Source organism: Shewanella violacea DSS12 (assembly GCF_000091325.1).
Lineage (GTDB): Bacteria > Pseudomonadota > Gammaproteobacteria > Enterobacterales > Shewanellaceae > Shewanella > Shewanella violacea.
The window spans coordinates 4,325,364-4,383,034 of record NC_014012.1 but is presented as its reverse complement, the minus strand read 5'-3'; the positions used below and the strand labels follow the sequence as shown (position 1 = coordinate 4,383,034).

30 protein-coding genes (2 of these 30 cut by a window edge) are annotated in these 57,671 nt (G+C 46.1%); 10 read left to right on the top strand and 20 right to left on the bottom strand.

The features are described from left to right. The 6 genes from SVI_RS21610 to hemC all read right to left on the bottom strand — a co-directional run. Positions 1-167, bottom strand: partial view of a VCBS domain-containing protein gene (locus SVI_RS21610; protein WP_041420081.1) — the beginning only. It extends 15,001 nt beyond the left edge of the window; the window shows 167 of its 15,168 coding nt (coding positions 1-167); its start codon is at positions 165-167; the stop codon falls past the left edge of the window. A gap of 281 nt (positions 168-448) precedes the next feature. Further along, complete coding sequence (locus SVI_RS20825; RefSeq protein ID WP_172634445.1) at positions 449-9,865, bottom strand: retention module-containing protein; 9,417 nt, start codon at positions 9,863-9,865, stop codon at positions 449-451. Positions 9,866-10,141: 276 nt separating this feature from the next. After that, a complete protein-coding gene (locus SVI_RS18110; RefSeq protein WP_013053107.1) occupies positions 10,142-11,311 on the bottom strand; it encodes a heme biosynthesis HemY N-terminal domain-containing protein in 1,170 nt (389 codons plus the stop codon). Continuing rightward, on the bottom strand, positions 11,308-12,489 hold the full coding sequence (locus tag SVI_RS18105) for a uroporphyrinogen-III C-methyltransferase (protein WP_013053106.1): 1,182 nt from the start codon (positions 12,487-12,489) through the stop codon (positions 11,308-11,310). Before SVI_RS18105 ends, SVI_RS18110 begins: the two co-directional genes overlap by 4 nt. Positions 12,490-12,553: 64 nt before the next feature. After that, entirely contained in the window at positions 12,554-13,282 is a 729-nt protein-coding gene (locus SVI_RS18100; RefSeq protein WP_013053105.1) for a uroporphyrinogen-III synthase, read from the bottom strand. A gap of 34 nt (positions 13,283-13,316) precedes the next feature. Beyond that, on the bottom strand, positions 13,317-14,246 hold the full coding sequence (hemC, locus tag SVI_RS18095; RefSeq protein WP_013053104.1) for a hydroxymethylbilane synthase: 930 nt from the start codon (positions 14,244-14,246) through the stop codon (positions 13,317-13,319). A 190-nt stretch (positions 14,247-14,436) separates the two neighbouring features. Between hemC and SVI_RS18090 the strand changes: the two genes are divergently transcribed. Further along, entirely contained in the window at positions 14,437-16,869 is a 2,433-nt protein-coding gene (locus tag SVI_RS18090; protein WP_013053103.1) for a class I adenylate cyclase, read from the top strand. A 64-nt stretch (positions 16,870-16,933) separates the two neighbouring features. Here the strand turns inward: SVI_RS18090 and cyaY are convergent, their stop codons facing one another. Then, positions 16,934-17,263 (bottom strand): iron donor protein CyaY, encoded by a 330-nt coding sequence (gene cyaY / locus SVI_RS18085; protein WP_041420080.1) that lies wholly within the window; start codon positions 17,261-17,263, stop codon positions 16,934-16,936. A gap of 430 nt (positions 17,264-17,693) precedes the next feature. Here cyaY and lysA point away from each other — a divergent pair, with 430 nt between their 5' ends. The 5 genes from lysA to SVI_RS18060 all read left to right on the top strand — a co-directional run bounded on the left by lysA (position 17,694) and on the right by SVI_RS18060 (position 22,285). After that, positions 17,694-18,938, top strand: a complete 1,245-nt coding sequence (gene lysA / locus SVI_RS18080; protein ID WP_013053101.1) for a diaminopimelate decarboxylase — start codon at positions 17,694-17,696, stop codon at positions 18,936-18,938. Positions 18,939-19,039: 101 nt separating this feature from the next. Then, positions 19,040-19,882, top strand: a complete 843-nt coding sequence (gene dapF / locus SVI_RS18075) for a diaminopimelate epimerase (protein ID WP_013053100.1) — start codon at positions 19,040-19,042, stop codon at positions 19,880-19,882. Further along, positions 19,879-20,517: a DUF484 family protein gene (locus SVI_RS18070; protein WP_013053099.1), complete on the top strand. Its 639-nt coding sequence runs from the start codon at positions 19,879-19,881 to the stop codon at positions 20,515-20,517. The genes dapF and SVI_RS18070 overlap by 4 nt, the downstream gene beginning before the upstream one ends. Before the next feature lie 119 nt (positions 20,518-20,636). Beyond that, a complete protein-coding gene (gene xerC / locus SVI_RS18065; protein WP_013053098.1) occupies positions 20,637-21,563 on the top strand; it encodes a tyrosine recombinase XerC in 927 nt (308 codons plus the stop codon). After that, positions 21,563-22,285, top strand: a complete 723-nt coding sequence (locus SVI_RS18060; protein WP_013053097.1) for an HAD-IA family hydrolase — start codon at positions 21,563-21,565, stop codon at positions 22,283-22,285. The genes xerC and SVI_RS18060 overlap by 1 nt, the downstream gene beginning before the upstream one ends. A 91-nt stretch (positions 22,286-22,376) precedes the next feature. Here SVI_RS18060 and ric read toward each other — a convergent pair whose 3' ends face one another. From ric to trxA, 6 genes are all read right to left on the bottom strand, one after another. Beyond that, a complete protein-coding gene (gene ric, locus SVI_RS18055; protein ID WP_013053096.1) occupies positions 22,377-23,093 on the bottom strand; it encodes an iron-sulfur cluster repair di-iron protein in 717 nt (238 codons plus the stop codon). Positions 23,094-23,287: 194 nt separating this feature from the next. Continuing rightward, entirely contained in the window at positions 23,288-23,593 is a 306-nt protein-coding gene (fis, locus tag SVI_RS18050) for a DNA-binding transcriptional regulator Fis (RefSeq protein ID WP_005496187.1), read from the bottom strand. Between the two features lie 18 nt (positions 23,594-23,611). Further along, positions 23,612-24,580, bottom strand: a complete 969-nt coding sequence (dusB, locus tag SVI_RS18045; RefSeq protein ID WP_041420079.1) for a tRNA dihydrouridine synthase DusB — start codon at positions 24,578-24,580, stop codon at positions 23,612-23,614. A gap of 149 nt (positions 24,581-24,729) precedes the next feature. Then, the gene (gene prmA / locus SVI_RS18040; protein ID WP_013053094.1) at positions 24,730-25,611 is read right to left on the bottom strand and encodes a 50S ribosomal protein L11 methyltransferase; all 882 of its coding nucleotides are present in this window, start codon (positions 25,609-25,611) and stop codon (positions 24,730-24,732) included. A 683-nt stretch (positions 25,612-26,294) separates the two neighbouring features. Next, positions 26,295-27,563: a transcription termination factor Rho gene (rho, locus tag SVI_RS18035; RefSeq protein ID WP_013053093.1), complete on the bottom strand. Its 1,269-nt coding sequence runs from the start codon at positions 27,561-27,563 to the stop codon at positions 26,295-26,297. A 296-nt stretch (positions 27,564-27,859) separates the two neighbouring features. Further along, the gene (gene trxA, locus SVI_RS18030; RefSeq protein WP_013053092.1) at positions 27,860-28,186 is read right to left on the bottom strand and encodes a thioredoxin TrxA; all 327 of its coding nucleotides are present in this window, start codon (positions 28,184-28,186) and stop codon (positions 27,860-27,862) included. A 175-nt stretch (positions 28,187-28,361) separates the two neighbouring features. Between trxA and rhlB the strand changes: the two genes are divergently transcribed. The 4 genes from rhlB to SVI_RS18010 all read left to right on the top strand — a co-directional run bounded on the left by rhlB (position 28,362) and on the right by SVI_RS18010 (position 37,382). After that, positions 28,362-29,678: an ATP-dependent RNA helicase RhlB gene (rhlB, locus tag SVI_RS18025; protein ID WP_013053091.1), complete on the top strand. Its 1,317-nt coding sequence runs from the start codon at positions 28,362-28,364 to the stop codon at positions 29,676-29,678. A 13-nt stretch (positions 29,679-29,691) separates the two neighbouring features. Further along, positions 29,692-30,603: a Ppx/GppA phosphatase family protein gene (locus tag SVI_RS18020; protein WP_041420078.1), complete on the top strand. Its 912-nt coding sequence runs from the start codon at positions 29,692-29,694 to the stop codon at positions 30,601-30,603. A gap of 610 nt (positions 30,604-31,213) precedes the next feature. Then, complete coding sequence (locus SVI_RS18015; RefSeq protein WP_013053089.1) at positions 31,214-34,222, top strand: TonB-dependent receptor; 3,009 nt, start codon at positions 31,214-31,216, stop codon at positions 34,220-34,222. 469 nt (positions 34,223-34,691) lie between these two features. Continuing rightward, a complete protein-coding gene (locus tag SVI_RS18010) occupies positions 34,692-37,382 on the top strand; it encodes a TonB-dependent receptor domain-containing protein (protein ID WP_041420077.1) in 2,691 nt (896 codons plus the stop codon). A gap of 79 nt (positions 37,383-37,461) precedes the next feature. Here SVI_RS18010 and SVI_RS18005 read toward each other — a convergent pair whose 3' ends face one another. The 7 genes from SVI_RS18005 to SVI_RS17975 form a co-directional block, all read right to left on the bottom strand. Further along, positions 37,462-37,998: a thioredoxin family protein gene (locus SVI_RS18005; RefSeq protein ID WP_013053087.1), complete on the bottom strand. Its 537-nt coding sequence runs from the start codon at positions 37,996-37,998 to the stop codon at positions 37,462-37,464. Positions 37,999-38,526: 528 nt separating this feature from the next. After that, positions 38,527-39,144 (bottom strand): OmpA family protein, encoded by a 618-nt coding sequence (locus tag SVI_RS18000; RefSeq protein ID WP_013053085.1) that lies wholly within the window; start codon positions 39,142-39,144, stop codon positions 38,527-38,529. A 1-nt stretch (position 39,145) separates the two neighbouring features. Then, positions 39,146-40,441, bottom strand: coding sequence for a TolC family outer membrane protein (locus SVI_RS17995; protein WP_013053084.1), 1,296 nt, complete (start codon positions 40,439-40,441; stop codon positions 39,146-39,148). A gap of 12 nt (positions 40,442-40,453) precedes the next feature. Continuing rightward, the gene (locus tag SVI_RS17990) at positions 40,454-41,767 is read right to left on the bottom strand and encodes an HlyD family type I secretion periplasmic adaptor subunit (protein WP_013053083.1); all 1,314 of its coding nucleotides are present in this window, start codon (positions 41,765-41,767) and stop codon (positions 40,454-40,456) included. Between the two features lie 63 nt (positions 41,768-41,830). Next, positions 41,831-43,966 carry a type I secretion system permease/ATPase gene (locus SVI_RS17985; protein ID WP_070108860.1) on the bottom strand — a complete coding sequence of 712 codons (2,136 nt, stop codon included), beginning with the start codon at positions 43,964-43,966 and terminating at the stop codon, positions 41,831-41,833. After that, on the bottom strand, positions 43,963-54,411 hold the full coding sequence (locus SVI_RS17980) for a T1SS-143 repeat domain-containing protein (protein WP_013053081.1): 10,449 nt from the start codon (positions 54,409-54,411) through the stop codon (positions 43,963-43,965). The genes SVI_RS17985 and SVI_RS17980 overlap by 4 nt, the downstream gene beginning before the upstream one ends. 24 nt (positions 54,412-54,435) lie before the next feature. Then, on the bottom strand, positions 54,436-57,671 hold the 3' portion of the coding sequence (locus SVI_RS17975) for a beta strand repeat-containing protein (RefSeq protein WP_013053080.1). It continues 1,606 nt past the right edge of the window; only the last 3,236 of its 4,842 coding nucleotides appear in the window; its start codon lies off the right edge, out of view; its stop codon occupies positions 54,436-54,438.

Sequence of the window (57,671 nt, the reverse complement as noted above, 5' to 3'; positions counted from 1 at the left end):
TCTGCATAAGCTATTTCTAGCTCTGCATTGTCAGGGATGAAGAGTGTTACGCCTGCAGGAAGCTGTTCACCCTGGGAAATGAGTTGCTTTCCACCATTCATTTCGACGGTGATCTCCCCATTAGCAATTAACACTTCTCCGTGCTGTGTGGTGACTAATGATTTCATTTTTAACTCCAAGCAAATAACGTAAACAGCGCAGCTCTGGTAAACCCTTTACCCAATGTTGGCGGCATCCTCCTACTTTAGACTTACACTGGTTAATATATGTAACGCTAAGGTGGGGCTGCATGTTAACCCATGTAAAAAGGGTGGTCAATTTGTTGACGCGCCCGTTGGATTTTGTATGCAGATGGTTGGTTGTTTGCTTGGTTTGTTGGCTGGTTTGGCCTGTAGGAAAGACCAAGCCGCTAAATGTAGCGGCTTGGTTGGCTATGTTTTGAGTGGTTTTATGGGATAGTGTCAATAATCAGTGCGTTATCTGTGAGAAGGCCATCTATTATGGCTATATCTCCAGGGGCATAGATGGTCGATAGATCTACACCATCGATAATAATAGTGAGATCTAGGTTTACACCACCCACCAAGCCATCAGAATCGACATATATCTCAGTATTTCCATTCACAAAATTAAAATCTAAGTAATCGTCTAAGCTTATTGCTGTGTTATCTTCACCAACTAATATCTCTGCTAGATTCAATGCATCGTAGCTTGAATCAAAGTTATAAACAGTGTCTGTGCTGCCATCATCAGAACCAAGATCCCAGACAAATATATCTCTATCTGTATCGGCTCCGCCATCCAAGCTATCGCTACCTATGCCTCCAATTAGGTAGCTATCCCCCTGACCGTCGATTAACACATCATCCAGTGCACTGCCCATGTGCATACTTGGTTGGGGGATGGGATCTAAGGTTACGAAAAAGTGGCCTTCATCTGGGGTATCGAATATCACACTATCGCCATCTGCATCGGTAGCAGTATAGGAAAGCTCTATATTGATAGGATCTTGTAAGAGTACATCTATTGATGATAAACCTATAATTTGGAAGTCGTTGCCACTGAGATAAGTGATCTCAATTGAGGCGATATTCAGGTTGTTTTCGGCGATAATCTCTATGTCTAATGTGCCATTTATGGTGGCTAGAATGGGTCCAGAATTTGTGTTGTCTGTGTATGATACTAGGTAGCTTATTTCTGCTGTTCCGGTGTGATTACCGTTGTTGTTGTTACCCAAAGATACTGCGGCTAGACTGGCGCCGTTGGTACCATAGACGAATAAAATGGCTTCATCAGTGGAGATCGAGGTTTGAGGGCCGACACCTATACCGTGATTATTAGAGTTGATGCTGGAGCTTGCTCCTCCATCAGTACCTGTAATCGTGGCAATGGTCATAGTTGTTTGATTATCTTGGGAGTAGATTTGCCCATCGACATCGACATAATAAGCTGCGTTATTCCCTGCTGGTGCACTACTGAGATCGTATTCAACAGAGACTCCGGCATCGAGTATTTGTAGAATCTCTAGTTTATAGTCGTAGTGGCCGTCGATATCGAGTATGGCGGTGACGGTAAACACATCAGTGCCATCGGCGCTGGCGGTTAGGATATTACCACTCATGTTATAAACTAATGGAGTGCCGTTATAGGTCAGCCCACTCGTTTCAACGGTAAAAGTGATGCTGCCCAAGCCATCTGCACCTGGATCGAATAGATCACCAGTTACGAATTCGCTGACGGCATTGGTCATAGCTTGCATCAATAATTCATCTACTTCATCGACTGGACTGTCATCTTCTATGATGGCATTGAGAGTGGTAGCGACATTATCAAAACCGTCGAAGATGTTGACTCCGAAATCTATGGATAACAGATCTTCGGTACTGTTGACTGGATGATCCAGTGGAGCGAACAAGTCTAAGGTATAGCTCACGCTATATACAGACAGGGCGCTACTGACTGTACCCAAGGTTACTGTCATCACTAAGGTATCCGAAAATTCGGTTCTTCCCGTTAGTATGTTGCTGCCATCCCATTGCCAGATAACCTCTTCGCCTGCAGAAAAAGCACTGGAGATTGGGGCTATAAGCGAAACTGTAAAGCTATTGTCGGCGGGATTCTCTGCATCGGTGAATGTTAATGTGCCCATGTGTGATATGGCATCAGTGTCATCAGAGGGATCACCGTCCGTATCTATGATCCCCCCGGTTAAGCCTTCCTCGGAAACAAGTAAGGAAGATATACCCTCGACTATGGGGGCATCGTTAATACCTGTGATTGTTATAACGACCGTTTCAGTATCTGTTGCGCCAAAGTCATCAGTGACAGTCACATCAAAATTTAGAGTGATAGTTTCATTTTCAGCAAGAAATTGGACTAATGAGTTTGCAATAGTGTAATCCCAGCTACTTGTATCGACACTGAATCCTGCGATTAGATCTATGATCTGACCAGGCGTTAAATCTCCCCCAGACCAGATAACATCTCCAACTGGAGCTGTATCTATACTAGGAGTGTCATTATTATCTACGTCTGTAAAACTTAATGTTCCAACAACATTTAGATTTGGATCTGTATCGTCTTCAGTGATACCTCCAGTAAGATCATCGATAGTGAGTATTGGGATATCGTTAGTACCGTTGACTGTAACGGTAATATTTTGAGTGTCGGTGGCGCCGAATTCATCGGTGACAGTGACGGTAAAGATTTCATCGTGACTCTCACCGGAGGCGAGGGCGTTGACTAACACACTGTCGTTGAGGACGTAGACCCATTCACCACTGACACTGTCGATGGTGAACTCACCATAGGTGCCTGACTCATCCCCGGACCAAGCTAAGCTTGAGTTGTTATCGGCATCTTCGGCGGTAACTGTGCCACCGGTTTGCAAGACGGCGTCCGCTGGGGTGTTGTTATTGTTGGGGTCGTTATCGAAGTCATCTACCACACCTTCCTCTTTGACGCTGCCAAGATGAGCTGCGCCACTTGAGGTGATAACAGGGATATCGTTAGTACCGTTGACTGTGACGGTAATATTTTGAGTGTCGGTGGCGCCGAACTCATCGGTGACAGTGACGGTAAAGATTTCATCGTGACTCTCACCGGAGGCGAGGGCGTTGACTAACACACTGTCGTTGAGGGCGTAGACCCATTCACCACTGACACTGTCGATAGTGAACTCACCATAGGTGCCAGAGTCATCCCCGGACCAAGCTAAGCTTGAGTTGTTATCGGCATCTTCTGCGGTAACTGTGCCACCGGTTTGCAAGACGGCGTCCGCTGGGGTGTTGTTATTGTTGGGGTCGTTATCGAAGTCATCTACCACACCTTCCTCTTTGACGCTGCCAAGATGAGCTGCGCCACTTGAGGTGATAACAGGGATATCGTTAGTACCGTTGACTGTGACGGTAATATTTTGAGTGTCGGTGGCGCCGAACTCATCGGTGACAGTGACGGTAAAGATTTCATCGTGACTCTCACCGGAGGCGAGGGCGTTGACTAACACACTGTCGTTGAGGGCGTAGACCCATTCACCACTGACACTGTCGATAGTGAACTCACCATAGGTGCCAGAGTCATCCCCGGACCAAGCTAAGCTTGAGTTGTTATCGGCATCTTCTGCGGTAACTGTGCCACCGGTTTGCAAGACGGCGTCCGCTGGGGCGTTGTTATTGTTGGGGTCGTTATCGAAGTCATCTACCACACCTTCCTCTTTGACGCTGCCGAGATGAGCTGCGCCACTTGAGGTGATAACAGGGATATCGTTAGTACCGTTGACTGTGACGGTAATATTTTGAGTGTCGGTGGCGCCGAATTCATCGGTGACAGTGACGGTAAAGATTTCATCGTGACTCTCACCGGAGGCGAGGGCGTTGACTAACACACTGTCGTTGAGGGCGTAGACCCATTCACCACTGACACTGTCGATGGTGAACTCACCATAGGTGCCAGAGTCATCCCCGGACCAAGCTAAGCTTGAGTTGTTATCGGCATCTTCGGCGGTAACTGTGCCACCGGTTTGCAAGACGGCGTCCGCTGGGGTGTTGTTATTGTTGGGGTCGTTATCGAAGTCATCTACCACACCTTCCTCTTTGACGCTGCCAAGATGAGCTGCGCCACTTGAGGTGATAACAGGGATATCGTTAGTACCGTTGACTGTGACGGTAATATTTTGAGTGTCGGTGGCGCCGAACTCATCGGTGACAGTGACGGTAAAGATTTCATCGTGACTCTCACCGGAGGCGAGGGCGTTGACTAACACACTGTCGTTGAGGGCGTAGACCCATTCACCACTGACACTGTCGATAGTGAACTCACCATAGGTGCCAGAGTCATCCCCAGACCAAGCTAAGCTTGAGTTGTTATCGGCATCTTCTGCGGTAACTGTGCCACCGGTTTGCAAGACGGCGTCCGCTGGGGCGTTGTTATTGTTGGGGTCGTTATCGAAGTCATCTACCACACCTTCCTCTTTGACGCTGCCAAGATGAGCTGCGCCACTTGAGGTGATAACAGGGATATCGTTAGTACCGTTGACTGTGACGGTAATATTTTGAGTGTCGGTGGCGCCGAACTCATCGGTGACAGTGACGGTAAAGATTTCATCGTGACTCTCACCGGAGGCGAGGGCGTTGACTAACACACTGTCGTTGAGGGCGTAGACCCATTCACCACTGACACTGTCGATAGTGAACTCACCATAGGTGCCAGAGTCATCCCCGGACCAAGCTAAGCTTGAGTTGTTATCGGCATCTTCTGCGGTAACTGTGCCACCGGTTTGCAAGACGGCGTCCGCTGGGGTGTTGTTATTGTTGGGGTCGTTATCGAAGTCATCTACCACACCTTCCTCTTTGACGCTGCCAAGATGAGCTGCGCCACTTGAGGTGATAACAGGGATATCGTTAGTACCGTTGACTGTGACGGTAATATTTTGAGTGTCGGTGGCGCCGAACTCATCGGTGACAGTGACGGTAAAGATTTCATCGTGACTCTCACCGGAGGCGAGGGCGTTGACTAACACACTGTCGTTGAGGGCGTAGACCCATTCACCACTGACACTGTCGATAGTGAACTCACCATAGGTGCCAGAGTCATCCCCAGACCAAGCTAAGCTTGAGTTGTTATCGGCATCTTCTGCGGTAACTGTGCCACCGGTTTGCAAGACGGCGTCCGCTGGGGTGTTGTTATTGTTGGGGTCGTTATCGAAGTCATCTACCACACCTTCCTCTTTGACGCTGCCAAGATGAGCTGCGCCACTTGAGGTGATAACAGGGATATCGTTAGTACCGTTGACTGTGACGGTAATATTTTGAGTGTCGGTGGCGCCGAACTCATCGGTGACAGTGACGGTAAAGATTTCATCGTGACTCTCACCGGAGGCGAGGGCGTTGACTAACACACTGTCGTTGAGGGCGTAGACCCATTCACCACTGACACTGTCGATAGTGAACTCACCATAGGTGCCAGAGTCATCCCCGGACCAAGCTAAGCTTGAGTTGTTATCGGCATCTTCTGCGGTAACTGTGCCACCGGTTTGCAAGACGGCGTCCGCTGGGGCGTTGTTATTGTTGGGGTCGTTATCGAAGTCATCTACCACACCTTCCTCTTTGACGCTGCCAAGATGAGCTGCGCCACTTGAGGTGATAACAGGGATATCGTTAGTACCGTTGACTGTGACGGTAATATTTTGAGTGTCGGTGGCGCCGAACTCATCGGTGACAGTGACGGTAAAGATTTCATCGTGACTCTCACCGGAGGCGAGGGCGTTGACTAACACACTGTCGTTGAGGGCGTAGACCCATTCACCACTGACACTGTCGATAGTGAACTCACCATAGGTGCCAGAGTCATCCCCGGACCAAGCTAAGCTTGAGTTGTTATCGGCATCTTCTGCGGTAACTGTGCCACCGGTTTGCAAGACGGCGTCCGCTGGGGCGTTGTTATTGTTGGGGTCGTTATCGAAGTCATCTACCACACCTTCCTCTTTGACGCTGCCAAGATGAGCTGCGCCACTTGAGGTGATAACAGGGATATCGTTAGTACCGTTGACTGTGACGGTAATATTTTGAGTGTCGGTGGCGCCGAATTCATCGGTGACAGTGACGGTAAAGATTTCATCGTGACTCTCACCGGAGGCGAGGGCGTTGACTAACACACTGTCGTTGAGGGCGTAGACCCATTCACCACTGACACTGTCGATGGTGAACTCACCGTAGGTGCCTGACTCATCCCCGGACCAGGTTAAGATCGCGTTATGATCGGCATCTTCTGCGGTGACAGTGCCACCGGTTTGCAGGACGGCGTCCGCTGGGGTGTTGTTATTGTTGGGGTCGTTATCGAAGTCATCTACCACACCTTCCTCTTTGACGCTGCCGAGATGAGCGCCACCACTTGAGGTGATAATAGGGATATCGTTAGTGCCGGTAATGGTAATTGTGACTGGCTCAGTATCACTACCGCCTCGGTTATCTGTGACTGTGACATCGAAGCTTAAGGTGATGGTTTCACCAACGGCGAGAAACTGCACCAGAGCATTTGGGATGGTGTAATCCCAGTTGTCGTCATCGACAGTGAAGCCGTCAATGAGAATATCAATGTCTTGAGCGATGAGTTGATTAGATAGGGTGCCGCCAGTCCAGAAAATATCACCCTTATACTCTTCGGTGACTTCATGAGTGTCGCTGACATCGGCGTCCGTAAAGCTAATTGCACCGAAATCGTTGAGGTCGGGATTGGTGAAGTCTTCTAGTACAGCCCCGGTACCTTCAACGGTGAGTTCCGGTAGGCTGTTGGTACCAAAAATGGTGATGCTCACAGTTTCTGTGTCTGTGCCATCATCGTTATCTGTCACAGTGACTTCAAAGCTTAAGGTTATGGTCTCATCAGCACCCAAAAATTGCACCAGTGAGTTGGCGATACTGTAGTCCCAGCTGTTACTGTCGACACTGAAACCATCAATAAGACTGGTGATCTCCCCCTGGGTGAGTACAGATGTAATATCACCATTGCTCCAGTCTATATCTTGGTTGTAATCTTCACTGACACTATGGGTATTACTGGTGTCGACGTCGGTGAAACTGAGAATTCCGCTGTCGCTGAGGGTCGTATTGTTGGCATCTTTAGTTACCCCACCTTCAATATCGACGGTGAGAATAGGCAGGTCATTGGTGCCCTGTACTGTAATTGTGACGAGTTGGGTATCGGTTGCGCCAAACTCATCGGTCACTGTGACTAAGAATGTCTCTTCGGCAGACTCACCTTCGGCTAAAGGGTCTGCTAAATTATTATTTAGGTTATAAGTCCATTCACCTGTTGTGCTATTGAGGTTAAACACACCGTAATTATTGGATTGAGGAGTGAAACTCCATATCGGGTTATCGGCGATGATAGTATCTACGTCTTCTACCGATAGAGTGCCATTGATTACGTCAATACCTGGAATGAAGACACCGTCGTCTTCGCTACCCGATTCGATAACTGTGCCACTTGCGCTATCACCTTCGTCGAGGAAAATGATAGGGGAATCATTGGTTCCTTGAACGGTTATAGTGACGTTTTGTGTGCTAGTGAGACCAAATTCATCGGTCACTGTGACCAGGAATACTTCTTCTGTGCTTTGCCCTTCTGCAAAGCTGTCAGCCAGAGAGTCATCTAAGGTGTAGGTCCACTCACCTGTAACTGGATCGATAAAGAAGCTCCCAAAACTGCCATCTGTACTGCCACTGAAAATAAGAACTGCATTGTTATCAATATCACCCGCATCTAGAGTACCTGTACTAATTAACACTCCGGGTAACACAGTACCGTTATCAGCATTACCTGTTTCAATTACCACACCTTCAGCGTCTTCAGAAGTCGAAGTGATCTGCGGGGCATCATTAGTACCAATAACCGTAATAGTGACCAGTTGAGTATCGGTGGCACCGAATTCATCGGTTACTGTGACTAGAAACTCTTCAAGAATAACCTCTCCTTCGGCTAACGAATCGGCTAGGTCATTATCCAAATTGTAGACCCATGATCCGGAAGCCGAATCTATACTAAAGCTGCCATAGGTACCCGCTGAGTTACCACTCCAGCTTAGTTGTGCGCCATTATCAACATCTGTAGCAGTTAACAATCCTGATGTTTGTGGAATACCAGGATCAAGAGTTTCGTCATCTAGAGTACTGGCTTCAACGACAGTCCCAGTCGCTGCCGCATCACTTGAGGTGATTATCGGTGAGTCATTAGTACCTTGGACAGTTATGGTGACTTGTTGTGTTGCTGTGGCATCAAATTCGTCCGTTACTGTGACAATAAAAATCTCTTGAACAGTATCTCCTTCGGCCAGGCTGTCGGCCAAGGAGTTATCTAAGGTGTAACTCCATTCTCCTGTGACCGGATCTATGGTGAAGCTACCCAAACTACCCGTAGCATCTCCACTCCATACCAGCACTGCGCCGTTATCCACATCGGCAGGTTCAAATAAGCCTGTTGTGTTTAGGACACCAGAAACGACAGTACCGTCATCTTCATTACCTGCTTCAACCACAAGCCCCTCGGCGCCTAAAATTGGGTCGACAGGGTTATCAGGGTCTACAGGTACATCGGGATCTATAACTACAATTACAGGTATATCATTAGTACCTGTGATTGTTATGGTTAGAGTGGCTGCGACAGTGTCACCATCACTATCGGCGAGCTGATAGGTAAATGTTTCAGTAACTAGTTCACCTTGTGCTAAAGCTTGCACGTTTCCTAATGAGTTATCTAGCTGGTAGGTGTAGCTACCATCTGCTGATATTTGTAATAGACCAAAATCACCTGAAATATTGGTAGTTGCAGCTATTGCCTGAGTGGCTACATCTGTATTCGAAATTTGTGATACGACTGCAGAATCGGCACCTTGAGTATCGTTAGCTAGGACATTGCCAGTAATAACTATCGCTATGTCGCCATTTTCTGAGACCGTGTTGCTATCGTCTACAGCGTTTGGGCTATCATCGATGATGTTGACTGTGATTGTTGAGGCTGTGGTGATACCGGCGAGATCGGTCACTAAAGTGGTAAATATTTGAGATAAGGTATCAGATGCTGAGTTATCCACATCAGTGTCGAGGGTAAAATTATAATTGAGTGTACCTGTGACAGCATCGAAACTAGTGATAACTAATACGCCATTATCTGTTGTCAAAGTAATGGGACCAACAAATAATCCTCCGATAAAGATATCAATGCCATTAATCGTTAGAGCGCTGATCCCTGTCTGAGCTCCTACCTGTAGGCTATTGGATTGCTCAAGTGCTGCCGCTAAAGGATTTGAGCCCTGCAAAAGATTGGCTTCTAGTAGGGTAACGCTACTGGCATCTATTGTCGGTGGCTCGGGGAGTTCTGCGGTTAATATCACGGGGTCTTCGGTGGGGGCTGGAGCTAGGGCAAATCCTGCGGTGTCGTAGCCAGAGCCTGCTAATGTTTCATCACCCGTTCTTCCTAAAGTTATATAGTCAGAACCACCTTGATTACCTCCTCCACCTGCGGCTGTACCAGCGGCGGTTTCAGGCAGGCCAGCAGTAGGATCATCGCCGGCTAAAATTTGTGCTTGTAAGGCGGCAATTTCAGCATCGGCTGAAACTGGTGCAGTAGCGAGTTCAGGAGCCGCCCCTAGGGAGCTTTCAGGTATCGGTTCGGAAAAGTTTGTTTCAGTAATAATTGTTCCATCAGCCATGTGTAAGATAAACTGAGAGTTAGGGGCGAAAATTAATTGTTCGCCATCTTTAATTAGATCGCCAATCGTCACATCTCTGATATTACCTTGCTCATCTTTAGCCTTTAATTGACCGACAAGGTTGGTGACGACTGCGTCTTGTTCTGTTACTGAAACACCCATAATCATATCCCTGAGCTAACTCTTTTTGGAATAATTCATATTGAATTATTCAAGCTGCATTTATGTCTACCGAACATAATGAGTTTGGCTCTAATTTTCAGTGAGTCAAATTAGTGTAAATCGCCTGCACGTATTATGGATATTGGGTTTCAATGGGGGAGGTTTAAAAAGTAACGTCTATTCAGCTGTTTGGCATAGATGAAGGTCATGATACAAAAAATCTAAATAAAAAAACCACCTTAAAGGTGGTTTTTTTATTCCATAATCGTATAGATATCAATCTGAGACGGCGGCTTGTCGATAACTTTGAATGGCACCATTTTGTTCGCCAAGATGCTCATGGGTCTCGCCCAGAGCCAACCAATTGGCCTTGTTCGGCTCTTGGTTACACACTTTTTTCCAGTATGCTATGGCTTGACGATAGTCACTATTTTGTAGATGCAGATTAGCCAGTAATTTTTGGAAGCTAAGCTTTTCACCGTATTTTTTCTCAAGCAAAAATATCTGTTTTCTTTCTTCGACATCTGCAGGGGAAAGTACCTTAACCAGTGCTGATGTAGTATTCGAACAAAGGTCGCTCTTAATCTGTTTCATTAAGAGTTTTTTCGCTTCAGCTTCACGGTTGAATTTATGTAAACCTAAGCTATAGCTGGCTATATATACTGGCTCTTTCCTCTCGGCTCGGCTTAACCAGTGCCATACTTTTTCTAACTCTTGTTCGCTGCTGGATTGTGCTTGAATGAGCAAAGAGTTATTGGTGAGCATTGTGAGACTCTTGCTATCTTCTTCGTTGAGTACCTGACGTTTCTTAATGATAGGAAGCAGTAGCTTAAGTGCATTCCAGTCGGCTTGAGCTTTATATAACTCTATCGCCAGTCTCAATACAGGTAACTTGCTATTACTGGTAGGGGAGAGCTTATCTAGCTCTATTCTGGCCTTGTCCAGCTCTCCTTGTTGGAATAAATAGCGAGTACGGCTGGTGCTCACGGCCTTGAGGGCCAATGGCTCTTGCTCCGCCTGTAGAAGATATTTGTCTCGTGACTCAGTATTGTTCTGATGCTGGGCTGCTCTTGCCGCCGCGAGTAAGTTAAGGGTTGGTAATTCACCTTTCTCGGCGCCTTTAATCATGGCTTTCTCGGCTGTAGACCAATCCTCTTCCGCTAATGCGAGAGCGCCCATTAAGGTGTGCTTTCTTGCGGCTTTTTTACGCCATTTATTTGGAAGGTAACGACTGTTAAGCAGTAGATTAATGCTAAAAATAATTACCCATTCTACTAGCTGTAGTAAAGCGTAAAAAACGATAAGGGCGATAATTGCAAAAATGACACCGGTCTCAACTTCGTAATCCCATATGGTGAAATATAGGTAGCCATTCATGCCTTCGAAAAAAGGACTGATACACAAACCCAATAAAATAATGCCCAGATAAATCAATACGCGTGTCATAGGGCTGCCCTCTCAATAATCATCAGATTACCGTGAGTGGCCAGTTGTTGCAGCATAGGAGTCGATTTAAAGTGATTAATGCCCGGAGTCTGTATTTTCAAGGTTATTAATGCATCTATTGCGGCCAGAGTCTCTTTAGTTTGAGTGTCACTAAGATCAAAGTACTGATAGACCCATTTTCTGGCGAGGGTCAAAGATTGTCGGTAATTAACCTGATCTTGGCGGTATAGAGCAAGTTGCGACTGAAGTAACTTATTTCTGATGTTTTCAACTAGGTACCACTGTTGATCAGACGTGAGTATCGGTGTGATATCTGTGGTTCTCTTGCGAATGACCACAAAATCGTCCATAAATGACTTCCAAGATGTGGCCAGATTCTCTTGCCAATCATCTATCGACTCAGTCATTTCTGGATTCGTTGGGCGATTAGCCGCATTGGTTACATCCACTCTATTTAAAGGCAGATTTTGCAGATTCTCTATCATGTTGTCCAGAGTCAGCGCGGTTCCGGCAATGTCAGTGAGCTTGATAGCGGATACCGATGCTATGTCTGATGCTAACGCTTTTCTTAATGGCATTAACGAGGGATCTTTCATGGATTCGATGCGGTCATCCGCGGCCTTGAGTAAACTCGCCGATGTGCTGGGGTCTTTTTCTAGCCAAAGTTTATTCCCCGCCATTCTGACTAGGTACTTTGCTTCCTCTGCCATCCATTGATTGGGGTTACGCTGAGCCAGTTTTGCCACTCTTTCACTCAGCTGGAGCTGAATGCTTGTCAGTTTATCTATGTCAGAACTTGTGCTGCTGGCAAGTTGAACTTGTGCTCTTTCTAGTCTGGATATTTGCTTGGTCGGCTCAGTTAACACTTGTGTTAACTGAGTAGATAAGGCTTCGGATTTTTGTTTTTGAAGGGTCAGTTCCTGATAGAGATAGTAACCGCCGCCACAAGTCGCAAAGGTTAGTAGCAAGATAAAAATCAGGTTGAAAAAAAATCCCCAAGAAACCCCGGAACGTTCGCGGTTAACTTTTACTTTAGTGTCAGATTTTCTATGAGGCTGTGGGGTGTCAGAGCGATTAGCTTCTTTATTGACGACCTTAGTTGCCTTATTAGCGCCTGTTTCAGAGCTTACCTCTGTTTGCGCTTCTGCAGTTTTATTATCTATTTTGTTCTTGTCCATTAAAGAGTCCCTTAAAGCGATACAGCTACAAAAATGACGAGTTTAGTGCGTTAACAGGCGAGTTTTATAAGCCTAAAGCTGTAAGTATGGCCTTACTGTTAGCCGCCTTTGCATTGGTAACCTGTTGAAATCCATTGGCAACAGCCTGCTCCTGTACTCGTGAGCTAGGGACTATAATATGACATGCACGCAGCCAAGCAAATAACTCTTTTGGTACAAGTTTGATTAGGTTATCGAGAATTTCGCCACTGGTGATGACTATGGTGTCAATTTTGGCTTGTTGCCAGGCTTGTGCGTTGCTTTGAGGAGATAATCTTGGGCAGGTTCTGCGATAAACTTCCCAGTAGCTAACATCACCACCTCTATGGATTAACTCACTTGCCAGTGCTTCTCTTCCTCCTCGCCCTCGTACTATGACTATTTTCTTGTTCGAAAGAGATTGGAGCTGGGGAAGAGTGAGTAAACCTTCGGTCTGTTGACAATCTTGAGGTGCTTCTTGGGCAGAAATGCCCAATTGTGCAAGTGCATTAAGAGTTGCTGCACCGATTGCGTAAAACTGTGTCTCAGAAGGCCAGGCTTGCTTCATGGCTTGAGTGGCAAAATTTACTGCGTTGGTGCTGATAAATATGATGATGTCGGCATGGTGAAATAACGCCATGCCGTCACCTTGTTGTTTTGCCGGGGTCGCTTCTATCTGCAGTAAAGGCGCAACAAGATATGAGACGCTTCTGCTTGTCAGCGCCTCAACCATTAACTGATTTCGTCCATATGGGCGGGTCAGTAATATCTTCATCTTAAGTTAGGTATTATTCATTTAAAAGAATCGGTTACTTGATATAAACTGCATCAAGAATCTCTTTTGCGCCCTTGCTTAGTAACTCTTTGGCAAGGGTAATACCTATGGCCTTAGCATCAGTTTTTGGACCGACGCTAGTGCCTGTGATGATCTTGCTTCCATCTGGATTGCCCACTAAACCTCTTAGTGTCAGTGTATCACCTTGGATTTCGGCGAATGCACCAATCGGCACCTGACAGCCACCTTGTAGGTGAGTATTCATGGCTCGTTCTGCAGTCACTCGGTAACGAGTCTCTGTATGCTCAAGTGGTGCCAGCAGGGCTTTCACACGCTCATCATCCGTACGACACTCGATACCTACAGCGCCTTGGCCGTTAGCGGGCAAGGATTCTTCGGCTGAGATAAAGCTGCTGATACGTTCTTCAAGTTTAAGACGCTTAAGGCCGGCGGCTGCCAGTATGATGGCATCATAATTCCCTGCATCCAGTTTACCTAAGCGTGTGCCTACGTTGCCACGAAGATCGGTTATTTTTAGATCCGGTCGCATGGCGCGGATCTGGCACTGGCGTCTAAGACTGGAGGTACCGACAACCGCTCCCTTGGGTAGATCGTCGATAGACTTGTAGTCGTTCGAAACGAATGCATCACGTGGGTCTTCACGCTCACAAATTACCTCTAGCCCCAGGCCATCGGGGAAGTCTACAGGTACATCTTTTATCGAATGAACGGCAATGTCGGCTCTGCCATCGAGCATAGCTATTTCAAGTTCTTTTACAAACAAGCCTTTGCCACCAACTTTTGCCAATGGAGTATCTAAAATAATGTCACCTTTAGTACTCATTGGGAGAAGTTCAACGGTTAAACCGGGATGAAATTTTTCCAGCTCAGCTTTTACAAATTCGGCTTGCCAGAGTGCAAGGGGGCTTTTACGTGTAGCGATTCGAATGACGTTTTGAGACATACTCGATGTTCCATCAGAGGCCTTAGTTACAGCAATGCTAACATTGCTCAGGAATAGATGTAACAAACCGGGCTTGATTCTTTGAACTTTGCCCAAAAAAACTTCAGTTAAAAGTGTGATCTCAGTCTCATTTATTCCTTGTGACAAGTAAAGCTGTTAGCATTGCAGCTCTTCTTCAACCTGCCTTGGCATGACTCTATTGGACCATGAACAGAATCACATTATTGAAACCGCAGACCGATTAAATCGTGTCAGGCAGGCACGTGCCCTCGCATTATTGTCCCCGCTGAAAAGAGATCTCCTCCGTCTTATCCCAGTCTTGCTTCATTACCACAGAGCCGAGTATCCAGGTTATAACGGCCCTATGACACCATCAGGCATTTTTGAGTATGGGCCAAGTGAGCAAGTACTGGCGGCTTGTGACACCTTAGGTTTAATTAAACCTCAAGTGTCACAGGTTATGCAGCCTGCTATCGAAGGGGTGTATAGCATGGGGAGCATGTCGAGTTTCGGCCAAAACCCCAAGAGTGATATCGATGTTTGGTTAGTTCATGATCGTCTTCTTGGCAAAGAAGAGTGTCGCTTACTCGAAGAAAAGTCAGGCTTATTGACGACATGGTTTGCTCAGTATGGATTAGAGGTGAATTTCTATCTGGTTCACCCCGAACAGTTTTCTGCGAGTGCTCCAGAGAAAACAGAACCCTTGCGAACCATAGGTAACGAGCATAGTGGTAGTGCTCAGCATTGGTTATTACTGGAAGAATTTTATCGTAGTCAGATTTGTTTGGCTGGTAAGAAAGTAGCCTGGTGGCCTAATGCCCAAGATTCCCAGCAGTTATTGTTTTTGGGGGATGTGAGTCAAATCCCGGCATGTGAATATTTTGGCGCTTCACTTTGGCAGCTTTACAAGGGATTAGATAAACCACATAAGGCTCTTTTAAAGGTATTGCTGCTCGAATCTTATGCCGCTCAGTACCCCAATACCGAATTTATTAGTGAGAAGGTGTGGCAACACACAATAGAAGGGGATTTTTCATCCGCAAACGATAGCTACTTCTTGCTCTATGAATCGATAGAAAACTATTTGATCGCGAAAGAAGATCCTCGCCGTTTAGAGATAGTGCGGCGATGTTTTTATTTGAAGTGTGGTATCCGACTCAGTGAGCCCGAACAAGCGCAAGACTGGCGTTATCACAAGTTAAGTCATCTAGTTGAAACTTGGCACTGGTCAGGGAGTCTATTAGAGACCCTAGATAACTGTGAACATTGGCACTGTGGGCAATTGCAGTGGTTTAATGAGCAGTTGAATGAGTTGATGCTAGGTAGTTATCAAACCCTATTGCAATTTGCTTCGACTCATAAACTGAGTGAGAGTTTGAAATTATCTGAGCTGGGTCTGCTGACCAGAAAACTGCATACTTATTTTAGTAGCGATACCGAGCAGCTTATCAGTCTGAATCGTCTTTGGAGTAATTCGATCTCAGAGCAAGACCTGACGATTGTCTATAGTCATAATTTGCAAGAGTATTGCCTATATTGCTGCCCTCCCAACCGGAAAGCCTTCATAGGTCAAAGAGATGTATATCGGTCTAAGAGTCGCGCTAAGTTACTCGCTTGGGCTGTGATGAATGGCGTCAGTGAAAAAATGACTCGCTGGCATGAGTTGGGCGCTAGTGAGCGGAAATCGGTTCGTTTGATCAAGGCATCTCAGCGTTTGCGCAAGGTGTTTAAGCCTCTTGCCAAAAGAGTGTCTAAGATGGACCTCTATCAACCTTGGCAATATCGTAAGTTAGTTTTTATGCTCAATTTTAACAGTGATTCGACGGCGCAGTGGCAAGGCCAAGAGGTCATGGTTGATTATCTCAATGCCAATATATTTTCCTTAGGGCGAGCCGAGCAAAATATGTTGGAGTCTATTGATCTTCTCTGCCTTAATTCATGGGGGGAGTGGCGCTGCCATCATTATCATGGAGAGCTCGCTATCTTAGAGGTCTTAGCCTTCATTACCCCTGGCATTCGTCGTTCAGCCGAAAACTTGCATGTTGAGGTGGTGAGTGGTGGGGCCAGGCTAAAAAATCAGTTTGAACAGACGGTGAGAAATCTGGTGCGTCGAGTGGCGCATTTAAGCTGGAAAGTGTCACCTTCTTCTACATTAGTCTATCCACTCAAGGTCGCTAAGGTACGGTATGGCTTGTTCTTTAATAGTAAAGGCATGGTGTATCAGGATCTTAAAGACGCTAAAGCTTTTTATCAGCAGTTAACCAAGAGTATGTTGATCGAGCTCCCTAGGCCGAACTTAGGCAATGAACCTTTTACTAAGGTCCCGGCAGTGATTCAAGACTTTGCAGCCAGGGGGGCGATTCAATATTTCTTACGTCAGAGTGATGAGGATTTAGATGTATTCGTGCTAAATGAAAATAATGAGTTAGATCACTATATTCAAAAAGGCACCAGTGTCGATGAGTTGGTGAGTGAGGTGAGCCATTATCATGCGTTCGAAGAACCAGATATCTCGACACAAAGGTTCAACTTACCACAATTTTTTCGCCTGATGAGGGTCGATGGACGCTTACAGGTGATCCCTTTTGGGGTGTCGATGGAAGAGGCCGAAATGGACTTTTAAGCGGGTATAAATTAAAGGGAACCTCAGGTTCCCTTTAATAATTTCTCACCTGATATCTTAATGCTTATAGAGATAGGCTGATGCCGCCTTGCTTGAGAATAGAGTCTATAACGAAGGGCATAAATTCATTACCATTGCGCTCATCAAGCCATTTGCCTTCAATGTAGGAAAAATGATAACCACCAAATTTTGTCGCCAACCAGATTTGATGCAAAGGTTCTTGCTTGTTAATTACGATCTTAGAGCCATCGTCAAACTCAAGCTGCAATACATTCCCTGATGCATCGATATCTATGTCGGCATCCTGTTCATCGATAGCAAGCTCGATAGCGTTATCTATCGATTGAAACATCTCATCGGCAAGTTGATGAAATTGTGAGTCTGTCATTGCCATCTGTTTTCGTCCTTCTAATGGGGCAAATTTTAATATTTACATAGTAACAACCGAGATTGGTATGCTCCATAACTTTTTACAAAAATCATCTTAGGGCCCCTTATAGTAAAATAAATTCAGTTTAATATGTATTAGGCCTATATGTACTTGACGTAGAAAGCTGAACTCTGCAACATCAGTATGCTCTTTGAGAACCTAAGTTCTGAGATCGAAGCGGCTAAAACAGATAAGATTAAAATAGCACTCATCCCCTATTAGATGGAAAGATTGATGTTGAGAAAAATGAGACTGTGTTCACTGATATTGTTTGTCAGTTTTTATGTGACTGCTTGCGGACAAACTGGGGCGTTATATAAATCGCCAGACAAAAAAGATAACCAGACACAAGAACAGCAGCAACCAAAGAAACAAAGCAATAAGGAATAGACTCTTGGATCATTTTCTCTATAAAAATAATGAATTATTAGCTGAAGATTGCTCAGTGGCAGACTTGGCTCGTACCCATGGCACTCCCTTGTATATCTATTCTCGTGCCACGTTAGAGCGTCATTGGCACGCATTTGACCGTGCGGTAGCCGATCATCCTCATCTTATTTGTTACGCCGTAAAAGCTAACTCTAATATTGCCGTCCTGAACGTGCTAGCGCGATTGGGTAGTGGTTTCGACATTGTTTCCGGTGGTGAGTTACAGCGAGTGATCCAAGCTGGAGGCGATCCTGCTAAAGTGGTATTTTCTGGTGTGGGCAAGACCGCAGCCGAAATGGAGATGGCACTCAATCTGGGTATTCATTGTTTTAACGTCGAATCGGCTGCCGAGCTTGAGCAGTTAAATATAGTTGCTGGCCGTATAGGCAAACTTGCACCGGTTTCCCTGCGTATTAATCCCGATGTCGATGCCGGCACACACCCATACATATCAACGGGCCTTAAAGATAACAAATTCGGTATTGCTATGGAGCAAGCCGAGGCTATTTTTGCTCGTGCCGCCGCGTTACCCAATTTAAAAGTTAAAGGTGTCGATTGTCATATTGGCTCCCAGCTGACCGAGATCCAACCTTTCCTCGATGCCATGGACCGTATGCTAGCGCTAATCGACAGGCTCGCCGAGCAGGGCATTCATATTGAACATTTCGATGTGGGTGGTGGCTTAGGTGTGCCTTATGATGATGAGACTCCGCCACAGCCTGCTGTATATGCAGCAGCCTTGATCGAACGTTTAGGTGATCGAAAGCTTAAGCTTATCTTCGAACCTGGTCGCGCCATTGCCGCGAATGCGGGTATCTTTGTGACTCAAGTACTTTATCTTAAAGGTAACGGTGATAAACACTTTGCCTTGGTTGATGGTGCTATGAATGATCTTATTCGTCCTGCGCTTTACAGTGCTTGGCAAAATATTATCCCCGTTAATCCTCGTGATGGTGAAACCTTAAATTACGATATTGTGGGTCCAGTGTGCGAGACCGGTGATTTTTTAGGAAAAGACAGAGAATTAAATTTAGCTGCAGGTGATTTTTTGGCTGTTCGCTCATCGGGTGCCTATGGTTTTACCATGTCATCTAACTACAACTCACGCCCTCGAGCCGCCGAGTTGATGGTCGATGGAGAGCAGGCTTATGTTATTCGCGAGAGAGAAAAAGTAACTCAGCTATGGCAAGGTGAACAGCTCCTGCCGTAAACTGTCTATATTATTTATTGATGATGTTCCTGCTTGGTTATTTGGTAAAAATTACCAGGGTTTACTGAGTAGCGAACAGAGCGATTTAAAGGATACCTAACTTGATCCATTTCACTAAGATGCATGGTTTAGGCAATGATTTTATGGTGGTCGACGGTGTAACACAGAATGTGTTTTTTTCGCCGGAGCAGATCAAGCGCCTTGCCAATCGACATTTTGGTATAGGTTTCGATCAGTTGCTTCTGGTGGAGCCTCCTTACGATCCCGATCTTGATTTTCACTATCGTATTTTCAATGCCGATGGGGGGGAGGTTGAGCAGTGTGGTAATGGTGCACGTTGTTTCGCTCGTTTTGTGCGTAATAAGGGCTTGACCAATAAACAGAAAATTAAAGTCAGCACCTCTAATGGCAAGCTCACTCTACGTTTGGAGCGAGACGGTAATGTGACCGTGAATATGGGCATTCCGATACTCGAACCAAGCAAGATCCCCTTTAATGCTAAGCGGGCTGAAAAAACCTATTTGTTACAGACTGATACTGCTGAATCTAAGATGCAGACCTTTCTTTGTGGTGCTGTTTCCTTGGGCAATCCTCATTGTGTTTTGGATGTCGAAGATGTTCAGGCCACAGATGTCGAGGGGATTGGCGCCTTATTGACTCAGCATGAGCGCTTCCCAAAGGGAGTGAATGTTGGTTTTATGCAGGTGATTAACTCCGGACATATTAAACTTAGAGTATATGAACGAGGCGCGGCAGAGACGCTTGCTTGTGGTACTGGGGCATGCGCTGCGGCGGTAGTGGGTCAGTTACAAGGTAAACTCGATAATCGAGTCCGTGTGGATCTACCCGGCGGAACCCTGACCATTAATTGGGAGGGAGAGGGTAAGCCCTTATGGATGACGGGACCTGCAGAGCACGTATATGACGGACAGATACAAACATGACCGAAATGACTAAGGTGAAGAAACCACTGCCTTTCGATGAGATACTCATTCGAGAATACTTATTGGATAATCCTGATTTTTTCAGTCGTTATCCTGAGCTGCTGTTGGCTATGCGAATTCCACATGCGCAGCGTGGTGCCGTCTCTTTGGTTGAGCGTCAGCAAGAGATGCTACGTAGTCGGGTACAGCAGTTAGAGGAGGAGATCACATCCTTGATGGGCATGGCTAGCCGCAATGAGATGATCTACATGTTTAATAGTAAGCTTTCACTTAAGCTACTGGAATGTGCAGATATTGGCGAATTGAGGCAAGCCTTATCCGAAGGTTTGAAGAAGCAATTTCAGTTTAGTCATGTTCGATTAATCACGGTACACGACATAGACAGTGACTTGTCGCGGATCTGGAGTAAGCGACTGAACCAAGGCTATTATTTTGGTCGTCTCACCACGGCTGAATCGAAACGTTTATTTGGCTGCGAAGTGGGCTCTGTGGCCCTATCTAGGTTATCGGAGCAGTGCGGCCAGGTCATTTTTGCCATAGCGAGCCAAAATGCTATGCATTTTCATCCAGAAATGGATTATTTACTCCTGGATCAGCTGAAGCAACTCATAGACCATCTATTGCCTAAGCTTTAATTGTACTCAGAGCATCTTTCCTAGGGCCTGTAAGCAGCTTAACTACAGGATTCATGGCAACCATAGAATTCCTCTTTGCCATGAATTGAAACCGCTGAGAGGCTCTGAATGGAGCAAATATGAACGCCAACTGGTTTAAACAGTTTGAGAGTCACTTGAGCAGCGAGCGACAGCTTTCGGCCCATACAGTACGTAATTATCTCTACGAGTTGCACAGGGTTACCGATAAACTCGACGCTAGTGCCTCTTTTCCCATCTCTTGGTCTGAAATCAGCCATGAACAAATTCAACATGTCTTGGGGCAATTACACCGCCAAGGTCTGAGCCCGCGATCCTTGTCATTAACGCTTTCGGCGGTGAAGCAGTTTTGTGACTTCTTACTGGGTGAAGGGGTGATAAATGCCAATCCTGCCAAGAATCTGAGTGCGCCTAAGCAAAATAAACCTCTGCCTAAAAATATGGATCTCGACTCTGTGACTCACCTGTTAGAGATAGACGCCGACGATCCCTTGAGTGTGCGTGATAAAGCCATCATGGAATTGTTCTACTCCTCGGGGCTGCGGCTCGCCGAGCTGGCGGCTCTGGATGTGCTGGATATTCGTTTTGCCGATCGGCAAGTTAAGGTATTAGGTAAAGGAAGCAAGGAAAGGATTGTTCCTGTAGGTCGATGTGCCATCGATGCTATTCAGGCTTGGTTGACGTTTAGAGAGGCTATTCCCTGCCAAGATGAGGCGTTATTCGTTACAGCCAAAGGCAATCGACTCGCCCATAGAAGCATACAAGCTAGATTAGCCAAATGGGGACAGGAGCAGGCCTTGAATATGCGGGTGCATCCTCATAAGTTACGCCATTCGTTTGCGACTCATATGCTGGAGTCCAGCGCCGATCTACGTGCGGTGCAGGAATTGCTTGGCCATGCCAACCTCTCGACGACTCAGATATACACAAGTTTAGATTTTCAGCATCTGGCAAAAGTGTACGACGGGGCCCACCCAAGGGCCAGTCGATCCAAGAAGCTCAATAACGGGCAAGGGGAAGAAAGCTGATGGTTCAGGTATATATCAGGCCTCAAGCCTATCAAGGGATTAGCTTCGATCTCGATGACACCTTATATGATAATGCCCCTATTATCAGGGCCGCAGAAGCTTCACTGCTGCAATTTTTACATCAAACCTATAGGGAGACGCGTCGTTGGCAAAGGGATGACTGGATAAGTCTCAAAACAAGTCTAATTCAGAATCAGCCTGATCTTGCCCATGATACGACTGCCGCAAGACTGAGCATGTTGGAACAAGGTCTACTCATGCTAGGTTATTCCACCGAGGATGCCGAAGTGGGTGCTGTGGCCGGTTTGAATCACTTCTTACATAAGCGCTCAGACTTTAGGGTTTCAAGGCCTGTCATAAACTTGCTTAGAGACTTGAGCCTTAAGTATCCATTAATAGGCATCACCAATGGCAATGTGGATGCCGATAAAATTGGTCTGGGTGATGTGCTGAGTTTTGTGCTTCATCCTGGTAAAGGCACACGCATGAAGCCATATGCGGATATGTTTAATATCGCCTGTCGCAGGCTCGATATTCCACTAGCTAGCTTACTGCACGTCGGAGATAGCCATGGATCCGATGTGATGGGAGCCAGGATGGCAGGCTGCCAGTCTGTTTGGCTTAATCCAAGTTTTGGCCGAGATAAAACCCTTAGGTTCGGTCGGCTGTTACCTCATGTAGAAATTGAAAATATTCATGAGCTGCAAGGCTTGCTTGGATAAAATGGTCAGGCTAGAGGCCTAGATTACTAGCATACCGACCTTTTCACTGTCTATTTCTCGTTTATATCTCTTAGTATGATACCAATCGGTATTAGTCAGGCTGGGCTAGAGCCTTGGGAAACAAGATATTATTTTCCAGATGAATATGTTGTTTCAAGTCGGCTTCAAACTCCGCCAGAGTGGCGTAACAGACGCGCCAGGTGGTACAGGCGTGCTTAGGCGCTTGGAAATGATTGGTGAGCTGATTGAGCTTTTCCAGGGTCAGAATCGCATCATCATGCTCATGTTCCATAGCATTGATAGGATTGCTGATATGGCCGAAGCAGGCATGAACAGTTTCTCCTTCAGCCATGGCGCGGATTGCGGGAAATAAAATCATCTCTTCTTTCATCAAGTGGGGAACCAAATCTTTGATCAATATCTGAACCAAGCTGGCAAATGGCTTTATCTCCGAATAATTTTCGCCATGGGCACGTAGCATCTTCTGGCTGTACTCGAGTAGTAGAGGGGATTTTTCTCTCACATAGGTATGATGGGTATCTTCGATATAGTCGATCAGTTTATCTATGGTTAGTTGACTGAGTGTATCTTCCTTGGTGCCTGTTTTGTCCATGGTGATAAGCGCGGTTTCAACTTCTGCCAGATCGGCACCAGCCTTGTCACAGGCCGAGGCGAGTGAACGTCCGCCACCGCAACAAAAATCGATATCGAATTGACTGAATACGTGTGCGGCTCGAAAATCATCGGCTACCAATTTTCCTACACGCAGTTGAGATAGATTAAGATTTGATAGGGTGGTTGTACTCATACTGGATCCCAAAGCTGCAAATAATTTAAATCTTTAAGGGGATGTTATTTGCCACTGCGCTTATGAACAAGTAAAACTTGACTAAATTAGTCGGGATTAGACCTTTTTATGATGTAGATTAAACTTAGGTGAAAAAACAGCTATAAAAAAACCAGCCGAAGCTGGTTTTTTTATTTAGTAAGATATGAACAAATTTAGTTCATGCCGTACTTTTTCAATTTCTTACGCAGAGTACCACGGTTGATACCTAGCATGTTCGCCGCACGAGTCTGGTTACCGCGAGTGTGCTGCATGATGATATCTAGCAGAGGAGCTTCAACTTCGCTCAACACCATTTCATATACTTCTTCAGCTTCTTGTCCGTCCATCTGAGCGAAGAAGTTTGTTACAGCGCGCTTTACAGCGTCACGTAGTAACTGAGGCTTAATAGTACCGTTAGCTGTTTCGATTTTGCCAACTGTAAGCTGATGAGTTTCTGTGTTAGTAGTCTGATCAAACATTCGTATTCTGCTCTTTAATTAATTCTGTGCAATTTCATCAAAATAGCGTTCCACCATGGAACACTGTTTTTCAACAGTTTCCAGCCGATTAAACTCGGCACGGAATGGACGCTGTTCTTCCTGGTCCAAATACCATCCAACATGTTTTCTAGCAAAACGGATGCCCTTATACTCACCATACAGTTCATATAAGTTTTTAAGATGTTCCAGCATCACAAGACGCTTTTCATCCATCTCAACAGGCGCTAGCTTGTTACCTGTATCCAGGTAATGTTGGATTTCTCGGAAAATCCAAGGCCGTCCTTGGGCACCTCGTCCTATCATGAGAGCATCGACACCTGTATGGTCAAGCACGTAGCGTGCTTTCTCAGGGGTGACAATATCTCCATTAGCAATCACTGGGATCGAGATATTCTTTTTAATAGCCTTAATCGTGTCGTATTCGGCGTTGCCTTTATACATGCACTGCCTGGTTCGGCCGTGAACGGCTAACGAGGCAATACCACAATCTTCGGCTATCTGGGCGATTTGAACACCATTCCTGTGCTCTGGGTCCCAACCGGTTCGAATCTTCAGTGTCACTGGTACATCAACTGCGGCGACCACGGCTTGTAAAATTTCTTTCACCAGCACAGGGTTTTGCAGCAAAGCTGAACCAGCTAGCTTCTTATTCACTTTCTTAGCAGGACAACCCATATTGATATCGATGATCTGTGCTCCCTGTTGTACGTTGACAACAGCGGCATTGGCCATCAATTCAGGATCGGCACCTGCGATTTGCACTGAGCGTATCCCTTTTTCACCAGCATGACTCATGCGCTGGCGGCTCTTATCTGTGTCCCAAACATCAGGATTAGATGAAAGCATCTCTGAAACCGCCATGGCAGCACCATAACGAACACAAAGATTTCTAAAGGCTTGGTCTGTGACACCTGCCATTGGTGCCACGATCAGCTGATTTTTCAGTTGATAGGGTCCAATCTGCATTCTCAACATACCTGCGCTTCAAAGGGGCGCTATAGTACGTCTTTTTTTGGTCGGTGAAAAGGTCAATAAATGACCTGAGGTAAACTTTTTTTCTTGACTTTTGCAAGCTGAGAATAGTTAGGCGGAACAAGGTGTGCCGCCCTTTACAGCTATTTACGTATTCCTGTCAAGCGGCTCCAATCTTCTTTGTGAGCTGGCGCATCCATATCGAACCATTGTGTGTAAAATTCGGCAACTTCATCCGCTTGTTCTTTTAGGAGACCAGACAAGGCTAATTGACCACCAGATTTAACTTTCTCAGCAATTAATGGTGCCAATTCACGTAATGGCCCCGCAAGAATGTTGGCAACTAAGATATCGGCCTTAAGATCATGCGGTTGATCTTCCGGAAGATAGAGACTGAGTTTATCCTGTACATCATTTCGCTCGGCATTGGCTTTAGACGCTTCGATGGCCTGGTAATCTATGTCGATACCTGTGACTTCTTTAGCGCCTAATTTAAGTGCAGCTACGGCTAATATGCCTGAGCCACAGCCGAAGTCGATAACCACTTTATTGGTTAATTCAAGTCCATCTAACCACTCAAGGCACAAGGCGGTAGTGGGGTGAGTACCTGTACCGAACGCTAAACCTGGATCTAATATGACATTAACCGCTTGTGGATCCGGGATCTCGCGCCAGCTAGGACAGATCCACAGACGTTTACCAAATTTGATTGGGTGGAAGTTATCCATCCACTCACGTTCCCAGTCTTTATCTTCGACTTGTTCAATCTTGTAGCTAAAATCTGCACCTAAATAGGGGACTAATTTCAGCTGCTCTACGATAACGGCGAGATCTCTATCCGCTTCAAATAGTGCGGTCAGTACCGTGTGATTCCACAGTGGTGTTTCACCTAATGTAGGCTCATAAATGGGAGTATCTTTGCCATCTTCTAGAGTGATAGACAGTGAGCCTTCTTCCATTAGCAGGTCGCTGAGCGCATCGGCATTCTGGTTGTCGGTATCAATTTTCAGTTGGATCCAAGGCATGGAGTCATCTCGTTACTGGTAAATATGCGCCATTGTAAACCATGGAGTAAAAAAAGTGAGTCAATTTAATAAAGCACAGAAGTAATTAGGGGCTGGGGAAGAAGAGGCTGTTGAAATTAATGAAAATATCTAAATTGTTATTCTGACTTAATTTTTATGATGTTTGCTTGAAGTAAGCTGTAAATCGGAGTTTTACTCTTCATATTGACTCGCCTTGTTTATAGCGGGTTTAAAATGATCGAGATTGTTCTACTAGATTAAATGACAAAAAATAGGCCGTTCACATCATGAAAAAAAATATGGTTAGAGCGTAAATTATATAATTAGTCATTATACCGCTTGGTATTATAGGAGCATGACTGTGTGAACCCGATTCATTGTATCTAGGTATCATCGACCCATGGACTGTTTGAAAAGATAGACACAACTTTTTATTACAAGCAGTCCAGACACAAGGAAGGTTTTTATCCATAACCTATATGGATATAGGAAATGTCGTAATGATGTCGGGAACATCATCGACCCCTGGTAAACCTTCACAAGTGTTCCAGACACAAGGTCTATTTTTATCCATCCATGGAAAATAGACACAAGTGTTCCAGACACAAGAAAGCCGCAACGAATGCGGCTTTCTTACGGCTATTTTAATAGCTATGTCTTACACATGGAGCAGGGGAAAGGATTTAACCTTTACCACCACCTCTCATTGCGTTGAAGAACTCTTCGTTAGTCTTGGTTAAGGCTAACTTGTCGATAAGGAATTCCATGGCTGAAACTTCATCCATTGGATGAAGGATCTTACGTAGGATCCACATCTTCTGTAGCTCATCAGGAGTCGTAAGTTTCTCTTCACGACGAGTACCAGAGCGGTTGAAGTCGATAGCAGGGAAAACACGCTTCTCGGCTGCTTTACGGGATAGGTGTAACTCTTGGTTACCCGTACCTTTAAACTCTTCGTAGATAACTTCATCCATCTTAGAGCCAGTATCGACAAGTGCCGTAGCGATAATAGTCAAGCTACCACCATGTTCGATGTTACGTGCTGCACCGAAGAAGCGCTTAGGACGGTGTAGTGCGTTTGCATCGACACCACCGGTAAGAACTTTACCCGACGATGGAATCACTGTGTTGTATGCGCGAGCAAGACGAGTGATTGAATCCAGTAGGATTACTACGTCTTTCTTATGCTCAACAAGACGTTTAGCTTTCTCGATAACCATTTCGGCTACTTGTACGTGACGACTTGCTGGCTCATCGAAGGTAGAAGCAATGACTTCACCTTTGACCATGCGCTGCATCTCGGTCACTTCTTCCGGACGTTCATCGATAAGCAATACCATCAATACCACATCAGGGTTATTGTGGGTGATGCTTTGAGCCATGTTCTGTAGCAGTAATGTCTTACCAGCTTTAGGCGGTGCAACAATCAGGCCGCGTTGACCTTTACCGATAGGCGAACATAGATCAAGAATTCTTGAAGTAATATCTTCGGTCGAACCATTACCACGTTCCATACGCAGACGTTCTTCGGCGTGGAGTGGGGTAAGGTTTTCGAATAAGATTTTTGTGCGGGAGTTTTCAGGCTTGTCGAAGTTGACTTCAGATACTTTCAGTAGAGCGAAATAACGCTCGCCCTCTTTTGGAGGTCTGATCTTACCGAAGATGGTATCACCGGTTCGCATGCTGAATCGACGTATCTGACTTGGAGATACATAGATATCGTCTGGGCCGGCAAGGTAAGAAGCATCACCACTACGTAGGAAACCAAATCCATCTTGCAGAATTTCTAGTACACCACCACCGAAAATATCTTCACCGCTTTTGGCGTGGGCTTTTAGGATTGAAAATATGATGTCCTGCTTACGAGCACGGGCGGTATTTTCAACTTTCATCTCTTGGGCGAGTTTTACTAAGTCAGAAATCGACTTTTCTTTTAATTCTGATAAATTCATCTTGGTGGGTCTTTTATGCGAGACAATGCTAATTTGATCAAGCGATCATAAAGTGTTTTATTACAATTTGAATGTTGATTGAATAGCTGGAAGTGGGTTAGTTGGAGCGTCTTTTAAGTAAACTAGCACTATAGCGACTGTGCGTCTAGGTATTTAGATTAACCTAACAAAAATTAATGAATAACTCATGTCAGGTTTATCTATGTTTTTCTATATCTTTCTATATTCAAAGCATTTTCATGCTTATTATATAAATAGCAGGCCAGCCTATATTTTTGATATAGGCTATTCCAAAATTAAAGTTGAGCGTCGATGAACTCTTTTAATTGAGTCTTAGATAGTGCGCCAACTTTAGTGCCAGCCAACTCGCCGTTCTTGAAAATAAGCAGTGTTGGGATACCACGAACACCATACTTAGCTGGAGATACGCTGTTTTGATCGACATTTAGTTTAGCTATTGTCACCTTGCCAGCATACTCATCGGCTACGTCATCTAAGATTGGCGCGATCATTTTACAAGGACCACACCACTCAGCCCAAAAATCAACAACTACGGGGAGTTCAGATTTTATTACGTCATTTTCGAAGCTGTCGTCACTTAAATGTACTATCTTGTCGCTCATGGTGTTCTCCAGTTAGGGTGCCATCGCTGGTTTGTTAATGGCTTAACCTGTATATTGGGTCTGAAAAATAACTTTTCAAGGTAATTTTTATAACCTTTAAAGGTACTTTTTATAATTAGTCGCTATTTCAAACGATTGAGTTTCTTATTGCAACCCCAACTGGTATGCTGCCGCTATGAGCGAAACACATTTATCTAATCAGAAGTTTGCCGACTTTTCCCTTCACGAAGGGATAAAAACAGCACTTAACGAGAGCGGCTTTGAATTTTGCACGCCGATTCAAGCAGCATCATTACCGATCCTTTTGCAGAAAAAAGATATCGCGGGTCAAGCACAGACCGGAACAGGGAAGACTTTGGCTTTCCTTGTAGCGACCTTTGAACATCTGCTAACAACCCCAATTCCTGAAGGTCGTCAGCTAAATCAACCGCGTGCCATGATCATGGCGCCGACTCGTGAGCTGGCTATCCAGATCGCTAAAGATGCGACACTATTGGCAAAACATACCGGTTTGAAAGTCGGTATTGTCTATGGTGGTGAAAGCTATGAAGTTCAGCGTAAAGTGCTGGATAAAGGCATAGATATACTTATTGGTACCACGGGACGTATTATCGATTACGTTCGTCAGGGCATCATTAATTTGAGTGCGATTCAAGCAGTTGTACTCGATGAAGCCGATCGTATGTTCGATCTTGGCTTTATTAAAGATATCCGCTTTCTATTCAGACGTATGCCAGATGCCAAATCGCGTCTGAACATGCTGTTCTCTGCGACCCTTTCTATGAAGGTGCAGGAACTGGCTTATGATCATATGAATGAGCCTGAGAAAGTCGTTATCGCGCCGAACGAAAAAACTTCTAAAAACATTAAGGAAGAGATCTTCTACCCATCTATGGATGAGAAGATGCGTCTTCTATTGTCTCTTATTGAAGAAGACTGGCCAGAGAAGGCAATTGTGTTCTCTAATACTAAGCACAGTTGTGAAAATGTCTGGTCTTGGTTGTCAGGTGACGGACATCGTGTCGGTCTGCTAACCGGCGATGTGCCACAGAAGAAACGTATTCGTATTCTTGAGCAGTTTACAACCGGCGAGCTAGATATCTTAGTTGCTACCGATGTAGCGGCTCGTGGCCTGCATATCTCAGATGTATCCCACGTATACAACTATGATCTTCCCGATGATTGCGAAGACTATGTTCATCGTATCGGTCGTACCGGTCGTGCGGGTAAGAAAGGCATATCCATCAGCTTCGCCTGTGAAGAATATGCACTGAATCTGCCGGCGATTGAAGAGTATATTCTTCATTCGATCCCTGTGTCTAACTATGACAGCGAAGGCCTGTTGGAAGATATTCCAGCACCAATACGAATTCATAGAAAGCATAACAGTCGTCCTCAAGGACGTAGTGGTTCGGGTCGTTCAAATGGAAGTCGTAATGGTAATCGTAACAGCGCACCTCGCCGTCACGATAAGACCCGTAGACATTCATAAGAATCGCGACAAGATGACTACACCTCGCTATGCCGCAATTACCTTAGGTTCTAATAGTTTTAATATGCTGGTCGCCGAAACAGTGGCTGGCCAGCCAAAAATTATCGCCAAATATAAGCGTAAGGTGCGTCTCGCCGAAGGGATCCAGGATAATGGTTCCCTTAGTGAAGAGGTGTTACAACGTGGACTGGATTGCTTGTCCATGTTTGCCGAAATGCTCGAGGAAGAGGGCGTCGATCGCAATCATATTGCGGTGATCGCGACCGCGACCATAAGATCTATTGCCAACTCCGATGAGTTTTGTCGCCGAGCCTTACCTATCTTAGGCCACCCCATTGAAATCATAACCGGCATGCGTGAAGCCGAGTTGATCTATCAGGGCATGGTGGCCACTACTTGTGGTGAAGGCCGTCGCTTAGTTATCGATATTGGCGGCGCCAGTACCGAATTTATAATCGGTGATGGCGATAAAGTGTTATTGAAAAACAGTCTAGCTATGGGCTGCGTCACCTTTAATGAGCACTTCTTTAATTCATTCCCGCTGCAAGAACTAGATTTTGAAGATGCTAAGTCTCGGGTCAAGCAAACACTGGGCACGCATTTAACCGAACTCAAAACCTTAGGTTGGCATTGTGTTGTCGGTGCATCCGGTAGCGTTCAATCTGTTGTCGAGCTTTTGAGTCATAGAAACCAATCGACTAGCATTACCCCAGATGTGCTTAACAGGCTCAAACAAGAAGTCCTGGAACAGTCTGATCTGTCGATGGAACATATTGTCGGTTTAAACCATGAGAGAGCGCCAACCTTTGCGGCAGGGATCTCGATTTTACTTGCCTTGTTTGAACTACTCAATATAGACAAACTCAACCTCTCCGGCGGAGCACTCCGTGAAGGTGTGTTACAAAGCTTGGCTAATCGCTCCTAGATATAAGCAGCCACAAGTTTTCTTCTACTTCTTCTACTTCTACTTCTACTCCCTGCTCCCTCTACCTCCTCTATTTCCTCTACTTCCTCTACTTCCTCTACTTCCTCTACTTCCTCTACTTCCTCTACTTCCTCTACTTCCTCTATTTCCTCTACTTCTTCTACTTCCTAACTCCTAACTCCTAACAGATTTTCTGCTCCCTTCATCTGCAGCTGTTTAGCTGTCAGTCATCTAGCTCAGATCAGCTTGTCTTTGTTTCAGCTAGCGCTACAAATGCACTTGCCTACATCTTTTGACCTAGGTATTTAACTTTTCAATAAAAACAGTCCAAAATAGTTAGTAATATGCCTATTTTTTATTTCCTTGAGTTTTTACGTTGATAAATTCAATTCTTGTAGTCTTATTCTCTATCATTGTGCTTTTTACATCGATTTATCACTGTGCTGATTTTCAAAATAACAGCTGAGATAGTCCACTTTCGTATATTGCAGATTGTATAAAATATGTGAATCATGTTATCTTTTTGTTGCGCTTAGTTTACTTTGTACCCAAATCACTAATAATATTTTGCTAAGCGCGTATTCAGAGAAGGTTTAAGGGAGAATAAATTATGTCTGGAAGTAATGCGTTTAAGCGATTTACACCAAGAAAAACACTTGCAGCGATTGCTGTAGGTTCAGTGTTAATGATGTCGGCTCCAGCAGCTATGGCTGCCGATACGAGTATTGTTAAGGGCCACATAGTTAATAGTGATGGCGTCAATGTTTCAAATGCTACTATCACTTTGAAACATAAGACTAAAGGTCTTGTGTATACCGTAGAAACTAACGAAAAGGGTGATTACTTCTTACGTAATATCCCGGTTGGTGAATATGACGTCAGCATCACTAAAGATGGTTTTGCTAAGACTCAAGAGTCAGGTGTCAGTATTAGAATTGGTCAGCCAGTAATTCTAGATGGGCAAATAACAGCTGTAGGTCTTGATAACGTCGAACGTATAGCTGTCACCGGCAGTATGATCCGCCGTGTCGATATGGGCTCGTCAACATCTGGTGTGACTTTCAGCCAAGATGAACTCAATACCATGCCTGTTGATTCAGGTTTTGAAAATATTGCCTTGCTTGCACCTGGTACGTCAGCTCCAGGTGGCGAAAGTTTTAACGGGGCTTCTAGCTTCGGCGGGTCATCATCTGCAGAGAATGCCTACTACTTAAACGGTCTGAATATAACTAATATCAGAACCGGCCTTGGCTCACTTAGCCTACCTTGGGAAGCGATAGCACAGACTCAGGTCAAAACAGGCGCTATTACTCCAGAATTTGGCAGTGCCATCGGTGGTGTAGTGAATGCTGTATCTAAGTCTGGTGATAATGAGTTTCATTTTGGTGTAGAAGGTCGATGGGATCCTGCATCATTAAGATCGTCACATGATTCTATCTATCAAGCAGATGGAACGATCGATAGTGACAATAACGGCATGCAAGATAGTGAAGACTTTAAGCAGGCCAGAATTTGGGCGAGCGGTGCAATCATAGAAGATCAGCTGTTTTATTACGGTCTTTATGAGCCAAGTCAAAATGATTTTGAGTGGGCGACCCAAACGGTTTATAAAGAGAGAGAGCGTGAGTCTAATCGCTGGTTTGTTAAGCTTGATTGGTATATGACAGAAGATCATTCTTTTGGTTTTATGGCGATGAACAACAAGCGTACATGGACCGAAAAGACCTATGCTTATGATTGGGAAACTAATAAAATTGGCGAGAAACAAGGTGTTGACGCTCCAGGGGAAGATGGCGGTAAGTTATATAGCTTAAATTATAACGGCTATATTACCGATGATTTCTCCATTTCGGCTGTGATTGGTCGAGTTGAAGAGAATGTAGAGAATCGTGTTGCTTCTTCGAACCCTGGCGTATGGGACGAGAGAAATGGTTCATTTGTTACTTTGAGCCAGCATACTAATACTAAAGTTGTTGAACAGCATTATGTGCGTGATCAGGCTCGTATCGACTTTAACTGGGATCTTGAAGATCATGCTATCAGCTTTGGTGTCGATTATAGCAGTGTAGCGGTTGATTTTTCAGAGGACCAGAACGGTATCGGTGAAGCGCGGGGTTGGTGGACTATCGCGACAGCAGGTGCCAATGATGTTTCTCACGCAGCTGAAGGCGAAGATTATATTGAGCGTCGTCGTCGCTCAACTTTTGCTAATAACGATTCAGAAGTGAGTTCATTAGCTTACTACATCAATGATTCGTGGCAGGCTACTGATAATCTAGTTATTAATGCTGGTGTTCGAGTCAATAACTATAAAAATACCGTTTCTGATGGTCGAGAGTTTGTGGATCTTGATAACCAGATAGCACCAAGATTACAGGCTATCTATGATATTCATGGTGATGGTAGCTCCAAGGTATTTGCTACTTATGGTCGCTATTTTCAGCCAGTGTCTGTCAATATGAACATCAAGCAAGGTGGTTCTCAGCGAGAAGAATTCGATTATTATGAGTTGGATCAGCTCGATAGTGATGGTCACCCAATTCTTACTGCCGATGGTTCTCCAAGTCGCGGTGTCAATATTCGTGACACACGTGTAAGACAGATAGGTATTACCGACCCAGGCTTAGTCGCATCATCTACACTCGACTCTATGTTTTCTGACGAGTTTACTCTTGGTTATCAGCAAGAAGTGTTTGAGACTATGTCTGCCGGAGCACGAGTTATCTGGCGTGATCTTGGTCGCGGTATCGAAGATACCGATGTTGAGCCTATCTTAAGTAAGAAGCTAGCTGAGCTTGGTATCGAAGATAATGTAGGTCAAAGCTCTTATTATGTTCTGCATAATCCTGGCGAAGCCCTAACCCTGAGTTATGATTTCGATGGTGATGGTCAAGTCGATAATATTACTCTTTCGCCAGAAGAGATGGCGTTAGATTCGATGCAGCGTCATTATCTGGCACTGGAATTAACACTCGACGGTAGTGTGACCGATGACTTCAGGATTAATTCTTCTTATACCTTGTCTAACAGCTGGGGTAATACAGAAGGGCTAGTTAAAACAGATAATGATCAGGCCGATCCAGGTTGGACTACTTCATATGATTATGGCGATCTGATGGACCATGGTTATGGCGATTTGCCTAATGATCACACCCATGTGTTTAAGTTTAATGGTAGCTATGATATTACCGAAGAGTTGATTCTCGGTTTCGTTACTAGTATCAGCTCGGGTCGACCACAAAACAAATTCTCGGTTCACCCTGAAAATGTAGATAGTTGTGCTCCGGGTAATCCATGGGATGCTTGTATCAGCCAATATTACGGTCATGCGAGTCACTATGATGAAAATGGCAATCCGTCTCCACGTGGTACTTCCGGTACCTTACCTTGGGTAACCAAGGTCGATCTATCGTTAATGTACAGAACTGAATTGTTTGATGGTGATTTTAGTATTAAAGGCACTGTCTATAATGTGTTGAATTCTGATACTGCTACCAACATTGATGAAGAGCGTACGGCTTATGGTGAAGATGGATTGATGTTAAATCCAAACTATGGAAGAACAACTGGCCGCCAAGAAGAAAGATTCTTCTCTGTTGTTGCTCGTTATGAGTTCTAAAGTATTAAATTGACTCAAAAGGCCGCATTTGCGGCCTTTTTTATTGTCATTATTTAGTCACCGCTTCCTAGAACTTAGATAATTATTGGTTCATACATATTTAGATACTTTTTATATAAATTGCATTTTTATTAATAGATCTCCCTATTTAGCATGAATTTTTAATGCTAAATAAGTGAGGGGAGCATCTTGTTTTAACTCTGTAGATTACAATTTCATTATTCTCTATCCATTCCGCTTCATTTCTCTGCCCTCTGTGCCCGTTAGTCGCAATAATCAAGCTTTTGCATAAATACTCTAATTAAGCGCATAAACTAAATCGTCACCTGTGAATTGAATATTGCATACAAAATACATTATGTGATACATATGTTGTGGCCATGTTTTATTGTTGTGTAACGTTGGTTTCAGCCAACAAAGCTAACAAGGCATAGGACCTATAAAAATTATATTCTTGGGAGATGGAAGTATGAAGTTTAACAAAGTTGCTAAGCTAGTTAGCTTGGCCTGTGGCGGTGTAGTAGCACTTTCTGCACCTACATATGCAGCTGAAAAAGATGAAGATACAGTAGAACGCATTGAAGTTACCGGTTCACGCCTTAAGCGTGTCGATATGGAAGGCGCAAGCCCTGTAACCACTATTACCGCTGAAGATATGGCCACCGCAGGTTTTGCAACCGTAGGTGATGCACTGCGTTCATCTAGCCTAAACTCGTTCGGTTCTTACGGCGGCACATCAAACAACAGTTGGTCATCTCAAGCGACGATTCAGCTTAAAGGTGCATCAGCTAGTCACACTCTTACTTTGCTTGATGGCAAACGTATGGCTAAGTCTCCAGTCTTAGGCGGCGGCGCAACTAACATCAACACTATTCCAACTGCTGCAGTTGAACGTATCGAGATTTTAACCGATGGCGCATCGGCGATTTATGGTACCGACGCGATTGCCGGCGTTATTAACATCATCTTGAAGAAAGATTTTGAAGGTGTCGAAGTTAAGATACGCGCCGAGCAGCCGGATGCTGATGGTGGTGGTGATAACCACTCGGCATCATTTACTGGTGGTCTAAGTACAGATAAAGGCAACTTGATGTTCACTATCGAACATTTCAAGAAGTCTGGAATCGTAATGAATGAGCGCCCATATACTGCAGCCCATGCTATAGATGGCGAGGACCCAAGCGTCTTTCAAAGTTGGATAGGTATAAGTCCAACCGGTCGTACCGTTAATACGGGGCCCAATGGCGGCTGGGAAAACCATGCTCCATTCACTAATGCTGGCTTAGACTGTGCCGATGTTTATGGTGATGCTTTCAAAGGACCTTTGAGTGACAGCGATTGGGCTGGAGAGTCATATTGTGGTTATGATTATACTACGTCTGCATACCTTGATGTCGACCAAGAGCGCACTTCAACGCTACTTAACTACACCTATAACATCAGTGATGATATAGAGCTAACAGCACGCGCCTACTGGGCATCAAATGTCACGACTGACGTATCGGCTCCTATTCCAGGAACAATCAGATTCGATGAAGATATGCCAGCTTATACTACGGCTGCCGGACTCGACCTTCGCGCCGTTCCTGAAGGCGGCTCAATGAAGTACCGCTTCGATACCGCTGGTAACCGTGTACGTGAAACTACCGATAGCATCTATGATTTCCTGGTTGGCCTAGATGGTACAACAGATAGTTTCGACTGGAACGCCTCAGCATCATATAACAGGTATGATGTATTTAAGTGGGGAACTGGTTATCAATTGATTGGTGCAACGACCGATCTTGTTGGCGGGTGGGATGATGATACAAACTCATTCGAAGGTTGGGATCCACGCGATCCAAACTCAGAGGCTCCAGCGGGCGCAACCGCAAACTCAGATGCACGTCTAACAAGTAGCGCATTAGAGATAGACGGTGGTCTGAGTTTTGAATTGTTTGAACTTGCTGGCGGCGCAACAGGTCTGTATGTGGGCGCATCATACCGCGAAGAAAAACTTGACTCACAGGTTGATGCGCTTGATGAAGCAGGCTTAATTGCCGGCGGTAGTGGTGGAGCCGGTGGTAGTGGTGAGCGTGATGTGAAAGCTATATTTATGGAGATGGCTTTCCCTGTTCTGGATAACTTAGAGGTTAATCTTGCTGCTCGTTATGACGAATACTCTGACTTTGGCGGCACGTTTAACCCACAAGTTTCTGTGCGTTATAATGTGTTAGAGCCCTTGTTAATTCGTGCATCTTGGGGTACAGGTTTTAGAGCACCAACGCTGGAAGATTTGAATCAGTCTGCTAGTGTGGGTGTTGGCACCGTGACTAACTATCTTAAGTGTTATGAAGATGGAATGGACATCAAGGGTTGTCAGATAGAAAATGAGATCCCTATCTCTGTGAATCGCAATGAAAACTTAGGCCCAGAAGAGTCTGAAAGCTATAACATAGGCATGGTGTGGGATATTACCGATAACTTCAACATGTCTGTTGACTACTGGTCACTGGAAACTGAAGGCTTAATTGGCTCAATCCTTAATGATGAAATTGTTCGAGCTCAAGCCGAATTATGGAAGGCTGCTGACGAAGCAGGCCAACCTCGTCCAGATATCAGTGCTATTTATCCTGGTACATCGGTATCACAAGATGGCTCTGGTAAGCTAAGCAGTGTCACCAATATAAAACAAAATATCGGTCTAAGTGAGCGTCAAGGTATCGATGCCAAGTTTGCGTCTACCTTTGAAACTGAAATGGGTGACTTTAAACTGGGTCTTGCCTGGTCACATTATCTCAAGTATACCGATTCGAGCCCTGAAGGTGGTGTACAAACTATCTCTCGTAACTTGAGTGGTACCGAATATTATCCGGATGATCGCGTCAACTTCTCTGCAAACTATTTAGTGGGCGATCATAGCTTGTTCTATCAAGCAGATTATATCGATCATCAGTCTACTGATGATGAGAACGATAATGGTTCTTATCATCAGATTGATTCGATCGTATATCACACACTAAGTTATTCATACACTATGCCTTGGAATAACATAGTTTCTGCGGGTATTAATAACCTGACTGATGAAGAGCCAAGCTTCCGAGCAAATGGTACATATGACAGCGATACATATGACATCATAGGACGTACTTACTGGGTTTCATTTAGCCAGACATTCTAATTGTTTTGGGCTAACTTGATATTTTAAAGTACCAAAAGGCACTCATGGAGTGCCTTTTCTTTTTTTATTACTGGATTGATTAATTTAATATTTTAGCCAGATCTATCTCTAGTGATACTTCTGGTTGTTCTACAATTCGACCTATCTCTTCGCCTTGCTGCATCACGATGAAACTTGGGATACGGCTAAACTCATATTGGGCGGCTAAGCCTTCTGGATCGGTTTTAGTGCGATCTATGCCAATATAAGTCACCTTAATATTGGGGTTACTTACCTCTTCCATGATGCGGATGAAACGCGGAGTCTGATGATAACAATCCGGGCACCAGGTGCCGATGAGCACTATGATTTCAGTTGGCTGCTTGAGTGATTTCAGTGGTGTGAGTGCCGCTAAATCTACCCGATACTCTTTGTAGTCTTGAGTAAAATCTTTGAGTTCGGTGACTAAGGTTTGCGCTTGTATTAATCCGGTTAATATCACTTCCTGTTTCTCCTTGCTGTATGTAGCGATTGCGCCATCTAGCTCATCTTCGAATACAGTGCCGCTGTTTGCAAGAGATTGGGAGCTAAAGAAGAGGGCTGTAGTGGCAAGTAATGCCTTGATGTTCTGGTTCATGATAATACCTCAGGCTCGAGAGAAAGGACTAGCTTAGTTTCCATAGGATCTTTAAGGGTATTTAATCATTGAGTGCCAGTTAGGAGAAGAATTGTACGCCGTAATGATCGGCTGGATCACATCTAAACATCTCATTTGCTTGCGCCGGTCACAAAAAACATCATTAAGAGATGCCGTCATGGGCTAGTCGTAAGAGGGGGGTTATATTTTCATCGGATAAGATCTTCAATGAAATATGATAAATAGCTCCAAACTTACCTCAAATATACTCAGGATTTGGAGCTAATATTAGACATCAAATATTATTTGGCTCTGGGCTCAGAGCTGAAGATATTCCACATCATCTGGCTAGCAGATTCTTGCCATTGGTCCACAAAAAGGCCCGCAAAAAACATCATTAAGAGATGTCGTCATCGGCTAGTCGTAAGAGAGTGGCCGATATTCATCGGATAAGATCTTCAATGAAATATGATAAATAGCTCCAAACTTACCTCAAATATACTCAGGGTTTGGAGCTAATATTAGACATCAAATATTATTTGGCTTTTGGCTTTTGGCTTTGGACTCTGTGGTGAAGATATTCCACATCATCTGGCTACCAGATTCTTGCCATTGGCCCACGGCAATCAGTCTGTGTTCCCTTCCTGAGATAGAGGTAGGTGTTCGGTCGCTCTGATCATAGGTCTGGCTGATGATACTCTGAGTTGGAAAGCCAACCTCTTTGGCAAGTTCCTGTATGGTATCGACACGACGTTGAGCCAATGCACGATTATAACTGTCGCTACCTTCAGGGCTAGTATCGCCTATGAGCAGCAATCTAGCCTCAGGCAAGTTCATCAGGTCGCCTAACAGCTCAGAGACCTTACCTACTTCGCTATTGGTTAGATGTGAGCTGTCGAAATCAAACATGACCACCTTGGTTCTTTCCTGAATCTGATTCAGGCTCTTAGAGCAGCCATCATTATTTATCATGGCACCGCTTGTGGTTTGTCTACAATTATCTCTGGCATTGATCACACCATCGTTATCAGTATCCAGTAGATCTCTAGTCTGTGCCTGAGCCGGATAAGGTGTCGCTGTTTGAGCGCAGCCCGACATTAAGCCCAGAGTCAGTGTGATAAGTACACTTGATATTGTATTGTTCATATTATTTATCTTCGCTCCAGGTTGTCGGCTTATCTATTCTGAAAGACTTCATTAATTGTCCCGTAGCGTTGATCAATCTGTAGGCCGCTATATGGTAGTTATGGTGGGCATTGATATAGTTTTTTCGCGCCAGAAAGACTTCTACTTTCGCATCTAATACGTCTAGTAGTGAGCGTCTGCCAAGTTCGAACTGCTTGATGTAACCCTTTTCGGCTATCACGGCTTGATCGACGTTTTCCCTGTAAAAGCTACGCTGTTGACCGACAAAGTCATAGGCGTTCCAAGCTAGACGAGTACTCTCGACCACCTGTTTTTGGGTATTTTCTCGAATCGCCATGGCCTGTTGGTAACGCCATGATGCGGCTTCGGTTCTGTCTATGGTTGAACCACCGTTGAAGATATCGTAACTGAGCATCAACATGGCTCTGGCATCTTCATCCGGGCCTTCGATACCGCCGATATTGTCATTCTTGTTGGCTTGCAGCTCTAAAGAAAGCTTAGGCCAAAAGTCACTCTTCTCACGCTCATGCTGAGCGCTGGCGGCTTGGGTGTCAGAGATCGCGGCATCAATCTCAGGATGATTTTTAATGGCTTGTTCTAGGGCGTAGGAGAGCGAATTAGGCACATATTCGAAATCAGGCATAGGGTTAATAAGATTTTTGGGCAGTTCACCGACAAGATCGTAATACTTAGCCTGCATATCCATCTGGTTATTGCGTGCCGCTAAGTAGCCGGATTGACTGGTTGCTAGTCTGGCCCTTACCTGGGCAACATCGGATTCACTGCTTAAGCCTTTGTTCTGTCTCGATTGGATATTCTTGAGGATCTCCCTATGCTCTTCGATATTGAGCTCGGCAAGTCCGACTATCTTGTTAGCCATGATAAGTTTCAGATAGACTCGGCTAACTTCAAGGCTCAGGTTTTCAGCCTCGGAGATGAGGCCAAAACGCTCCGCCTCTTTCTCAAACTCTAGCCTGTCGATCTCCGATGTGGTTCTGAAACCATCGAAAATAAGTTGAGAAACTTTAACTCCAATCTCGGTGCGAGTCAGCTCACTATCGATTCTCTGACCACTGTTATAGCGGACATTTTCATAACCGACTCCGCCATATAAGCGTACCTGAGGCAAGTAATCACCCACTGCGGCGCGCTTATATCTTATTGCGGCCTCGAATTTAGCATATTTTTGTTGTAGTAAAGGGTGGTGATTTATTGCTTCAGCCACAGACTGTTCCAGCGTCAGGGCTTGAGCCTGGCTAGACAGTGCTAATAGTGGGATGAGTATAAGTTTTCTCATAGTATCCGTACCTTATTGTTCACGTAACGCATTGGCTTTTGCGCGTAAAAGTGGCTTTAGCCAATAATTTAAAACGGTTTTATTTCCCGTAAGAATATCTGTGCTGGCCTGCATCCCTGAGATTATTGGCCAGCCATTGAGCATATTTTCATTGGTTTTCACATGGGCTTCGTAATAAGTGGTGCCATCTTCCAGCTGCTGGGCATCTGGGCTGACATAGATAACTTCACCCTTGAGGCCACCATAAATGACAAAATCATAGGCGGTAAATTTCACCGTGGCTTCGAGTCCAGGATGTACGAAGGCTATGTCTTTTGGGGCGATGCGAGTCTCGATAATCAAGGCTCCATCTGAAGGCACTATTGCCATTATGGGCTCTCCAGGCTCCACGACAGCGCCCAATGAACGCAGCAGAATATTGGTGACCTTGCCATCTATGGGTGATGATATTCTGGTGCGATCTAGCCTATCGGCCAGGGTCTTGATGCTCTCTTGCAGACCCGCAAGTTCATTGATCACTTCGTTGCGTTCGGCTTCGGTTCTGTTACGAAAATCTAGGGCTAAGGTGAGTCTCTCTCCAATCGCTTGGCTCTTAACCGCCTTTAGCTGACGTGCCATGGCTTTTGATGCCAAGAGTTCCCCTTCGAGCCTTATCTCATCTCGCTCTAGCTTGAGCAGTTCCAGCTCAGCGACAGCGCCTTCATCGACAGCTTCTCTGGTCATGGCTATCTCTTTGCGGACCAGTTTTAAACCGCTGATTTGAGCGCGTGTGATGATACGATTCTCTTCCAAGGCTTGTATTTTTTGTTCGACGGCTTGCTCGGCCTGATCGAGTTGCGCGTTAAGTTGTGACAGGCGTGAGTGGAATATTGCCTCAGATCTCTGACTCGGTTCACCATCGATAACTTGGATCGTGTGGGGATTAACTGTGATTTTAGCTAACCAGTGGCTGGCTAACTTTTCTATTGTTACGCTCTTGAGTTCGGCTTCGAGGCGTGCCCGTTGACGACGTAATGCCTTGCGACTCAGTTGGGCTTCATCGAAAGCCGAAGCAAATCTTAGCTCATCGAGAACCAGCAAGGCCTGACCCGCTGTGACTATCTCGCCCTCACGAACTAATATACGTTTTAATATTCCACCATCCAGGCTCTCTATCTGTTGCACTGCCAGGGTGGGGACGACTTTAGCCTGGCCGATGACGACCTCTTCTAATGTGGCCCAGTGAGCCCAAACGATAGTACTGACAATAAGTGCCAGCACTATGAGTATGAGTCGATTAGCGCGTTTGGCACCTTCGAGGTGCTTAATATGAAGATTAGCGCCCATAAGTTAGCCCTCTTGCGTGAACGTTTAATTGCTGTGAGTAAGCAAGTGTGAACTTGTGCGGCATCATCCTGCTTGCTCCTCTTTGGGTCGAATCGTTACCGCCTTAATGCGACGCTTAAGTGAATTAGTCATATCCATTGGTGTTTGCTCTGTGATCAAGCCGCCCTTGTCCATCACTAAGATGCGGTCGCAAATACTGAGCACTTTAGGGTTGTGGGAAGAGATGATCATGGTGCAATCTCTGGGCTGAGATCTAAGACAGGCGATGATTTGATTTTCGGCGCGTTCATCCATGGCGCTAGTGGGTTCATCCAGGAGTAGCAGCTTAGGTTGTCTAAGCAGTGCGCGACCCAATGAGATAGCCTGTCTCTGACCTCCGGAGAGCTGGCGTCCGAATTCACCCACTTGGCTATCCAGTCCACTGCCGAGACGATCCATTAACTTATCTATTCCCGTGGTTAATAGAGTTTTGGCCAGCAGGTTTTCATCGACCTTTTTGAGGCCAAAAAGTAGATTATCCAGCACGCTGCCATAGACTAGATTAGGTTGCTGAGACATATAGCCAATATGGTCACGTATCTTTGCCGTAGACCATTGGCGGGCTTCCAATTGATTGTAAAAAAGTTGTCCCGAAGTCAGCTGGTATTGTCCGGCTATTGCCGCTAGCAGACTCGACTTGCCGGCGCCTGCGGGACCTAAGAGGCCTATCCGTTCACCGGGTTTGATGGTCACAGTTAAATCATTGAATGCAGGTATCGGCTGATCCGGGTAAGTGAAGCTGGCCGAACGTAAGGTGATAGAGCCATCGAAGGGGACTTTTGATGATGAGGTTAAGTTGTTATTTTGCTCTTGAGGTAGCGCTAAAATGGAGTCCACAGCGACTATCGCAGACTGGGTCTGCTTAAATTTCAGCAATAACATGGATATCTGATTGATGGCATTGGAGGCTCGGCCACTAAGCATAACGATAGCGATCAGTCCGCCCATGCTCAGGTTGCCTGCGTAGATCTGATATACACCGGTGAGAATAAGCCCTATGGTGACCAGTTGCTGGCTGTTCATCACGCTATGGGTCAAGGTATTAGAGGCGATGCGGGATTCATTTTGCCAATCGGCCAAGTTCTTGATGGTGTCTTCCCAGATGTGCTTCGCCTTAGCCTCACCGTTATTCTGTTTAGTTTCCACCAACATGTTGAGGGTTTCGATCAGGTGTGCCTGACGTTGGGTCGAAAACTTTGAGCTGTGCTCGATACTGGCCATGAGTTTCTTCTGCATGAAAAAACTGATCACCAATAAACACACCATACAAGTGATAGGCACAAGTACCATATAGCCACCGAGCCAGGCTATGAGTACCAAGAACAACAAGGTGAATGGCAGGTCAACTGCGGTCACTAAGGTGGCCGAGGTGATAAATTCTCGGATGCTGTCAAACTCTTGTAACTGTTTGGCAAAGGCCCCCGACGAGGCAGGCCTATGTTCCAGACGCATGCCCAAAACTTTACGAAACAGTAGGTTAGATAGCCTGATATCGACCTCTTTCCCCGCCACATCTGCCAGACGAGTTCTAGCCTGTCTGAGCAGCCAGTCGAAGGCAATTGCAATCGAAGCCCCGGTAGCCAGCACCCATAAGGTGTCCATGGCTTGATTCGGCACGACTCTGTCATACACGTTCATGGTGAATAAGGGAGTGACCAGAGCTAGGATATTGATCGCGAGGGATCCTAACAGGAAGCTCATATAGAATGGCTTTACCTCATCGAATGCGGCTACTAACCAATGTCTCGATGTCTGAATGCTATTTTCTTTTGCTCGATCGTCAAGTTCAGCCCTACGTGATAAATACCAGGCATCACGAAGAAACCTCTGCTTAAATTCGGCCATATCTAAGGTGAGTGTCTGTCCTTCAACATCGTAGAGCGTCAGTGTCGATCCATCTTTGCTATCGAGATAGAAGGGCTGTTTTTGTTGGTTGAAAACCAGCGCAGGCAGAGCCATCTTCTTGATTGGCAGGCTCTGGGGGGCAGCCTCAATTCCGCCGTTGATGAAGGCATCGGCTATCAAGTCTAGAGTGAGCTTACCTTTGACTAAAGGCAGGCCACTGGTGACTTGTTCACTGTTTATTTTCAATCCAAGATTTTGGCTCGCAATTAAGACAATAGCTAAAATTGGATCACTGTTCACTTTCGTCTCTATCATGTAACTTGGCTCATCAAGTTAATCTCATCTTGCAGATTATTGAGGGCTTCCCGGCTTGCTCCATCGGCAAAGGGTAAAGCCTGTGTATTGCTCGACTCAGAGGATATGTGGTAGAGCGGTGCTTCATCCTGTGAAAATGAATTTCTTATGGACTCGGCTAATAATGCTTGGGTCAATTCCGTCGCAGTTTCTTGATCCTTACTGCCCGAGACATGATAACTGGGGGATGCATCGTCCAGATCTTGCTTAGGATCAGTATTTGATCCTGAACCAGAACCTGAACTTGAGTCAGAGACTGTATTAACGTCTGGGCTAATGGAGTACAGAGGCGCTTCGTCATTTAATGTCTGTTTATTAGCGTCATTATTTAAACTAGAGTTTGAGCCAGAGCCTGAACTTGAGTCAGAAGCTGTATTAACGTCTGGGCTAATGGAGTACAGAGGCGCTTCATCATTTAATGTCTGTTTATTCGCATCAGTATTAATCGAGTACAGAGGTGCTTCATCATTTAATGTCTGTTTATTCGCATCAGTATTAATCGAGTACAGAGGCGCTTCGTCATTTAATGTCTGTTTGTTAACATCAGTATTAGAACCAGAACCAGAGACTGTCTTAGCGCCTGCAGGTGCAGGACTCAGCATCATCTCTTGTGGGGCCATAATATCTTGTGGGCTGTTAAACAAGTTTTCTATGGGAGCACCCTGCATCATGATGGCGTTGATATCGACTGTAACTGTGATAATGCGCACAGAGCCCAGCGCCGTATCGCCATTGAGCTCGGCTACAGGCTCTAAATTCAACTGGAATGTATCGCCATCGACGGCGCCGATAACCTTAAGATTTGTCAGATCATCCAGACTAACTATCCACTTGTTACCCACTTTACTGCCTGCTGATAGTGTCATGGTATCGGGAAGGCCTGAGATACTCAGGTTCCCCGTTTCTGTGGCCGCAGGGTTTTGTAGATCGACTCCTAAGTTCAGAGATACTTGGTTAGGATCCTTAGCGGTAATGTCGCCAACCTGAGTCCAGATAGGCGCATCGACCTGAGGCGTTATTTCAATATCAAAATATATGGTCTGAGGGGCGCTGGTGTCTGTTTCATCTGTACCCAGAACCGCCACCTTATCTACCGAGGCGATATCCATCTGCACGTTTAAAGTGCCGAAAGCAAGATTACCCGGATGCAATTCAAATGCAGACAGCTTGCTGGCCGATATGAGTAAACTTGCGCTAAAGACACCGCCACCGAGATCTGTGAAGGAGACGAAGTCACTACCGACCTTGATGCCATTAAGATCCACCAAGGCTGAGGTATCGGCTGAGGTGATGGTGATGGTGAGTTGCAGCAGTTCGCTCCCTGATAACTCTAACGCTTCGGCTGCTAGATCTATGATTATGATCTCATCTTCAAGACTCTCGTAGAGGCTCTCGGGTGCCTGAATAATTTGTACGCCATCGGCCACCGGAGATATGCCTACTATGATATTGGTGGAGGCGGTGACAAAGTCGTTAGTGCCTGTTTCTTGAGTAATGGCTTGGATTGATAAGGGAATATCACCATTGAAATCTTGAGGTGGTCTCATGACCAGATTAGCAAGCTGAGCCAGAGTCACAGACCAAGAATAAGTTGGGCTAGCATCGAAGCTGCCACCATCGACGCTATTGTTGGGGAGTTGTACCAGATCTCCCCCATCGCGGTAATAAAGCACGGCACCTTCCGGAACCCCTTGTATGCTCAAGAAGATCACTTCAGAACCATCGAGATCGATAAGACCTATCGAGCCGTTAGCGAGTGCAGATAGGTCTATATCTGAGTCTTCGAGTCCGGTGAGGGTCTGAGTGGTGGTTGGCATGTCGGCAGCATCTGTCACTGGCGTGACTGTGATGGTGGCGATATTTTCGAAACTCGCCTCATGGGTGACATCGCTACCATTAATGCTAGCCGTGTCGATTATGCTTCCCGTAAGTTTGAAGCGGAAATCACCACTTAGGTGTTCAGGGGGCACAAACTCAATCAGTGCCAGAGAAGCATTAAGCGTAACCAGATTATTACCAGCGAACAGGTAAGTGTCGCTTGTACCGGCTTTTAGACTCCAGAGGCCAGATGGATCGTTTAAGCCACCACCATCTAAGAGGGTGATTGAGATAGGTTTGCCTGGGTCGTTGAAAATAAGGGTTTCATTGCCACCGGTTGTCGAACTGGTATCTGAGTCCTGGAAGTTAAGGGCGATCCCTAAGCTGATAGGCTGATCTTCCAGCATAGTCTTGTTGGTGATAGTCAATGAGGTGCCATCGACTAAGGGAGAGATCTCTATCTCAAGCACCTGACTATCGTCAATCAGAGTATCACCGCTTATGGTATCTGTGGCTATGATGCGGATAGGGATATTAAGCTCACCGGCATAATCGGCACTGATATTGTGCAGCTGAAGATTTGCCAGAGAGGCTGAGGTAAACGTATATTCGATGACATTTTCGCCGCTAGCGTTATAAACGGCTCTTACATCGGAGCCTGTGAAGTAGCCACCTTGTGGTAGGTCTGAGACCAACACCCTGAAGCTTATCTGATCGTTCATGTCTGAGGTGATGCTCAGATTGAGATGGCCGGCAAAGTCGATAACATTATCTTCGATGGCGTCGGCTGGGGTGGCTTGTAACGGGTCAAGTACGCTTGCTGTACTGGTACCGGCATCTTGATCGAATTGAACCAAGAAGTTAGCACTGATGATTTCGGCATCGTCCCTGTCCAATACTCTGGCTTCGACGGTAATTAATTGCGGACCCGTGGCAAACTCACTGATGATTGTCGCCCCGGCAAGAATATCTAAGGCGGATTCCTGTGTGGTGTCATTGGTCATGGCCTCGACCGGAATTATCCAGTGGCCATTACCATCATTGATGGCGCCATTGGGATGACTGATATACCAGCCATCAGCGCTAGGCACTATGATAACCACATAATCGAGTACCTCTGAGCCATCGATATCTTCGTCGAAAAATAGTACCTGATTGGTGAGATCTATGGCGCTGCCATCTGTGCTAATCAGATTGGTTTGATTAGCCTTAAGGTGGGTATTGGCCTCGACTACAGCATCGACGATAGCAGTCACTTGGGTGGAGACGTACTCGCTTACGGTTTCCCCCGTCTCGGAGGTGTCTGTGATTTGGTATTGAATATCGAAACTAAAGCTGCCATCGGCATCTTGTGGCGGCACTACCGTCAGTCGTCCCGAGGCTAGTAAGGATTCAATATCAGGACTCGTACTATCGAGTAAGGTGCTGACATCTAGGCCCGATATGGGAATCGTGAGCTCGGTGCCATCTAAGGTGAAGATAAAGCCTGAGCCTGATTGAAACGGTATGATAAGGCCGGTTACTGTCTCACTGCCATCTGAGTCTGAGCCCAAAAATGGGGTGAAGTCCAGTGGGAAGCCTTGATCTTCTAAGCCATAACTCGTGGTGACCTGAGAGACCGTATTGGCATCTATCACAGGAGAAATATCGATATTCAGGGTCAGCTGATAGTCTGAAGAGTCACCATCTAGCTCGGTAGACTCGACAAAAATGGTTAAGCTGATTTGGCCACTGAAATCTTTCAAAGGTTGTAGGCTTAAAGTGGCGAACAAGGTGGCGGATGCACCATATACGGGCTGTCCGTTGATGAACTCGACCACAGGTAAGTTAACCTGAGTGCCGCTAGCGTCGACAAATATGACCCCTTGGGGTAAGCCGGCTATGCGCAGATCTAAGGTCTCAGATCCGTCGTCATCTGAGGTCACTATGCTAAAGTCGAGTGGAATATTTTGATCTTCTTTGAAATTAACTACGCTGGATATGAGCCCTGTGCCCTTATCTATGGTCCAAACCGCGGGATCGCCATTTATGGTAGGTACATCGTTCGCGACGCCTTTGAGTGAGATGGATAGGGTATCGGGATCGCTATAATTAGGGTTTGGATTTAACAGATCATCTTTGGGATCTATACCATCTTGGCTCGATTCGGTAGCAAAACTGCGAACCTTGATACTAAAGTCCCCTGAATTTGCCGAACTGGCATCTGTAGCGGGCAGCAGCTGGGCATTGCCCGAGAGTACATCTATGGCTAATACTGTCCAGACACCGCCACCCAAATCGACCACTGAATCTCCCTGTAGCGACCAGCCGTTGGGTAGAGTTAATTCAAAGCTTAAGGTTTCAGAGCCTGAATCATCGGTCAATTTACCCGAGAGCATATCTTTGAGCAGTATGGGGGCGTCTTCTTCACTGCGAATATCCCGAGTGGTGACCGTGGGCTTATCCGTTATCGGGGTGACGTCGAATGCCACAGTCTCTATGGTGCTAAGGGCCGTATCGCCATTATCGCCCTCAGTGGTCAGAGCCTGAATCGTGAAGCTGAAACGTCCGGCTAGGTTAGCGCCGACTTCGGCGACCAAGTTGTCGACTTGTTGCTGGCTGATGGTCATACCATTGGTGATTGGGGCTCCGGCTGAGCTCAGAGCCAGACCAGGAGTAATGCCATTTATGATATAGGAGATACTCTCAGAGCCCTGAGCATCGACGCCATTCTCATCTTTGGAATTGGCGTCCAGTGTTAAGCTTATACTGGAGTCATCTTCATCGAGACTATAGCTAAATATGCTGGCGTTATCCCATATAGGTACGTCGGCCACAGAGGCTATGGTAATAGGGACGCTGGTGGTGAGTGGGTCCTTGCCGACGATATTCACCGTGATCTCGAATGATGCTGTCACGGTCGCATCTGAGGCATCCTCCGCCGGAGTATAGGTTAAGTTGCCGTTGGGAGTAGCCACGCCTGTGATGGCGTCGATATTGAGATCACCGCCGGACAGAATATAGTTACCCGCACCATCCTTGGGCAGCTCGACCCCCTCTAACAAGAGTATTCCCCCCTGAAGGGCGGCTGTATCGAAGACCAGGCTGGTAATGGCTTCACCCTCATCGATATCTCCCAGAGAGGCCTGAACGGCCACAGTACCTGAGGTATCTTCGACAAAATCTGTGGTGAATACTTTTACCGAACCTCGCTGATCTTTCGCCGTGATGGCTAAGGTATCTATGACTATATCGCCGTCGGTATCGGTAACTTGAATGCTAACCATCTCACTAAACTGAGGAGCGGCATAAGCGAATTCGAATGAGGTTACGGTCGCCAGACCATTTTCATCGACGACAAGTTCACCATATTTTACCGACTTAGGATTCGCATCCGTCATCAGATCTATGATGACCCCAGTGTCGTATTCGACGCCCTTATAAATAACCTTAGTGACGCTGGCTCCATCGGCGCCTTGCTCGTCTGTCGAGAACATCTGTACGCTGTGGACTTTGTTGGCTGACTCGAAAAACGATAAGGTCTTTGCGGTGGCATCGGGCACATCGTCGGTGACAGTGACTGTAACCGTTTGGCTGGCAGACTTATCGCCATCGGCATCTAGGGCCTGGACCTGGAAGTCGATATTCAGGTCATTCTCTCCATTGCCAGCGGCATGATCTAGGGAGAGGAATTGTTTATATTTAACATGACCATTAGCATCAAATTTAATCTGAAATACTATATGGCCATCGCCGTCTCGCGTCGCTATATACCAGCCGTTGCCATTGGGAGTCCCGTTGAGGCTGATATTTTGTCCTGCACTCTTGTAGGCCCCTAAGGTGAAACCATCGGCGAGTTCGATACGGGCAATATCGTCTCCGCCAGGCAGGGCATTGATTTTTCCATTGGTGGAAATAACGCTAGAGGTGATGAGATCCCCCTCTAGAATGTGGAGTGTCACAGGGTCGGGTAAGCTGGCTTCCTTACCGTCATAAATATCTATGCTGACTTGACCTGTGGTGCTGGTGTTGTCACTGTCGATAACTTTGACGTTTACAGCCAAGGAGTCCATCAAGTCGGCCGTGCCTAAATGATCTATGGAGCCGAGTAAGGTGAAATCGATGGCGATAGTGCCACTGGTTCCCGCGCCAATATTGATATTTAAGGGCAAGGATATGGTAAATACTAGCTCACCGCTGGTGGTCACTCCTTCTACTGTGGCGCCATCGTCTTTGATCACCCAGTGAATGGCTTCTCCATTTTGAGTCAAGGTGGTGCCGTCGATATTGTTAACTTTGGCTCCATCGACAACATCGAACAGTACATCGACAATGGGGTCGTTACTGGCGTTGACCTTAAACAGTCCACTATCATCATTATTGAAACCAGTAACCGAGGGCACTTCGCTCACACTCAGGCTGATGCTATCTATGGTCGCTGCACTGGCGTCATTGACCGTCATGGTTAGCGTGGCCTGAGTGCTGTCGCCATCAAAATCTGTGACTGTGAGTTTGAAGTCGAAGTCTTCACCACCGACTTGATCGAAGGCACGATGCAGTGTGATGGTGTAATCCTGATTCACACTATCTGTCTGTGCATTCCAGCTTGCTGTTAACTCTATGACAAATACCGGATTAGAAATATCGCCTGTGTGTGCCGTCAAGGTCAGGCCATCAGCGCTGAGGCTGTAAACTATAGTCTGGCCACCTGAAGTCAGGTTTGGTTGTTGGCTTATGTCAGAGAAAGAAACCGAGGTGATAGCATCACTGCCTACTAAGATATCGAACTGTCCAGTTTGTTGTAGCGCTGGGCCTACGAGAGCATCTTCGGCGAAGGTCAGTTGGCTGATATTTGTCAGTTGAGGATTGTTGCCATCACGTATCTGCCACTGCAAGTTACCTAAGCCTATCTCAGTTCCATCGCTATCAGTTGCGGTGATCTTGGTATCTATATTTAAGATATTTAAAGGATCATGATCCATGGGCCTGAATTGGTCGAAGGTCACAGTGACATCGAGATCCTTGCCATTATTAATGCTAGTCAAGCTGAGAGTGAATATGGTGACGTCGGGCGTGCCTTGGGTAAATGCTGTCAGTGTCTTACCGTCGGCGGACAGCTCAAACTTAATGAGTTTCCCCTCGCTGGTAAGCATCTGGTTATCGAGATTACTTGGGGCTTTCGAATCGAAAGCCAGACTCGATGTTTGCAGTGTATCTGAGCCTCCGATTATGGTGAAGTTTTCACTTCTATTCAGGCTGGCATCTATATCTGCCTCTTGGCTAAACACCTGCACATCTGCCATCTGACCTGCTGCGCCGTCTTCGACGGTGAAGCTTGCGGTGGCCATGGCTGGACTGCCGTCTATATCGACTAGATGGTAGTCAAATTCGAAGCTCTGATTCTGGGTATTGTCTAAGTTATCTGCTGCTACAAATTGCCAGTTACCATTGCTCTGTACCGTCAGAGTCCCCTGAGTTGTGGCTATAACGGCTGGAGTACTTAGGGTAATGGGATAATCTGTGCCCAAGTAACTGATCTTGGTCAGTACCAGAGGTCCTTCGATTGTACCGTCATTACTGGTGAGAGAACCATTAGAGGTCATATCTTCGATGACGCTGACCTTATCATCCACCGGCAAAGGTGGTGTATCGTAGATATTGAGCACAGCATAGGTGATGATCTGCTCAGTGGTACCATCGCTGTCAGTCTGCAGCGCCTCGAGCTGAATATGAGTCGTGGTGTTGATGCCATTAAGCTCATCAAAGGGCTGATGTAAGGTGATCTGCAAAGCTGTGCCGACTAAGCTTGCTGTCATCACTGTTTCACCGTCACCATCTCGGGTTAGGGTGAAAGATAAGCCATCACTGGCAACATTGATGCTGAGGGCCTGATTATCTGAGGTCATGGTCAGCAGTTTGGCTTGATCTGCCGACATCTTAAGTACAGCATCCGGAATATCGAAGTCGATTGTGGTGCTGGTGGTTGGATCTAGGTTTAAGTGCACCTCAAACAGAGAATGAGCATCGGGCAGATCCAGTGTTGGCATCAGATCCTGAGCGCTGTTGCCCGCGAGATCGCTGACATCTACATCCATGGCCCAAGTACTGCCTTTATTAAGGCCGGAGACATCTAGGCTATCGAACTGCCAACTTCCATCGGCGTTTACTAAGGTCGTGAAGCTGACTGTATCGACTCCGTCAGTGACAGTTAGCGTCACAGTTTGGTTTTGCTCCACACCTGTGGTCGTCCCCGCAAGAGAATCTTGCCCGCCAGACATAAACAGGCTGACATCGAAGCCATTGACACCTGTGTCTATATCTATGGTTATTTGAGTATCTAAGGTCGCAGTATCCGATGCCGTGGCTGGATTCCCCGCGAGATCTGTCACTGTCGCCGTGGCGGTAAGCAGACCGTCGACTAAGCCTAAAGCAATAAAGTCTTGCAGCGGAATAGTCCATTGACCACCGGCTTGTACTGAGGTGTTGACCGAGTGAGTATTACCTGAAAAATCAGTAAGTTTTACTGTCACTGTGCGGCCGACTTCTATATTGGTCGTAGTCCCAGAGATTAGCACTGCGCCTAGCTCACTGCTGGCTAATAACTCATCGCTGCCAGTGTCTATCTCTATTGTGATGCTTGCGAGTGAGTCTTTGAGCGCAGAGGTGCTGCTGGTGGCTAAGTTGCCCGCCAGATCGCTAACAGATGCGTCGAAAGTGAGCGCTCCGTCTGTGAGGCTGGATAGATCGGCATCATTAATATTCCACACATCATTGATGACAGTGGTGGTAAAGGTTAATTCATTGAGAGCGGCATCACGTACCACCACAGTGATAGTCTGATTATTTTCGATATCTGCTGTGGTGCCGGATATATCCACCTTGTTCATCTCGGCGGCGTTAATGATGGCATCACTGACGTTTTGACTGGTATCGACACTGATAGTCACGCTGGCGAGGAGGTCGATGGGCGTACTTGTGTTAGCTGTCGCAGTATTGCCTGCTGCATCCATGACATTAGCCGTTGCCGTAAGCATGCCGTCTTCGAAGCCGGAGAGATCTTGCGCCGAGAGTTGCCATATGCCAGCGGTAACAATTGCGGTGTCGGTTACCGTGTTGGTGCCATCGGTTAGGGTCACAGTCACAGTGCGGCCGTCTTCGATATTAGTGACGCTTCCCCTTATTATAACTGTCGTCATCTCTTGGGGATTGAGGAGATCATTGTTATCTAAGATCTCGATGGATACCTGGGCCTGAGTATCTTTATGCAGTGATGTGGTATCACTGGCCGGATTACCATAAATATCTATGGCTTGGGTGGTGACACTGATGTCGCCATCGAGCAGGCTGCTCAGATCGAGATTGTTGACTAGCCATTGTCCGCCCGTCACTTGGCTGGTGAATGTCAGGCTGTTATTGCTGCTATCTGTGAAGGTCACAGTCACTGTCTGACCATCTTCTATATCTACACAGTCGCCTTGGAAGAGGGCAGATTGAACCGTTGTCGCATTTAGGGTTTGATCTTCTGTGGCTGGATTAAATTCAATATCCGCAACGACATTCTTATGCTTATTATCGATGGCGTTGGCATTGTTGCCAGCTATGTCGCTGACATCCGCCGTCGCTGCAATGGCACCATCGGCCAGAGAGCTAAGATCGACATTATCCAGTTGCCACAGGTTATCGTTAACTAGGGCCTGAAAAGTCAGGCTGCGGTTATTGATATCGGTAACTGTGATAGTGACTATCCGACCATCTTCAATATTGAGTGTCTGGCCATTAAGTGTTGTCGAGGGGGATTCGAACTGATTTAGGGTATCGTCACTACCAGTAGTTATCTCTATCGTCACCTTAACCGGACCGGTATCTTTCTCAATGGTATTGGTGTTGCTAGCAAGGTTGCCGGCCAGATCTGAGGTGTCGGCTTGTAATATGAGATTGCCGTCAGCTAAGGATGAAAGATCCGCATCTTTTACTGTCCATACACCGTTGCGCACTGTGCTGGTAAATGTCAGGCTGGTGCCTAAGTTATCTGTGACTGTGATTAAAACAGGGCGGCCGTCTTCTACATTGTCGACCAGACCTGCCAGCAGACTCGCGGCGGACTCAATACCATTGAGTACGCCGTCTGTGTCTATGGCCCCTATGGTGATGGCTGCCTGAGTCTCTTTATAGCGGCCAAGGTCTGCATGGGCTGGGTTGCCTGCCAAATCTGTGGCCGATACATTGAAGGTTAATGGGCCATCAAGCAGTGCCGATAGATCTGTGTTATCTAGGCTCCATTGACCTAAGGTCACTGTAGTGGTGAAGCTTAATGAATTTCCATCTTTATCGATAACTTCAAGGCTAACTGTCTGGCCATCTTCAATATCTTTAACTGTGCCGTAGATGTCAGTACTTAGTGTTTCGCTCTGGTTAATGACAGTATCTTTGCCGCTATCTACATTTATGGTGATACTGGCTTGAGTATCTATGGGGATATCGCTGGTCGCCGTGGCATTGTTACCGGCCTTATCTATGACTTGGGCCTCTGCCACTAAGCTGCCATCATCGAAAGCCGTCAGATCTACACCGGTTACGCTCCATTGACCGCCAATGACTGTGGTGGTCATGGTCAGCTCGTGTCCGTGCTGTCCTTAAAGTTGATGGTGACCACTTGCCCCGTCTTCGATATTAGTGACGCTACCTTGGGCTTCGATTGTGCTGATTTCTGCGGCATCGATGACACCATCATTGTCTACAATCGCAATGGTGACGCTGGCTTGAGTATCTTTTTGTGCCTTATCGCTACTTTCGGCTAGGTTGCCTTGTAAATCTGCTGAGGTGGCAGTGAATACTAGCTCTCCATCCGCAAGGGACGAGAGATCAGCATCTTGTATCTGCCAGAGTCCATTGACGACTGTGGTAGAAAAGGTGACGCGATGGCCCAAATAATCTGCTACCTGTATGGTGACAGCTTGTCCGTTTTCTATATCAAACACAGTACCGCTCATGTCAGTACCTAAGCTCTCGCTGGCGTTGATCACGGTATCGCTACCAGTGTCTATCTCTATTGTGATGCTTGCGAGTGAGTCTTTTTGTACTGAGGTGCTGCTTGTGGCTAAGTTGCCCGCCAGATCGCTAACTGATGCGTCGAAAGTGAGCGCTCCGTCTGTGAGGCTGGATAGATCGGCATCATTAATATTCCACACATCATTGATGACTGTGGTGGTAAAGGTTAATTCATTGAGAGAGGCATCACGTACCACCACAGTGATAGTCTGATTATTTTCGATATCTGCTGTGGTGCCGGATATATCCACCTTGTTCATCTCGGCGGCGTTAATGATGGCATCACTGACGTTTTGACTGGTATCGACACTGATAGTCACGCTGGCGAGGAGGTCGATGGGCGTACTTGTGTTAGCTGTCGCAGTATTGCCTGCTGCATCCATGACATTAGCCGTTGCCGTAAGCATACCGTCTTCGAAGCCGGAGAGATCTTGCGCCGAGAGTTGCCATATGCCAGCGGTAACAATTGCGGTGTCGGTTACCGTGTTAGTGCCATCGGTTAGGGTCACAGTCACAGTGCGGCCGTCTTCGATATTAGTGACGCTTCCCCTTATTATTACTGCTGTCATTTCTTGGGGATTGAGGACACCATCATTGTCTACAATCGCAATGGTGACGCTGGCTTGAGTATCTTTTTGTGCCTTATCGCTACTTTCGGCTAGGTTGCCTTGTAAATCTGCTGCGGTTGCAGTGAATACTAGCTCTCCATCCGCAAGGGACGAGAGGTCAGCATCTTGTATCTGCCAGAGTCCATTGACGACTGTGGTAGAAAAGGTGACTCGATGGCCCAGATAATCTGCTACCTGTATGGTGACAGCTTGTCCGTTTTCTATATCAAACACAGTACCGCTCATGTCAGTACCTAAGCTCTCGCTGGCGTTGATCACGGTATCGCTACCAGTGTCTATCTCTATTGTGATGCTTGCGAGTGAGTCTTTTTGTACTGAGGTGCTGCTTGTGGCTAAGTTGCCCGCCAGATCGCTAACTGAAGCCTCGAAAGTGAGCGCTCCGTCTGTGAGGCTGGATAGATCGGCATCATTAATATTCCACACATCATTGATGACTGTGGTGGTAAAGGTTAATTCATTGAGAGAGGCATCACGTACCACCACAGTGATAGTCTGATTATTTTCGATATCTGCTGTGGTGCCGGATATATCCACCTTGTTCATCTCGGCGGCGTTAATGATGGCATCACTGACGTTTTGACTGGTATCGACACTGATAGTCACGCTGGCGAGGAGGTCGATGGGCGTACTTGTGTTAGCTGTCGCAGTATTGCCTGCTGCATCCATGACATTAGCCGTTGCCGTAAGCATACCGTCTTCGAAGCCGGAGAGATCTTGCGCCGAGAGTTGCCATATGCCAGCGGTAACAATTGCGGTGTCAGTTACCGTGTTGGTGCCATCGGTTAGGGTCACAGTCACAGTGCAGCCGTCTTCGATATTAGTGACGCTTCCCCTTATTATTACTGCTGTCATTTCTTGGGGATTGAGGAGATCATTGTTATCTAAGATCTCGATGGATACCTGGGCCTGAGTATCTTTATGCAGTGATGTGGTATCACTGGCCGGATTACCATAAATATCTATGGCTTGGGTGGTGACACTGATGTCGCCATCGAGCAGGCTGCTCAGATCGAGATTGTTGACTAGCCATTGTCCGCCCGTCACTTGGCTGGTGAATGTCAGGCTGTTATTACTGCTATCTGTGAAGGTCACAGTCACTGTCTGACCATCTTCTATATCTACACAGTCGCCTTGGAAGAGGGCAGATTGAACCGTTGTCGCATTTAGGGTTTGATCTTCTGTGGCTGGATTAAATTCAATATCCGCAACGACATTCTTATTCTTATTATCGATGGCGTTGGCATTGTTGCCAGCGATGTCGCTGACATCCGCCGTCGCCGCAATGGCACCATCGGCTAGAGAGCTAAGATCGACATTATCCAGTTGCCACAGGTTATCGTTAACTAGGGCCTGAAAAGTCAGGCTGCGGTTATTGATATCGGTAACTGTGATAGTGACTATCCGACCATCTTCAATATTGAGTGTCTGGCCATGAAGTGTTGCCGAGGGGGATTCGAACTGATTTAGGGTATCGTCACTACCAGTCGTTATCTCTATCGTCACCTTAACCGGACCGGTATCTTTCTCAATGGTATTGGTGTTGCTAGCAAGGTTGCCGGCCAGATCTGAGGTGTCGGCTTGTAATATGAGGCTGCCGTCAGCTAAGGATGAAAGATCCGCATCTTTTACTGTCCATACACCGTTGCGCACTGTGCTGGTAAATGTCAGGCTGGTGCCTAAGTTATCTGTGACTGTGATTAAAACAGGGCGGCCGTCTTCTACATTGTTGACCAGACCTGCTAGCAGACTCGCGGCGGACTCAATACCATTGAGTACGCCGTCTGTGTCTATGGCCCCTATGGTGATGACTGCCTGAGTCTCTTTATAGCGACCAAGGTCTGCATGGGCTGGGTTGCCTGCCAAATCTATGGCCGATACATTGAAGGTTAATGGGCCATCAAGCAGTGCCGATAGATCTGTGTTATCTAGGCTCCATTGACCTAAGGTCACTGTGGTGGTGAAGCTTAATGAATTTCCATCTTTGTCGATAACTTCAAGGCTAACTGTCTGGCCATCTTCAATATCTTTAACTGTGCCGTAGATGTCAGTACTTAGCGTTTCGCTCTGGTTAATGACAGTATCTTTGCCGCTATCTACATTTATGGTGATACTGGCTTGAGTATCTATGGGGATATCGCTGGTCGCCGTGGCATTGTTACCGGCCTTATCTATGACTTGGGCCTCTGCCACTA

Excerpts from the sequence above, each read along its gene's own strand:
- cyaY (WP_041420080.1), bottom strand. The coding sequence starts at position 17,263 with ATGGCAATGACAGACTCACAATTTCATCAACTTGCCGATGAGATGTTT.
- prmA (WP_013053094.1), bottom strand. The coding sequence starts at position 25,611 with ATGCCTTGGATCCAACTGAAAATTGATACCGACAACCAGAATGCCGAT.
- SVI_RS17985 (WP_070108860.1), bottom strand. The coding sequence starts at position 43,966 with ATGATAGAGACGAAAGTGAACAGTGATCCAATTTTAGCTATTGTCTTA.
- trxA (WP_013053092.1), bottom strand. The coding sequence starts at position 28,186 with ATGAGCGACAAGATAGTACATTTAAGTGACGACAGCTTCGAAAATGAC.
- xerC (WP_013053098.1), top strand. The coding sequence starts at position 20,637 with ATGAACGCCAACTGGTTTAAACAGTTTGAGAGTCACTTGAGCAGCGAG.
- SVI_RS20825 (WP_172634445.1), bottom strand. The coding sequence starts at position 9,865 with ATGGGTGTTTCAGTAACAGAACAAGACGCAGTCGTCACCAACCTTGTC.
- SVI_RS18015 (WP_013053089.1), top strand. The coding sequence starts at position 31,214 with ATGTCTGGAAGTAATGCGTTTAAGCGATTTACACCAAGAAAAACACTT.
- dusB (WP_041420079.1), bottom strand. The coding sequence starts at position 24,580 with ATGCAGATTGGACCCTATCAACTGAAAAATCAGCTGATCGTGGCACCA.
- SVI_RS18110 (WP_013053107.1), bottom strand. The coding sequence starts at position 11,311 with ATGACACGCGTATTGATTTATCTGGGCATTATTTTATTGGGTTTGTGT.
- ric (WP_013053096.1), bottom strand. The coding sequence starts at position 23,093 with ATGAGTACAACCACCCTATCAAATCTTAATCTATCTCAACTGCGTGTA.
- SVI_RS18000 (WP_013053085.1), bottom strand. The coding sequence starts at position 39,144 with ATGAACAATACAATATCAAGTGTACTTATCACACTGACTCTGGGCTTA.
- hemC (WP_013053104.1), bottom strand. The coding sequence starts at position 14,246 with ATGTCTCAAAACGTCATTCGAATCGCTACACGTAAAAGCCCCCTTGCA.
- SVI_RS18100 (WP_013053105.1), bottom strand. The coding sequence starts at position 13,282 with ATGAAGATATTACTGACCCGCCCATATGGACGAAATCAGTTAATGGTT.
- rhlB (WP_013053091.1), top strand. The coding sequence starts at position 28,362 with ATGAGCGAAACACATTTATCTAATCAGAAGTTTGCCGACTTTTCCCTT.
- SVI_RS18090 (WP_013053103.1), top strand. The coding sequence starts at position 14,437 with ATGACTCTATTGGACCATGAACAGAATCACATTATTGAAACCGCAGAC.
- SVI_RS18105 (WP_013053106.1), bottom strand. The coding sequence starts at position 12,489 with ATGGACAAGAACAAAATAGATAATAAAACTGCAGAAGCGCAAACAGAG.
- SVI_RS17980 (WP_013053081.1), bottom strand. The coding sequence starts at position 54,411 with ATGACCACCACAGTCATTGGCGGTCAATGGAGCGTAACCGGTGTAGAT.
- SVI_RS18005 (WP_013053087.1), bottom strand. The coding sequence starts at position 37,998 with ATGAACCAGAACATCAAGGCATTACTTGCCACTACAGCCCTCTTCTTT.
- SVI_RS18010 (WP_041420077.1), top strand. The coding sequence starts at position 34,692 with ATGAAGTTTAACAAAGTTGCTAAGCTAGTTAGCTTGGCCTGTGGCGGT.
- rho (WP_013053093.1), bottom strand. The coding sequence starts at position 27,563 with ATGAATTTATCAGAATTAAAAGAAAAGTCGATTTCTGACTTAGTAAAA.
- SVI_RS18070 (WP_013053099.1), top strand. The coding sequence starts at position 19,879 with ATGACCGAAATGACTAAGGTGAAGAAACCACTGCCTTTCGATGAGATA.
- SVI_RS17990 (WP_013053083.1), bottom strand. The coding sequence starts at position 41,767 with ATGGGCGCTAATCTTCATATTAAGCACCTCGAAGGTGCCAAACGCGCT.
- SVI_RS18020 (WP_041420078.1), top strand. The coding sequence starts at position 29,692 with ATGACTACACCTCGCTATGCCGCAATTACCTTAGGTTCTAATAGTTTT.
- SVI_RS17995 (WP_013053084.1), bottom strand. The coding sequence starts at position 40,441 with ATGAGAAAACTTATACTCATCCCACTATTAGCACTGTCTAGCCAGGCT.
- fis (WP_005496187.1), bottom strand. The coding sequence starts at position 23,593 with ATGTTTGATCAGACTACTAACACAGAAACTCATCAGCTTACAGTTGGC.
- SVI_RS18060 (WP_013053097.1), top strand. The coding sequence starts at position 21,563 with ATGGTTCAGGTATATATCAGGCCTCAAGCCTATCAAGGGATTAGCTTC.